Genomic DNA, 56,912 nt, shown 5'->3' on the forward strand with positions numbered 1-56,912 from the left:
TTCGGTGAGTTCCGTCATCTGCTTGCGCACGGCCGCGGCGCCGGGGAGTTCGTAGACCTTGCGCAGTGCCTCCTGGTCGGGCACGGCGTCGACGAGGAGGGAGTCGAAGGTGCTGTGGGCAAGGGGAAGGGTCATGCCCCGACCCTAAGGGGCCGAACTGCGGTTGATCTCGGCCGGTGAGTGCGGCTCCGTCCTGAGGCGAACGGAAGCGCACGGGGCCTTCCGGTCACAGCACTAGGCGCCCAGCCGCACCCCGCGTCGCCACACCTCCCGTACCAGCGGGACCCCGGGGCGGTACGCCAGGTGGACGTGGCTCGGGGCGTCCAGCAGCGCGAGGTCCGCGCGGGCGCCGGGGGCCACCCGGCCGACGTCGCCGCGGCGCAGCGCCGCCGCCCCGCCCGCCGTCGCGGACCACACCGCCTCATCGGGCGTCATGCCCATGTCGCGGACCGCGAGCGCGATACAGAACGGCATGGAGGAGGTGAACGACGACCCCGGGTTGCAGTCCGTCGACAGCGCGACGGTCGCCCCCGCGTCCAGGAGTCGACGGGCGTTCGGCCAGGTCGCGCGGGTGGAGAACTCCGCGCCCGGCAGCAGCGTGGCGACCGTCGTGCCGGCCGCGTCCGCCAGCGCGGCCACGTCGCCGTCCGTGAGGTGGGTGCAGTGGTCGGCGCTCGCGGCGCCCAGTTCGACCGCGATCTGCACGCCGGGGCCGTGGCCCAGCTGGTTCGCGTGGACGCGCGGGACCAGGCCCTTCGCGATGCCCGCGGCGAGGACCGCGCGCGCCTGGTCCCCGTCGAAGGCGCCCTTCTCGCAGAAGACGTCGACCCAGCGGGCGTGCGGGGCGCAGGCGTCGAGCATCTCGCCGGTGACGAGGGCGACGTACCCGGCGGGGTCGTCCGCGTACTCGGGGGCGACGATGTGGGCGCCGAGGTAGGTCACCTCGTCCGTGTGACGCGCGGCGATGCGCAGCGCACGGGCTTCGTCCTCGGTGGTCAGGCCGTAGCCGGACTTGGTCTCGAAGGTCGTGGTGCCCTGGCGCAGCGCCTCGGCGAGGTAGCGGGTGAGGTTCGCCTCCAGGGCCTCGTCGCTGGCGGCCCGGGTCGCGGCGACGGTGGTGCGGATGCCGCCGGCGCGGTAGGGGCGGCCGGACATCCGGGCGTTGAACTCCTGGGTGCGGTCGCCGGCGAAGACGAGGTGGGAGTGGGAGTCGACGAAGCCGGGCAGCACCGCGCGGCCCCCGGCGTCGTAGCGCTCGTCCGCGGCGGGGGCTTCGGCCGCCGGGCCGACCCAGGCGACCTTGCCGCCGGCGAGGACGACCGCGGCTTCGGTCAGCAGACCGAGCGGGGACGCGTCCCCGAGGCCCGGCACGTTGGTGACCAGGGTGCCGATGTTGGTGATGAGGGTGGTGGTGGTCACCGTGCTGCCGCTCCTTGCGTTCCTGGTGCCGTCGGGCCTGCTGCTGTCGGACCTGTTGCCGTCGGGCCTGCTGCTGTCGGACCTGTTGCCGTCGGGCCTGCTGCCACGACGCGGGGGCTCCCGTACGTCACGACCGCACCGCGGCGATCGCCGCCGCCAACTCCGCCGCCACGTCCGGCAACCGTAGGTGCGTGCCGTCCCGGACGACGGGGCGACCCGCCACGACGACGTCCCGTACGTCCGCCGCAGTCCCGGCGAACACCACCGCCTCCGCCGCCAGCCGCGGGACGGGGCCCGCGGTGCGCACGGTGTCCAGGGCGACGGTGGTGAAGTCCGCGGGCGCGCCGGCCTCCAGGCGGCCCGCGTCCGGCCAGCCGAGCGCGGCGTGCCCGTCGGCGGTGGCGGCGCGCAGCAGTGCCGCGGCGGTGAAGTGGCCGCGGGTGCGGGTGCGCAGCCGCTCGTCCATCTCCATGGCCCGCGCCTCTTCCAGCAGGTCGACGACGGCGTGGCTGTCGCTGCCCAGGCTCAGCGGGGTGCCGGCCCGCTGGAGGTCGACGGCGCGGCCGATGCCGTCGGCGAGGTCGCGTTCGGTGGTGGGGCACATGCAGACGCCCGCGCCGGCCGCGCCCAGGGTGCGGACGTCCTCGTCGGTGAGGTGGGTGGCGTGCACGGCGGTGGTGGTGGGCTTCCAGAAGCCGTGCCGGGCGAGGAGCCCGGTGGGGGTGGTGCCGTGGACGGCGAGGCACGCCTCGTTCTCGGCGGGCTGTTCGGAGAGGTGGACGTGGACGGGGGCGCCGTCGGTGCGGGCGGCGAAGTCGGCGTAACCGTCGTCCTCGGCGAAGGCGCGGACGGAGTGCAGCGCGGCGCCGATCCGCACCCGGTCGTCGCGCTGCCACTCCCGCAGCCGGGTCCAGCGCTCGTACCAGGCGTCCGCCGAGCCGTCGCCGAAGCGGAGTTGGGGTCCTTCGAGGGGGTGGTGGCCTGCGGCGGTGAGGCCGCCGTGCAGATAGGCGGTGTCGAGGAGGGCGATGCGGACGCCGGCGTCGTCGGCGGCGGCGATCAGCGCTTCGCCCATGGCGTTGGGGTCGGCGTACGGGGTGCCGCCGGGGCCGTGGTGGAGGTAGTGGAACTCCCCCACCGCGGTGATGCCGGCCAGCGCCATCTCGGCGTACGCGGCGCGGGCGAGGGCGTGGTACGTGTCGGGGGTGAGCCGGGACGCGACGCCGTACATCACCTCGCGCCAGGTCCAGAAGGTGCCGGAGCCGACCTGGACGGTGCCGCGCAGCGCCCGGTGGAAGGCGTGCGAGTGGGCGTTCGCGAAGCCGGGGACGGTCAGGCCGCGCAGTCGTACGGCGCCGGGCGGCGGCGCGTCGAGACCGGTGCGCACGGCGGAGATCCGGCCGTCGGCGCCGACGTCGAGCGCGACGCCGGGTGTGACGTGCGGGTCGAGCCAGGCGTGTTCCGCCCAGTACGTGGTGGGTGTCAGCTGCTCCGGCATGCCAGGCCCTCCAGGACGTCGGCGAGGGCGCGGACCCCGGCGACGCAGTCGTCCTCGGCGGCGTGCTCGGCCGGGGAGTGCGAGACGCCGGTGGGGTTGCGGACGAAGAGCATCGCGGTGGGGACGGCGGCGGAGAGGATGCCGGCGTCGTGCCCGGCGCCGGTGCCGAGCACGGGCACGGATCCTGGGTCGGAGCCGGGGTCGGAGCCGGAGCCGGAGCCGGAGCCGCCGAGGATGCGGGCGATCTCGTCGCGCAGGGCGTGCGGGAAGTCGACGACGGGCGTGAACGACTCGCGTACGACGGCGAGTTCGACGCCGTCGCGGCCGGCGCGCTCCCGGGCCGCGGCCTCCACCGCGGTGACGACGGCGTCGAGGGTGCCCTGGTCGACGGCGCGGGAGTCCAGCCAGCCGCGGACCAGGGACGGGATCGCGTTGACGCCGTTGGGTTCGACGGCGACCTTGCCGAAGGTGGCGACGGCACCCGCGTCCTCGGCGGCGCGGCGGGCGGCGAGGACGGTCGCGGCGTACGTCAGCATCGGGTCGCGGCGGTCGGCGAGGCGGGTGGTGCCGGCGTGGTTGGCCTCGCCGGCGAAGTCGAACCGCCAGCGGCCGTGCGGCCAGATGGCGGAGGCGATGCCGACGGGGTGGTCGGTGAGGTCGAGGGCGCGCCCCTGCTCGATGTGCAGCTCGACGAACGCGCCGATGCGGGCGAGCCGTTCGGGATCGGCCCCGATGGCGTCCGGGTCGTACCCGGCGCGCTCCATGGCCTGCGGAAGGGTCACCCCGTCGGCGTCGACGAGCGCGTGCGCCTGCTCCCTGGTGAGCTGCCCCGCGGCGAGGCGGGAGCCGACGCAGGCGAGCCCGAAGCGGGCGCCCTCCTCGTCGCCGAAGTTGGCGATGGCGAGGGGTCGGGCGAACTCCGCTCCCCTGTCGCGGAGTTCGTCGAGCGCGGCGAAGGAGGACACGACGCCGAGGGGCCCGTCGAAGGCGCCCCCGTCGGGCACGGAGTCCAGATGCGACCCGGTGACGACGGCGTTCCCGGCGTCCGGGTCGCCGAGCCACGCCCACTGGTTCCCGTTGCGGTCGACCTCGTAGCGCAGCCCGCGGTCAGCGGCCTGCGTCCGGAACCAGTTGCGACAGTCGCCGTCGGCCCCGGTCCACGCGTACCGTCGGTACCCGCGGCTGCCGGGGTCGCGCCCGATGGGGGCGAGTTCGCGCCACATCTCGTGGAAGGACGCACCGCGTGCTGCGCCGCTCACGCTTCCTCCCGCATCGGGACGCGGACGCCCTGCTCCGCGGCGACCGCGTCCGCCGCGTCGTACCCCGCGTCCACGTGGCGGATGACGCCCATGCCCGGGTCGTTGGTGAGGACGCGGCGGACCTTTTCGGCCGCCAGGGGGGTGCCGTCGGCGACGGTGACCTGGCCCGCGTGGATCGAGCGGCCCATGCCGACGCCGCCGCCGTGGTGGATGGAGACCCAGGACGCGCCGGAGGCGACGTTCACCATCGCGTTCAGCAGCGGCCAGTCCGCGATCGCGTCGGAGCCGTCGAGCATCGCCTCGGTCTCGCGGTACGGGGAGGCGACCGATCCGCAGTCCAGGTGGTCGCGGCCGATCGCCAGGGGCGCGGCCAACTCTCCGCTCGCGACCATGTCGTTGAAGCGTTCCCCGGCGCGGTCGCGCTCGCCGTAGCCGAGCCAGCAGATGCGCGCCGGCAGGCCCTGGAAGTGGACGCGTTCGCCGGCGAGGCGGATCCAGCGGGCCAGGGACTCGTTCTCGGGGAAGAGGTCGAGGATCGCCCGGTCCGTCCTGGCGATGTCCGCGGGGTCGCCGGAGAGGGCGGCCCAGCGGAAGGGGCCCTTGCCCTCGCAGAAGAGGGGGCGGATGTACGCGGGGACGAAGCCGGGGAAGTCGAAGGCGCGGTCGTAGCCGGCGAGCTTCGCCTCGCCGCGGATGGAGTTGCCGTAGTCGAAGACCTCCGCGCCGGCGTCCTGGAAGCCGACCATCGCCTCGACGTGGCGGGCCATCGACTCGCGGGCGCGGGCGGTGAAGCCGGCGGGGTCCTTCGCCGCGTACGTCGCCATGTCGGCGAAGTCGACGCCGACCGGCAGGTACGCCAGCGGGTCGTGCGCGGAGGTCTGGTCGGTGACGACGTCGATGGGCGCGCCCTCGGCGAGCAGCCGCGGCAGCAGCTCGGCCGCGTTGCCCAGCAGGCCGACGGAGAGCGGGCGGCGGGCGTCGCGCGCCTCGGTCGCCAGCCGCAGCGCCTCCTCGACGGAGTCGGCGCGCACGTCCAGGTAGCGGTGCTCGATGCGGCGTTCGATGGCGCGCGGGTCGCAGTCAATGCAGATCACGACGCCGTCGTTCATGGTGACGGCCAGCGGCTGGGCGCCGCCCATGCCGCCGAGCCCGGCGGTGAGGGTGATCGTCCCGGCGAGGGTGCCGCCGAACTTCTTCGCGGCGACCGCGGCGAACGTCTCGTACGTGCCCTGGAGGATGCCCTGGGTGCCGATGTAGATCCAGGAGCCGGCCGTCATCTGGCCGTACATGGTGAGCCCGAGGGCCTCCAGGCGGCGGAACTCCTCCCAGGAGGCCCAGTCGCCGACCAGGTTGGAGTTGGCGATCAGGACGCGCGGGGCCCACTCGTGGGTGGTCATGACGCCGACGGGCCGGCCGGACTGGACGAGCATCGTCTCGTCGGCCTTGAGGGTCTTCAGGGTGCGCACCATCGCGTCGAAGGAGCGCCAGTCGCGGGCGGCCTTCCCGGTGCCGCCGTAGACGACGAGGCGGTCGGGGTGCTCGGCGACTTCGGGGTCCAGGTTGTTCTGGAGCATCCGCAGGGCTGCTTCCTGCTGCCATCCCAGGGCGCTCAGTTCCGTACCGCGCGGTGCCCGTACGGGGCGGGGTCCTGACATGGCGGCGCCTCCTCGCGACTCGACTTATTCACATCCTGATCCCATGAATAGAGCTAGTCAACAGGTCGCGCCGGAGCGGGGCCGGGTGGTTGGCTGACACACATGGCCTTCGAACACCTCGAACACGCTGGACACATTGAAGAAGCCGTCGTACGCCGTCGTGACGCGGCCGTGCGCGCCGCCGTCGAGCAGGGGCTGCTCAGCGAGGCGCACCCGGTCGTCGCGCTCCTGGACACCGCCGGGATCCGCGCCTCCGCGGCCCGGCTGCACGACGCGTTCGCCGCCGTCACCGACGCCCCCGTGCTGCACGCCTTCGCCGTGAAGGCGGCGCCCCTGGTGCCCGTGCTGGCGCTGCTGAACTCCGCGGGCATCGGCGCCGAGGTGGCGAGCCCCGGCGAGTTGGCGCTGGCGCGCGCCGCCGGCGTCCCGGCCGCGCGGACCGTGCTCGACTCCCCCGCGAAGACCCCCGGGGAGCTGCGCGAGGCCCTGGACGCGGGGATCGCGCTGAACGCCGACAACCCGCAGGAAGTGGCCCGCCTGGACGCCCTGGTGGCGGGACGCACCGCGCTGCCGCCGCTGGGCCTGCGGGTGAATCCGCAGATCGGCGCCGGCTCGATCGGCGCGCTGTCCACCGCGACCGCGACCTCCAAGTTCGGGGTGGCGCTGCGCGACGCGGGCGCGCGGGAGGCGGTCGTACGGATGTATCTGGACCGGCCGTGGCTGACCCGGCTGCACACCCACTCCGGCTCGCAGGGCGTCCCGCTGGCGCGGATGGTGGAGGGCGTGCGGGAGGTGTACGCGCTGGCCGAGGAGATCAACGCGGCGGCCGGCCGCCAGCAGGTCGACACCGTCGACATCGGCGGCGGACTGCCGGTGAACTTCGCCTCCGACGAGGAGGAGCCGACGCACGCCGAGTACGCCCGACTGCTGAAGGACGCGGTGCCGGGGCTGCTGGACGGACGGTACGGCCTGGTCACCGAGTTCGGGCGGTCCCTGGTCGCCAAGCACGGCACGGTGCTGACCCGGGTGGAGTACGCGAAGGTGTCCGGCGCCCGCCCCATCGCGATCACCCACGCCGGCGTCCAGGTGGCGACCCGTACGGTCTACGCGCCCGCGTCCTGGCCGCTGCGGATCGCGGCGTACGACGGCGAAGGACGGCCGAAGACGGGCGCGCCCGTGGTGCAGGACGTGGCCGGGCCCGCCTGCTTCGCGGGCGACCTGCTGGCCGAGGGGCGCGCCCTGCCGCCGCTGGAGCAGGGCGACGTGGCCGCGGCGCTGGACACCGGCGCGTACTACTTCTCGAACCACTACGGGTACAACAGCCTGCCGCGTCCGGCGGTGTACGGCTACGAGGGCGGCTCGTTCGCGCTCGTACGGGAGGCGCAGAGCACCGCGGAGATCGTGGCGGAGTCGGGCGGTGCGCAGGTGAACGCCCTGTTGTAGCGGGGTCGCGGGCCCGGGAGCTTGGTGCGGGCGGCGCCGCGGGGTGCGAACTGTACCGGGCCGGGGGCATGTTCCGATGGAAAATGCCCCAACGCTCGGCCAGGGCAGCGACGTTGCGTAACCTCCTGGACACCGCCAGGGAGGAGAGGTCGATGCCGGCCGAGGAGGACGTGCTCGCCGAACTGAAGGGGCTGAGGCTGCGCCTGCCGCAGCTCACCGGTGCGCTGGCGGCGAGCACGGACGGGCTGGTGCTCGGCTCGGACGTCGGCGACCCCGAGTGCGCCGCCGCGCTGGCGGTCGTCGCGCTCGGCGTCTGCGTGCGGCTGAGCGAGGCGACCGGTCTCGGCCGGTTCCAGGACGTGCTGGTGCGCGGCGAGCGGGGTTACGTCGCCACGTACGCGGTGGGCCCGTCCGCGGCCCTCGCCCTGACCGCGGGTCCGCGGGTGGACGTCGACCGGCTCCACCGGGAGGCCCGCGCCTCGTGCGTCCGACTGGCGAAGCTGGTCGACGGCGCCGCCCTGCAGCCCGACGGAGTCAGCGGCGCCGGGCGCCGCCGGGCGCGGCGTCCCCGGCCGCGACACCCGTGGTCCTGAACCCCTTGACCGCCTTGCCGACGGGCCCGCCGGACAGCCAGTCGGTCCGCAGCCACAGCAGGAACTCGCCGTCCCGCTCCAACCGCCCGAGCCGTAGCGCCTTCAGCCACAGGCCCGCGCCGACGCCGGCGATCAGCAGCCCGACCGTGCCGGGCAGGGCGAAGGAGCTGACGACGGCGACGACGAAGGCGGCAAGGAACCACCAGCGCAGGGCGCGCCGGCGGATCCGCAGGGTCACCCTGCGGTCCTGGAGGATGTCGCCGCGCCCGGCCCGGGTCGCCGCCTCCGCGAAGTGGGCGTAGCGCTGCCGCCGGGCGACCGCGGTCACGGCCAGCGCCACGATGAACAGCGCGGCCCCGGCGAGCAGTCCGATCCGACGGCCCGTGAGCCCCGGCACCAGCGCGCCGACCGCGGCGCCGAAGAGCCCGAGCCACCACAGGGGCACGGCCCCTGCCCGTACGACCACCGCCACCCTCGCCAACGACTGAGCCCCGCGCCCCACGCCCGTACCCCTTCCTCGCTGAGATGTCCGTCCGGCGGAGGTTAGCGACGTTTTCTGAGGGCCGCCTGAGAAATCGGCCGGCCGACGTCACTCGGCCGACGGGCATCGCCGAATCACTCGACGAAGAGGCCGCGCGCCGCCGCCTTGGTGTCGAACTCCTCCAGGCGCGCCTGCGCCTCGGGGAGTTCGTCGCACATCGCCTCCAGCAGCACCCGCCCCAGCAGCATCGGCGCGCAGGCCGTGTCGAAGGAGAGCCCGGTGCCCACGGCCGCCGGGAGCAGCAGGTCGCTGTGGCCGGCGACGGGGGCGAAGGCGGAGTCCGCGACGGTGACGACGGTCAGCCCGGCGTCCTGCGCGTACGCGAGGGCGGCCACCACCTCGCGGGGGTGGCGGGGCAGGGCGAAGCAGAGCAGGGCGGTGGCGCCGGCGTGCCGGGCGTCGTCGATGCGGTCGGCGAGCAGGGTGCCGCCCTCGTCCAGCAGCCGGACGTCGGGGTGGACCTTGCCCGCGAAGTACGCGAAGCCGCGGGCCTGCGCCGCGGCGGCGCGCAGTCCGAGGACGGGCAGCGGGCGGGAGGCGGCGAGCAGGGTGCCCGCGCGGAGCACCGGCGCCGGGTCGGCGAGCAGGTCGGAGAGGTGGCGCAGGTTGTCGATCTCGGCCCGGACGGCCTGCTGGTACTCGTTGAGGGCGTCCTCGACCGGTACGGAGCCGGGGGGCACGACCTCCCGCAGGTGCTTGCGCAGCGCGGGGTAGCCGTCGAAGCCGAGGGCGACGGCGAAGCGGGTGACGGAGGGCTGGCTGACGCCGGCGACCTCGGCCAGCTCGACGCTGGACAGGAACGGCACGTCGGCGGCGCGGCGCACCATGCTGTGGGCGATGCGCCGCTGGGTGGGGGTGAGCCGGTGCCCCTCGAAGAGCTGTTGCAGCCGCGCGGCGGGGCTGTCTGTCATGCCGTAGGTCACCTGTTCTCGTCGTGGCGGTCTGACCCGGCCCCGGGGCCGGTGGGCGCTTGCGTCGCGGGCCCGGCGATCCCTGCGAGGTCGTCGAGCAGCTTCGCCGCCGCAGTCACATCTTCGGTCAGCGCGCGGTCCGCCGGGTCCGCCTCCAGCGCGCCGGCCGCCAGCGCGAAGGCCCGGCCGACCGGCAGCCCGGGGGCGGGCCGCAGGTCGCGCAGGCGCAGCGCCCGGACCGCGGCGACCAGCTCGCAGCCGACGACGTCGGAGATGCCGCAGGCAGCGGATGCGTGCGTCGGAGTGGGTGCGGGCGGCGCGGGATTGGGTACGGGAGTTGCCGGGTCGGGTGCTTGAGGCGCGGGAGTCGCGGGCTCCGTCGTGCCGGCTGCACGACGCGACCTGTCCGCCAACCGAGACGACATCGCTGCGAAATCCTCCCTCTTCAGACAGTCGGTCTCGCCGTTCGGGCATCCAGTGCGAGCGATCGATGCCGGGACATCGACAAATTATTCAGCCACGCAGAACTCTGCATGACCATATGCAGCCGGGCAAGGGACGACTGATGATCGAATTCCGAGCAGTGCACAAGCGCTTCCCCAACGGCACCACGGCGGTTCGCGACCTCACCCTGGACGTGCCGGAGGGAGGGATCACGGTCCTGGTCGGCTCCTCCGGCTGCGGCAAGACCACCACCCTGCGCATGGTGAACCGGCTGGTCGAGCCCACCTCCGGCACCATCCGCGTCGGCGGCGAGGACGTCCTCACCCAGGACGCGGCCCTGCTGCGGCGCTCCATCGGCTACGTCATCCAGCAGTCCGGCCTCTTCCCGCACCGCACGGTCCTCGACAACGTCGCGACCGTGCCGCTGCTGCTCGGCTGGGGCCGGCGCAAGGCGCGGGCGCGCGCCGCCGAACTCCTCGGCACCGTGGGCCTGGCGCCGGAGGCGGCCAAGCGCTATCCGCACCAGCTCTCCGGCGGTCAGCAACAGCGCGTCGGCGTCGCCCGGGCGCTGGCCGCGGACCCGCCCGTCCTCCTGATGGACGAGCCGTTCGGCGCGGTCGACCCCGTGGTGCGCACCCAGCTCCAGGACGAGCTGCTCCGACTCCAGAAGGAGTTGGCCAAGACGATCGTCTTCGTCACCCACGACATCGACGAGGCCGTACGGCTGGGCGATCGGATCGCCGTCTTCCGCACCGGCGGCGAACTGGTGCAGTACGCGCCCCCGGCGCAGCTCCTGGCCCGCCCCGCGGACCCGTTCGTCGCCGACTTCCTCGGCGCGGAGCGCGGCCTCAAGCTGCTGTCGCTGATCGCGCTGGCGGACGTGGCGAGCGGACCGGTGCCCGAAGGCGGTCGCTGGGAGCTGGTCCTCGGCCCCGGGCGCACGCCGGTGGGCTGGCGCGACCGCGACGCGCCCGAGGACGCCGCGCTGCGTCCCGTACGACCGCTGCGCGACACGGACTCCCTGCTCTCCGCGCTGAACGAGTCCGTCGCCTCGCCCTGCGGGCTGGTCGCCCGGGTGGACGCGGCCGGTGCGCTGACCGGGGTCACCTCGCGCGACGAGATCCACGCACGGGCGGGCGAGGCGCACACCACCGCGGCCCGCGCCCCGGATCCGGCCGTCCCCGCCGCCGTACCGCCCGCACGGACTGACCGATGCGACAGCAGTGACGGCGCGACGGGGGCCGCCGAGCCCACCGCCCCGCGGGGCGGCACCCGGTGACCGTCGACTGGGACTGGATCGGCGACCACGCCGCCGAGCTGACCGAACTGAGCGTGGACCACCTCCAGGCGGCGCTCACCGCCGTCGCCCTGGGCCTGCTGATCTCCCTGCCGCTCGCCGTGCTCGCCCACCGCGTACGACTGCTGCGCGGCGTCCTGCTGGGCCTCGCGAACGTCCTCTTCACCATCCCCTCGATCGCGATCTTCGTGCTGCTGCTGCCGGTGTCGGGGCTGACCCGCACCACCACCGTCGTCGGTCTGACCGTCTACACGCTGGTCGTCCTGTTGCGGAACACGGTCGAGGGCCTGGACGCCGTGCCCCCGAAGGCGAAGGAGGCCGCGCGCGCCATGGGCACCCGACCGCTGCGGACCCTGCTCACGGTCGAACTGCCGCTCGCCCTGCCGGTGATCATGGCCGGGGTGCGGATCGCCACCGTCATGTCGATCTCGCTGGTCAGCGTCGCCACGTACATCGGCGACGGCGGCCTCGGGCAACTCTTCACGGACGGCTTCCAACGCGACTTCCCGACGCCCGTGGTCGCCGGGGTGGCCCTGACCCTGCTGCTCGCGCTGGTCGCGGACGCGCTGTTGGTGGCCGTGCAGTACGTGCTCACCCCCTGGAACCGGAAGGGCGGGAGGGCCTGACATGGGTGAACTCCTCAAGGACCTGGGCTCCTGGCTGACCAGCGGCGACCAGTGGTCCGGCGTCGACGGCATCGCGAACCGGCTCGCCGAGCACCTGGAGTACTCGCTGATCGCGACCGTGATCGCCGCGGTCATCGCCCTGCCGATCGGGCTGCTGATCGGCCACACAGGCCGCGGCGCGTTCCTCGCGATCAACCTCTCCTCCTTCGGGCGGGCGCTGCCGACCGTCGGGCTGATCGTGCTCGTGTTCCTCGCCAGCGGGCTGTCCATGACCCCGGTGTACGTCTCGCTGGTCGCGCTCGCCGTCCCGTCGATCGTCACCAACACCTACGCCGGGATGCGCGCCGTCGACCCGGAGGTCCGCGACGCCGCCCGCGGCCAGGGCATGCGCGCCCACCAGGTGCTGCTGCGGGTGGAAGTCCCACTCGCGGCGCCGCTGATCATGACCGGGCTGCGGCTGGCGCTGATCCAGGTGGTGGCGACCGCCACCATCGCCGCGTACGTCAGCTTCGGCGGGCTCGGCCGGTACGTCTTCGACGGGCTCGCGCAGCGCGACCTGGTGCAGGTGCTCGGCGGCGCGGTGCTCGTCGCGGCCGTCGCCCTGGTGCTCGACCTCGCCCTCGCCGGCGTCCAACGCGCCCTCTTCGCCCCTCCCAAGGACTCAAGGACGGACCACACCCCATGACGAGGAACCCCACCATCCACCGCCGCGCCCTGCTGGGCGGGCTGCTCGCCGTCGCGTCCGTCCCCGCCCTGGCCGCGTGCAGCGGCGGCATCACCTCCCTCGAAGGCGAGGGCGGCGACCTGTCCGGCGGCGGGTCCAGCAAGGACGGCATCACCATCGGCACCGCCAACTTCACCGAGAACCAGATCCTCGGCCATCTGTACGCCGCGGTCCTGGAGGAGGCGGGGGTGAAGGTGCGGGTCCGTCCGAACATCGGCAGCCGCGAGATCCTCTTCCCCGCGGTGCGCGGCGGCGACATCGACCTGCTGCCCGAGTACCAGGGCGCCCTGCTGCACCACCTGGACGCGAAGTCCCGGGCGACGGAGGAGGGCGAGATGCAGAACAGGATCGCGATGGCGCTGCCGACCGGGCTCCAGGTGCTGCCGTACGGCCTCGCGGAGAACTCCGACGCCTTCGCCGTCACCCGGGAGACCGCGCGGGAGTACGGCCTCTCCTCGCTCGCCGACCTCGCCAGGCACAACGGCAAGCTGACGATCGGGGCGCTGCCCGAGGTCAAGACCCGGGTCGTCGGGGTGGTCGGGCTGAGGGAGGTGTACGGCGTGGAGTTCAAGGAGTTCACGTCGCTGGACTCCTCCGGACCGCTGGTGAAGAGCGCGCTGAGGAAGGGCGACGTGGACGTGGCGAACCTCTTCACCACGGACGTCGACATCAAGGAGGAGGGGTGGGTGGTGCTCAGCGATCCGAAGAACCTCATCCCCGGCCAGCGCGTCGTCCCGCTGATCGCCGACCGCAAGGCGGACTCCCGGGTCCGCAGGGCGCTGGCCGCGCTCGGGGCGGCCCTGACGACGGAGGACCTGACGGAGCTGAACCGCCAGGTCGACAAGGACAAGAAGGACGCGGAGGACGCCGCGGACGACTGGGCGCGGAAGGCGGGCCTCATCGCGTAGCGGCGGGGCTGCGGCTAGGTCGCTTCCTTGGCAGGCGCGGTGGCGGCTTCCGGACACTCCCTAGGGGAAAGACGGGGGCTACCCCCACTGACGCGCGGTCGCCGGGGCCGTAGCGTACGGAAGCATGGAAGCCCGCGATCCTGAGCTCAGGAAAGAACTCAACGCCACGCTCAACGCCCGCCGCGACCTAGGCGAGGAGTACGAGTCGGCGCTGGTCGACTCGTTCCTGGAGAAGGTCGAGCAGCGCGTGGACGGTGCGGTGGACCGACGGGTGCGCCGTCAGATGGCCGAGCAGCAGATGGTGGTCGCCCGCGGGGCCAGGCCGCCCCAGTTGCCCGTCGACGCCAGCTTCGGCGAGCGGTTCGGCTTCGGGATCATCTCGATCATCCTCGCCGTGCCCCTCACCGCGATCGGCGTGGTCAACGCCGGGCTGAAGGGCCTGATCGTGACCTGGATCGGCATCGTCGGGGTGAACGCGGTGCACGCCGCCCGCGGCTGGCCGTGGCTGGGCCGGGAGCGCAACCGCGAGGAGAAGTCCGACTGGACGGACTGACGGGGCGACGCACGACCGGGTGCGCGCCACGGCGCGATCCCGCGGGGAGACGACGCGGGGGCCGCCGCACACCTTCGGCCGCCGGCCGGAGGTCGGGACGGCGACGGTCCCCGCGTGGGACGCGACCGCGGCCCGGTGAGGGCCGGGCACCGCCGCGTCCGGGCGCCGTCGGGACCGGGAGCCGCTCCGAAGCCCGTGACGCCGGTGTGGTGCCGGTCGAAGCGCCCGCTGCGTGAGGCGCCCCGCCGACGACCACCACTGTTCCCGCTCCGTGTTAAGCCCGTGCTGCGGCGATGTGAAAACTGCCGGTCGGTCGGGCCGTCGCGGCGGTCCGACCGACCGGCAGCCCGCTCGTCCGTCGTGCTACTTCGCGCTGCCCGCGAGGAAGGACAGCAGGTCCTGCCGGCTGATGACCCCCGTCGGCTTCCCCTCCACCAGCACGATCGCCGCGTCCGCCGCGCTCTGCGCCGCACCGAGCACCGCCATCAGCTCGGACACCGGCTCCCCCGAGCCGACCTGCGGCAGCGGCGGGCTCATGTGCTTCTCCAGCGGGTCGGCGAGCACCGCGGCCCCGGCGTAGAGGGCGCCCAGCAGCTCCCGCTCCACCACCGAGCCGATGACCTCCGCGGCCATCACGTCCGGGTGGCCGGCGCCCGGCTTCACGATGGGCATCTGCGACACCCCGTACTCCCGCAGCACCTCGATCGCCTCGCCGACGGTCTCCTCCGGGTGCATGTGCACCAGGCTGGGGAGGGCGCCGCCCTCCTTGTGGCGCAGCACGTCGCCGACGGACGCCGACGGGCCGGCCTCCTCCAGGAAGCCGTAGTCCGCCATCCACTCGTCGTTGAAGATCTTGGAGAGGTAGCCGCGTCCGCTGTCCGGCAGCAGCACGACGACCACGTCGTCCGGCCCGAGCCGCTCCGCGACGCGCAGCGCGGCGACGACCGCCATGCCGCAGGAACCGCCGACGAGCAGCCCCTCCTCCTTCGCGAGGCGCCGGGTCATCTGGAAGGAGTCCTTGTCGGAGACGGCGACGATCTCGTCCGTCACCGTCCGGTCGTACGCGGTGGGCCAGAAGTCCTCGCCGACGCCCTCGACCAGGTACGGCCGGCCGGAGCCGCCGCTGTAGACCGAGCCCTCGGGGTCCGCGCCCACGATTCTGACCCCGCCGTCGCTGACCTCCTTGAGGTAGCGCCCGGTGCCGGAGATGGTGCCGCCGGTGCCCACCCCGGCGACGAAGTGGGTGATCTTGCCGTCCGTCTGCTCCCACAGCTCGGGGCCGGTGGACTCGTAGTGCGAACGGGGGTTGCTCGGGTTGGAGTACTGGTCCGGCTTCCACGCCCCCGGGGTCTCCTGCACGAGCCGGTCGGAGACGTTGTAGTACGAGTCCGGGTGCTCGGGGTCGACGGCGGTGGGGCAGACGACGACCTCGGCGCCGTACGCCCGCAGTACGTTGATCTTGTCCGTGGACACCTTGTCCGGGCAGACGAAGATGCACTTGTAGCCCTTTTGCTGGGCCACGATCGCCAAGCCCACGCCGGTGTTCCCGCTGGTGGGCTCCACGATGGTGCCACCGGGCTGGAGGGCGCCGCTCTCCTCCGCCGCCTCGATCATGCGCAGGGCGATGCGGTCCTTGACCGAGCCGCCGGGGTTGAAGTACTCGACCTTGGCCAGGACGGTCGCCTGGATGCCCGCGGTCACGCTGTTCAGCTTCACCAGCGGCGTGTTGCCGACAAGACTGATCATCGAGTTGTGGAAGCGCACAATTGTTCTCCGGGATCTGGCGTTGAACCGATTGCGTTGAACCGATTGAGGGTGCGCTCCAGCGTATGCGGAGGTGACCGTGATTGGGCGGTGGCGGTTACCGGGCAGTTAGCTCTTGACGACAGGAGGTGGCGGGTGTCGGGAGCGAGAGTGGCGCGACGCATCGCTGCGGGCGCGGCCTACGGAGGCGGCGGCATCGGCCTGGTCGGCGTGGCTGCCGTGGGGCTGCTGCTCGCCGAGGTCCAGCTGGCGAAGAGGTCGGTGGGCGGCGGCCTGGCGCCGCTGCCCCCGCGGGGCGACGGGCTGTACGGGCTGGCGTTCGGCCGCACGCAGCCGCTGTTCCTCGGCGTGCTCGGCGATTCGACGGCGGCCGGCCAGGGGGTGCGGCGCGCGGGCCAGACGCCGGCGGCGCTGCTGGCCTCCGGCCTGGCGGCGGTGGCCGAGCGCCCCGTCGACGTGGTGAACGTGGCGCTGCCGGGCGCCCGCTCGGACGACCTGGAGCGGCAGGTGACGCTGCTGCTGTCGGACACGTCCCGACTGCCGGACGTCTGCGTGATCATGATCGGTGCGAACGACGTCACGCACCGGATGCCGCCGACGGAGTCGGTGCGGCACCTGTCGTCGGCGGTGCGCCGGCTGCGTACGGCCGGGGCGGAGGTCGTCGTCGGCACCTGCCCCGACCTGGGCACGATCGAGCCGGTGTACCAGCCGCTGCGGTGGCTGGCCCGCCGGGTCTCCCGGCAGCTCGCCGCGGCCCAGACGATCGTCACCGTGGAGCAGGGCGGACGCACGGTCTCGCTGGGCGACCTGCTGGGCCCCGAGTTCGCGGCGAACCCCCGCGAGATGTTCTCGGTGGACAACTACCACCCGTCGGCGGAGGGGTACGCGACCGCGTCCATGGCGCTCCTGCCCACGCTGTGCGCGGCGCTCGGCCTGTGGCCGGAGGCGGACCGGCTGGACGCCGCGCGGGACGAGGACGTGCTCCCGGTGGCCCAGGCGGCGGCCACGGCCGTACGGGAAGCGGGCACGGAGGTCACGGCGGCGCGCGCCCCGTGGGCCCTGCTCAAGCACCGGCGCCGGCGCCGGATCCGCGCGGAGCACCTCGAAGACCACCCGCCCCGGGGCACGGCCCCGGCCGTGACGGAACGCCCCTGACCGCGACCTGCCCACCACCGGGCCGCGGACGCCAACACCGCCGCACTTCCACGGCGCCACCGCACCCCCCGAGAAACCGTCGCCCTCCTGCGCAACTCTGAGCGCGCGCTTAGAATTGAGGTGACCATCACACCCCGACGCCCGTGACCCCGCACCTACCTGACGGTAGCTTCCATCGAGTCCTCCCCCTCCCTCCCTGGAGCCGTGATGCCCGAAGCCGTCATCGTTTCCGCCGCCCGCAGCCCCATCGGCCGGGCCTTCAAGGGCTCCCTGAAGGGCCTGCGCGCCGACGACCTCACCGCGACGATCGTCCAGGCCGCGCTGGCGAAGGTGCCGGAGCTGGACCCGCGCGACATCGACGACCTGATGCTGGGGTGCGGGCTGCCCGGCGGGGAGCAGGGGCACAACCTGGGGCGGATCGTCGCCGTCCAGATGGGGATGGACCACCTCCCCGGCTGCACCGTCACGCGCTACTGTTCGTCGTCGCTCCAGACCTCCCGGATGGCGCTGCACGCGATCAGGGCCGGCGAGGGCGACGTCTTCGTCTCGGCCGGCGTCGAGATGGTCTCCCGCTTCGAGAAGGGCTCGTCCGACGGGCTGCCCGACACCAAGAACCCGCTCTTCGACGAGGCGCAGGCGCGCACGGCCAGGACGGCGGAGGGCGGCGTCGACGCGTGGCACGACCCGCGCGAGGACGGCCTGCTGCCCGACGCGTACATCGCGATGGGGCAGACCGCGGAGAACCTGGCCCGGCTCAAGGGCGTCACCCGCCGGGACATGGACGAGTTCGGCGTACGGTCCCAGAACCTCGCCGAGGCGGCCGTCGCCAACGGCTTCTGGGAGCGCGAGATCACCCCGGTGACCACCCCGGACGGCACGGTCGTCAGCAAGGACGACGGCCCGCGGGCGGGCGTGACGCTGGAGGGCGTCGAGGGGCTGAAGCCGGTGTTCCGCCCGGACGGCCTGATCACCGCGGGCAACTGCTGCCCGCTGAACGACGGCGCCGCCGCACTGGTGATCATGAGCGACACCAAGGCACGGGAGCTGGGCGTCACCCCGCTCGCCCGGATCGTGTCCACGGGCGTCTCGGCGCTCTCCCCCGAGATCATGGGGTACGGCCCGGTGGAGGCGTCGCAGCAGGCGCTGTCCCGCGCGGGGCTGACGATCGACGACATCGACCTGGTGGAGATCAACGAGGCGTTCGCCGCGCAGGTGATCCCCTCGTACCGGGACCTCGGCGTCGACCTCGACAAGCTGAACGTCAACGGCGGGGCGATCGCGGTGGGCCACCCGTACGGCATGACCGGCGCGCGGATCACGGGCACGCTGATCAACGGGCTCCAGTTCCACGACAAGCAGTTCGGCCTGGAGACGATGTGCGTGGGTGGCGGCCAGGGCATGGCGATGGTGATCGAGCGGCTGAGCTAGCGTTCGGACCTCCGGGTCCGGGTTCCCCGGAGAAAAACCGGAGAAAAAGGGGACCCGAATTCGAAGAATCGTTTCCGCAGGTCAGCGGTCCACCCGGGTCAGCCCTAGGCCAAAAGTCCTGTCCACTTCGTGACGTAATGCACTGACAGCAGGGGCAGCCTCATCGCAAGCTGAGGTAGGAATTCGGGGTGTCGATGAAACAGGGAGTACGTCAGTGAGCGCCATGTCTCTTGCCCTGCTGCTGACCTGCGGCGCAGCCACGGTCGTGGGCGCCGCCGCCCTGCACGCCGCCCACGGGCTCCGCCGGCAGGTCACCGCCCTCAGGGCGGAGCTCGCCGAGCACGCCGCCCACTCCGCCGCGCAGCCGGCCGCCGCCTCCGTACCGCCGGCACGGCCCACGCCCGCCGCGGAGATACGCGCGGCCGTCGCCGAAGCCCTCGCCGAGGAGCGGGAGCGGGAGCTGGCCGAGGCGCGCGCCTTCTGGGCCGCGCAGGAGGCCCGGGACGCCGCCGACGCACCCGCGCCCCTGGTCGGCGGGGCGTCCGCGCCCGGCTCCACCGGCTCCACCGGCGCACCCGGCGTCCCCGGCGTCCCCGGCGAGGAGCTGCCCTTCTACGTGCCGCGCCAGGCCGACTTCGTCGGTCTTGAGGCCGTCGACTACGACATGACGGAGGCGCTGGAGGACATGGCCGACCTCCCGGAGGCGCCGGAGTTCGCCGAGGACTCCCCCGAACTGGCCGCCGCCCGCCGCCGGCACCCCTCGCACCCGGACTTCGTCCCCGTGCAGACGCCCGTCGTCACCGACCAGGAGCGCACGGTGGCCCGGCTGGAGGAGCTGGCGCAGGCCCGTACCGAACTCGCCGACGTACGACCCGGCCCGCTCGGCACGCTCGACGTGTACGTCTTCGCGGACGGGACGACGCTGTGCCTGACCCCCGGCCACCGCGAGACCGCCGAACGCCTGGCGCAGGCGCTGCGCGACGGCGACACCCCGGTGCTGCTGGGCGGCTCCGGCGTCTCCGGCGCGTACGCCCTGACGTTCGTCTGCGGCGGGGAGACGGTCTACATACTCGCGGACCGCGTGATCGCCTCCCTCTGACCGCCTGAAACCCCCGCCGGGGCCCCGGCGACCACTGGCGGGAACCGAACGGTCGGTTCCCGCCTGCTGGCATGCTGTCCCCCCGGTCGAGCCGGTGCCAACCGGCCCTCAGGGAGGCGTGTCCATGGCTGACGAGAAGACGACGGGCGAGCTGGCGGACGCACGGCGCAGTGCGGCGCTGCTCGTGGACCAGGCGGTGGGGTTCCTGTACCCGGCGGCGCTGCGCGCCGCGGCGGCCGTCGGGGTGGCGGACCACCTGGCCGACGGCCCGCGGACACCGGCCGAGTTGGCGGCGACGACCGGCAAGGACGGGGGGGCGCTGCACCGGGTGCTGCGGCTGCTCGCGACCCGGGGGCTGTTCGCCGAGGACGACCTGGGGCGGTTCCGGCTCACGCCGGACGGGGACGCGCTGCGCAGCGACGCCCCGGTCTCGGCGCGCTCCGCGGTGCTGATGCTGACGGACCCCACGATGTGGCGGCCGGCCGGGGAGATGAGCCGCTGCCTGACGGACGGCGGCTCGGCCTTCGACGCGCTCTTCGGGATGCCGTTCTTCGACCACTTCGCCCGGGACGAGGCGACGGCGGCCGTCTTCCACGCGGGCATGGCGTCCATGTCGGACGCCGAGAACGCGCCGATCGCCGCGGCCTACGACTTCCCCGAGGCCGCTCGGGTGGTGGACGTCGGCGGCGGCTACGGCGGGCTGCTCGCCGACGTGCTGGCGGCCGGCCCCACGCTGCACGGCGTGCTGTACGACCGCGCGCACGTGCTCGCCGGCCACCGCCTCGCCACGCGCCTGCCGGGCGCCGCGGACCCGGCGGGCCGGTGGGAGACGGCGGAGGGCGACTTCTTCGCGTCCGTGCCGACCGGGGACGTCCTGCTGCTCAAGCGGATCCTGCACGACTGGGACGACGAGCAGTGCGTGACCGTGCTGCGGCACTGTCGGGCCGCGCTGTCCCCGGGCGGCCGGGTGCTGGTGATCGACGCGGTGATCCCGTCGGGCAACGAGCCCCACCAGGGCAAGGACCTCGACCTGATGATGATGGCGTCCCTGACGGGCCGGGAGCGCACGGAGTCGGACTTCGCGTCCCTCTTCGCCCGCGCGGACCTCCGCCTGCGCCGCGTGGTCCCCACCCCCACGGTCCTCTCGATCGTCGAGGCCAGCGCGACCTGACCGCACCCGCGCCCTGTGCCCCGGTGCGGGGCCCAACGCCCCAAGCCCCGGTGCTTCCCTTCGGATAGCTCCCCTCTGCGGGCCGGTGGGTGGTACCGGGCGTCAGCTCGCAAGGGGGCGTCGGCCGCCCGAGCGCACACCGGTACTCATCGGACCGTCGCCGCGGCGTGCTGCGACAGCCACTCGGGGAGCGACTGGAGGCCGGGGTTGAGCGCCCGTACGGCGGTCAGGTCGCGGTCGCCGGTGAAGGTGGCCGCGGCCTTCACGTAGTACGCGAACATGTTCGTCACCTCGTCCGCGGCATACGCACCGGACGCGCGGTACTCGTCGAAGCTCGCCGCCCGGTAGGCGACCTTCTCGCCCAGCGCCGCCGTGAACAGCTCCGCCAGCTCCGCGCCCGTGTGGTGCGCACCGGCGATGCTGACCGTCTTGCCGACCAGCTCCGGGTGGCGGAAGACGCCGAGCGCGGTCCGGCCGATGTCGTCGGAGGCGATCCCGGCGAGCGGGGCGTCGGCCATCGGCAGGGTGAGCGCGAGCGTGCCGTCCTCGCCGCGCACCGGGCCCATGCCGCCCAGGAACGCCTCGTAGAAGAAGCTGGTGCGCAGGAAGGTGGTGGGGACGCCCTCCGCGGTGAACAGCCGGTCCGCCTCGGCCTTGGCGTCGAAGTGGGGCACGGTGTAGTCGCCTTCGAGCACCGGCACCCGGTCGTCGCCGCCCAGCGCGGGGCGGGTGTCCTCCAGGGTGGACCAGATGACGTGCCGGAGCCCGGCGGCCCGCGCGGCCCGGGCGGCGTTGCCCGCCTGCTCCAGCTCCATCTGCGCCGCGGTGCGGCGCCGTACGTCCGCTTCGGGGCGCTGGGCCCAGAAGTTGGTGACGACGAACGCTCCGTACGCCCCCTCGAACGCGGCGCGCACCGACGCCTCGTCGTCAAGGTCGGCGGCCACCACCTCGGCGCCGTCCTCGGCCAGGCGGCGGGCGGCGGGCGAGCCCGCGTTCCGGGTCAGGGCGCGCAGGGCGAACGGCCCGTCCGGGTCGGCCAGGATCGCCCGGGCGAGCCCGCCGCCCTGCGAACCGGTCGCCCCGACGACGACAATGGTCTTCTTCGTTTCGGACATCGTTACTCCCCTGGGCCATAGGTTGACGTATCAACTTCAGCGATCGCCACGCTACTTCCCCTCGGTTGATGCGTCAACTAGAGGCTAGGATCGTTGCCATGTCCGACGAGCCCTGGCTGAACGAGGCCGAACAGCGCGCCTGGCGGTCCTACCTCCACATGCAGCGCATGCTGAGCGCCCGCCTCGCCTCCCGCCTGCAACACGATTTCGACCTCTCGGCGGCCGACTACGAGATCCTGGTCAACCTCTCGGAGTCCGCCGACGGACGCATGTGCCCCAGCGACCTGGCCGCGGCGACCCAGTGGGAGAAGAGCCGACTGTCCCACCACATCACCCGGATGGAACGCCGGGGCATGGTCACCCGCGAGCCCTCCCGCACGGGCCGCTACCCGGACGTGCAACTCACCGAGGCGGGCCGCGCCGCGATCCGCCGCGCCGCCCCCGAACACGCGGCGGACGTCCGCGCGCTCTTCGTCGACGTCCTCGGCCCGCAGCGCCTCGCCCGCTTCGCGGAGGACTGCCGCACGGTCACGGACGCCCTGGACAGGGAGGCTCCAAGGCCCCCGAAAGTATGATGTGTTGCACCAGGACGTGGACCGTCCCCAGGCCCAGACGCCCGAGGAAGAGGCAGTGAACTCCGACCGCAGCGACGCCGGACGCCCCCGATTCGTCCAGATCACGACCGATCCCCGCCTCTTCGAGGACGACGGATCGGGTCAGCGGATCGTCGACGGACCGCCGCGCTACCGGCACAAGACGGACGGCCCGGTGCAGTACGTGGCGGTCGCCGACACGGAGAACTCCCTCGTCGGCTACCTGTGGTTCAACGACGGGGACGACGCGGCCGGGTGGCTGCCCCTCAGGTCCGACGGTTCGCGCGGCGGCGAGTGGCGGGAGCGGCTCCACTCGGGCAAGGCCCGCGGACTCGCCCCGTCCCAGACGGTGACCGAGCTGATCCGGCTCTGGCCCTCCTCGACGTACACGCACATCGTCCAGGGCTCCCTCGCCGAGGCCCGGAGCCAGCGGGCGCTGAACGAGTCCGCCGGCCACTTCAACACCGACCGGGTCCGCAAGTCGGCCGACGGCTCCCTCTTCGGCCTCGCCGTCGGCGACGCCATGGGCTACCCCACCGAGTTCCTCGACATGCAGCAGATCGCGGCGACGTTCGGCACCTGGCAGGAGATGGGGCTGCCGCTGTCCGCGGGCGACGTGGTCCGGGTGACCGACGACACCCAGATGGCGCTCGCGGTCGGCGAGGCGCTCGTGGCGGCCGGCGCGGGTACACCGGGGCCGCGCGAAGCCGCCGCCGCCCTCACCCCGTACGGCGTCGAGGTGGCCCTGCGCAAGCACTTCGTCAGCTGGCTGCACGACCCCGACAACGACCGCGCCCCCGGTCAGACCTGCCTGCGGGCCTGCGCCAACCTCGAACGCGGCATGCGCTGGCAGGACGCCACCGTCATCAACTCCAAGGGCTGCGGCGCCAACATGCGCGTCACCCCCGTCGCCCTCGTCCCCGCCCTGAGCGGCGGCCAGCGCTCGGGCATCGCCCAGCTCCAGGCCGCGCTCACCCACGGCCACCCCACCGCGCTCGCGGCCAGCGACCTGACGTGCCACGCCACCTGGCTCCTCGCACACCGCTGCCCGCTCGACGAGCTGCTGCCCGAACTGCGCTCGTACGCACAGAAGTCCCGCAACACCTACCGCGGGGACTGGCTCGGCGACCTGGCCGCCAAGGCGGGCGCACCGGACCCGGCGTCGTTCATCGCGTTCGGCTGGGACGAGTGCCTGCGCGCCCTGGACATCGCGGCGCAGGCGCTCCGGGCGAAGGACGCGGAACGCGACCCCTGTGAGGCGGTGGGGGCGAGCTGGGTGGCCGAGGAAGCGCTGGCCACGGCCCTGTACTGCCTCCTCGTCACCGACGGCCACCCGCGCTCGACGGTCCAGCGCGCCGCGCACTCCTCCGGCGACTCCGACTCCGTCGCCGCGCTTGCCGGCGCCTTCGCCGGCGCGCACCACGGCCACACGTCCTGGCCCCCGGAGTGGCGGGAGGCGATGGAGTACGGCGCCCGCATCACCGCGCTGTCCACGTCGTGGGACGCAGTCGACTGACGAGCCCCCGCCCACCCGAACGACAAGTGGGTGCGGCATGTCGTCGCCCGGCTCAGCTCCATCGAATCCGTCCTCGACCTCATCGCCTCAGCCTGACCCACCGCCCGCGGGGTCGAACAAATGACAAGAAGCCCGAGAATTCCCTCCTTCCCCAGGAGAAGGCGTCAGAGCAGCAAGCGATAGGAGGAGTAACCGAACATGCGAACGCCCACATGCATCCTTGGTGGAAGCGGAATTCGTGACCAAATCGCACATGGCCACGATCCGGATCTTTTCGTTGAAGTGGGATCGCTAACAAAGGTGATTACCGGCACCATTCTGGTGCAGCTGGAGAAGTTGGGCACGTTGCGCCTAGACGATCCGGTCGAAAAATGGCTGCCTGAAGCGCCGAAGAAGACCGGGATCACCCTGCGGCAACTCGCCGAGCACACATCAGGGTTACCGAGGCTCCCCTCAAATCTCACGCCAAAGATTCGCGATCCATACGCTTCATTCACCTACGAATCCCTCAACGAAGTGGTGCGGACTCTCGATCAAGCGGGGGCGGGACCTACTGGGACGGTCAGCTATTCCAACCTCGGGTACTGCATTTTAGGGCTTGCCCTCACGACTGCCGCCGACTCCCCGTTCCAGCAGCTGGTGGACCAGCACGTTCTCACCCCCTTGGGACTGGAACCAGGCGCGATGACCGCGCATCCCTCCAAGGAACGCCGACTGGTCCGCCGCAGCCTCCTCGGCCGACCTCGAAGCACGTGGAGCCTTTCGGGGCCCATGCTCCCCGCCGGAGGACTCTGGACGACACCACGCACAGCCGCCCGCGTATTGGTGGGACTCGCGGTCGACCGCGAATTGGGCGAGCCTGCCCCCAGCTGGTTCCGAGGAGAATCATCCCTCTACCACATCGGCGCCACTCGGGACTCATCAGTCGTCGCTGGAGCACGCAAAGATGGTCAATGGCTGCTTCTGCATCGCCTTCACGGGAACGCGAACAAGACAGGTCGCCTTGCGGTGGAGACGTTCAGGAATACCACCGGATGAGGCCCGCGTCTGACCGCACATGCGGCGGGCGGCTGCATCACACCCTGTCCCGATGAAGGACGTGCCGGACGAACTCGCCGAGGCCCCTTTCGACGGGCCCCGACGGCGTCCCGGTGATCCAAGAGAGAAGCGGCGGGGTTCGGGGGCGCGCGGGGCTGTCCGCAACACGTCAGCGCACCGCACGCGCTCGTCAGGGAAACGCCCTGCGTTCCGCGGCTCGGATCGCGGACACCGCCTCCGTCACGGCCGAAACCTCCGCCGCGGAGCCCTTCCGCAGCGCCTCGGCGAGGTCGCGGCCGGCGACCTGGACCTGGTCGGCGACGACGAAGACGCCCGCGTCGGGCATGGTCCGCGGCTCGCGCTCCGGCGTCTCGATTCGCTGGGCGCGCAGCGCCAGTTCCCTGGCCAGGGCCAGGCCCTCCGCCGCCGCACCCCGCTGGAGGCGGCTCTGCGGTGCCGCGCGCAAGGCGGCGGCGAAGTGGTCGGCGGCGTCGAGCAGGGGGGTCGTATCAAGCACACCGCACCCTATGCACACCCCACGGAGTGTTGCCAACGGCCGGCGCCTCAGGCACGGTGGCGACAAGGAGCACACGCGCTAAGCGTCCGGAGGCGCCGATGTCCCATGTCTTCTCCGAAGAGACCCACCGCAATCTCCTCTCCCGCATCCCCCACTGCACCGGTCGTGAGATCTCCGATTGGTTGCACACCGTCGAGGAAGGCCCCTCTCTCTTCCGTCTTGAGGAGAAGGTGAGCTGGCTCCGGAGTGAGCACGACCTCTCGTACGGCCACGCCAAGGCGATCATCCACGAGTACGACCTGCGGCGGGCCGCACGGAGACTGCTCTGAGGGACGGTCCGGAAACGGCGGAGGGCCCGCAGGCGCTGTGCCTGCGGGCCCTCCTTCACGCCGGGCGCTCGCGCCCTGGCGTCAGGATCAGTCGTTGCCCTGGATGATCGACAGCACGCGCAGCATCTCCAGGTAGATCCACACCAGGGTCATGGTGAGGCCGAAGGCCGCGAACCACGCCTCCCGCTGCGGCGCACCGTAGGTGATGCCGTCCTCGACCTGCTTGAAGTCCAGGGCGAGGAAGCACGCGCCGAGCACGATGCCGAGGACGCCGAACAGGATGCCGAGGCCGCCGCTGCGGAAGCCCAGGCCGTCGCCGCCGCCGAAGACGGCGAAGAGGAGGTTGACCGCCATCAGCAGCATGAAGCCGATCGCGGCGGCCATCACGAAGCCGTAGAAGCGGCGCGTGACCCGGATCCAGCGCATCTTGTACGCGATCAGGACACCGGCGAAGACCGCCATCGTGCCGAGGACGGCCTGAGCGACCACCCCGGGGCTGATGTAGGTGCTGACGGCGCTGGAGATCACGCCGAGGAAGACGCCCTCGAAGGCCGCGTACGCCAGGATCAGCGCGGGAACCGGCTTGGCCTTGAAGGACTGCACCATCGCGAGGACGAAGGCCACGAGGGCCGCGCCGATCGCGATGCCGTAGGACTTGCCCAGCGCGCCCTCGTCGACGGGCAGCGTGACCCAGGCGAGGACGGCGGTGAGCACCACGGTGCCGAGCGTCATCGCGGTGCGCGAGACGACGTCGTCGATGGTCATCACACCGGCGCCGGCGGGCGCCTGCGGACCGCCACCGGCGACCTGCGGGTCGGTCGGGGCGTACGGGTTGGTCGCGTACGGGTTGCCCGTGCCCTGGGCGTAAGGGTTGGTGGCTACGGCGGCGCCCCCGGCCTGCGGCTGCGCGTTGAAGCCCGCCATGCCGTTGTCGCGGCTGAACCCCCGTCGCGAGAAGACCGGGTTACTGCTCCTCATCTCACTCCTCCATGGCCGCCGGATGCGGCCTTGCGACAAGAGTAATGGGAGCGCAAAGCCTCTGCCCTAGTGCCAACGGAGGATCTTTCCGGATCGTGACCGGGCTCTCACGTCGCTGACGGGGGTCGTCGGGCGGGCTGCGGCGTCCTGCGGGAGGGGGTGGAAGTGGATGGTGGACTCACCCATCCGATGTTTTCAGCTTCAACGACTTTTGACCGCTTCCCCGGGCCCCCTGCGGTGCCCGGAGCCGGACTCGAACCGGCACGCCCGCGAAGGGCAGCGAGGTTTAAGCTCGCCGTGTCTACGTTCCACCATCCGGGCCTGATACACCGCTCGCAACGAGGGACGAGCCTATCCGGGCTGATCCTTCTCAATGGCGGCCGATGGCCCGATGTTGTCTTATTTTATTGCCGCCTGATTGGGCATCAGTGCTGGTGAACGGCGCGTGGGCACATATGTCCCGACACGTGGTCACTCTCGCGACTTCACGCGATTGACGGAAACTCGTCGCCCGTGCCCGACCCGGGCGCGGGCCCCGGCCCGGCCCGTCGCGGACCCACAGTACGTGCCTCGCACACATGCCGGATGCACGCGTCGCGCGGCACTGATCCGATCTTCCCGTCTCGGGGGTGCCGTCATACCCAAGGAGGAGGAACCGAGGAGCCGGTGCGACCAAAGAGGGCCATCGGAACGGGCACGAGGGCTGACGTTCGGACGTACGGCGGCGGTCACGATGGAGTCATCCCCGATTCGTCACGCCGACAGGAGTGCCCCCGTGACCACCATGTCCCTCACCCACCGGCCCACCACCGTGGCCGCCCGCGCCACGGACCTGTCCAAGGTGTACGGGCAGGGCGAGACCCAGGTGGTCGCCCTCGACCGGGTCACCGTCGACTTCAACCAGGCCGAGTTCACCGCGATCATGGGCCCCTCAGGCTCCGGCAAGTCCACGCTGATGCACTGCGTGGCCGGCCTGGACACCTTCAGCTCCGGCTCCGTGCGGATCGGGGAGACCGAGCTGGGCTCCCTCAAGGACAAGCAGCTGACCCAGCTGCGCCGCGACAAGATCGGCTTCATCTTCCAGGCGTTCAACCTGCTGCCGACGCTCACCGCGCTGGAGAACATCACGCTGCCGATGGACATCGCCGGCCGCAAGCCCGACAAGCAGTGGCTGAACAACGTGATCGACATGGTCGGGCTCTCCGGCCGGCTCAGCCACCGCCCGACCCAGCTCTCCGGCGGTCAGCAGCAGCGCGTCGCCGTGGCCCGCGCCCTCGCCTCCCAGCCGGAGATCATCTTCGGTGACGAGCCGACCGGAAACCTGGACTCGCGCTCCGGCGCCGAGGTCCTCGGCTTCCTGCGCAACTCGGTCCGCGAGCTCGGCCAGACCGTCGTCATGGTCACCCACGACCCGGTGGCCGCCTCCTACGCGGACCGGGTGATCTTCCTCGCCGACGGCCGGATCGTCGACGAGATGCACAACCCCAGCGCCGACGGCGTCCTCGACCGGATGAAGGCGTTCGACGCCAAGGGCCGGACCAGCTGACCCGGCCGACAGCTCCGCTGCCCCGGCTCCCACCACAGGATTGACTGACATGTTCCGTACCGCTCTGCGCAATGTGCTCGCGCACAAGGCCCGGCTGTTGATGACCGTGCTCGCCGTGATGCTCGGCGTGGCGTTCGTCGCCGGCACCCTGGTCTTCACCGACACCCTCGGCAACGCCTTCAAGAACCAGTCGGCCAAGGGCTACGACAAGATCGCCGTGGTCGTCGAGAGCCGCGACGAGGCCGGGCTGCCCGCCGGGACCCTGAAGAAGATCCAGGGCCTCGGCGAGGTCGACGAGGCCACCGGCCGGGTCGACGGCTTCGCCGGCGTCGCCGACCAGGACGGCAAGCTCATCGGCAACGGCTGGGCCAACGCCGGCGGCAACTTCGCCCCCGGCAAGGACGGCAAGGACGCCGACTACGACTTCACCCAGGGCAACGGCCCGGCGAAGGCCGACGAGATAGCGCTCGACAAGGAGACCGCCAAGAAGGGCGAGTACGAGGTCGGCGACACCGTCCGGGTCGCCACCAACGGCCCGGTGAAGGAGTACGCCCTCGCCGGTGTCTTCACCACCGAGAACGGCGCCGTCAACGCCGGCGGCAGCCTCGTCCTCTTCGACACCGCCGTCGCGCAGGAGCTGTACCTCAAGCCCGGCCACTACGACACGATCAAGGTGACCGCCAAGAAGGGCACCGCCGACTCCGCCGTCCTGGCCGGTGTGCAGCCGCTGCTGCCGAAGGACACCGACGCCAAGACCGGCACCAAGCTGGCCGACGAAGAGGCCGACCTCATCAAGCGCGAGATGAGCAACATGAGCACGATGCTGCTCAGCTTCGCCGGCATCGCCCTCTTCGTGGGCATCTTCCTGATCGCCAACACCTTCACCATGCTGGTCGCCCAGCGCACCCGCGAGCTGGCCCTGATGCGTGCCGTCGGCGCCTCCCGCCGACAGGTCAAGCGCTCGGTGATCCTGGAGGCGCTGCTCGTCGGCGTCATCGCGTCCGCCATCGGCTTCGTCCTCGGCCTCGGGCTCGCGGTCGGGCTGCGCTCGCTGGTCGGCTCCTTCGGCGCCAAGATCCCCAACGGTCCGCTGGTGATCTCGCCGAACGCGATCCTGGCCGCCCTCGCCGTCGGCGTGGTCGTCACCGTGCTCGCCGCCTGGCTGCCCGCCCGCCGCGCCGCGAAGATCCCGCCGGTCGCCGCGATGAGCAGCGTGCACTCGGTCGCCTCCGCCAAGTCCCTGCTGGTGCGCAACGTCATCGGCGCCCTGCTGACCGCCGGCGGCGCCGGGCTGATCGCCACGGGTGCCGGCGCGAGCGACGGCACCACCGGCCGCTACATGATCGCCAGCGGCGCCTTCCTGGCCCTCATCGGTGTGATCGTGCTGATCCCGCAGCTCTCCCGGCCGCTGATCGCCCTGGTGCGCCCGCTGCTGCACGGAGTCTTCGGCGTCGCCGGCAAGCTCGCCGGACAGAACGCGGTCCGCAACCCGCGCCGCACCGGCGCCACCGCGTCCGCGCTGGCCATCGGCCTGACCCTGGTCACCGGTCTGACCGTGATCGGCGTGACCGTCGGCCAGGCCATCGACAAGTCGACCACGGACAACATCCGCGCCGACTACCTCGTCACCATGGCCGACAGCGGCCGGTCCCTGGACCCGTCCGCGGTCACCGCCCTGGCGAAGGCGAAGGGCGTGGAGGCGATCTCGCCCCGGCAGAACGCGTCCTTCGACATCAAGGACTCGTACAAGTCGGTCTCCGGGGTGGACCCCAAGGGCGTCGAGGGCGTCTTCCACCTCAAGACGGTCTCCGGCTCGCTGGGCACGCTCGCCGACGGCCAGCTCGCGATCGCCGAGAAGACGGCCGAGAAGAACGGCTGGAAGCCCGGCGACCAGGTGCCCGTCACCTTCCACCGGGACGACGTGAAGACCGACAAGACGCTGACGGTCGGCGCGGTCTTCGAGGACAACGACATGGTGGCCCCCTACCTCCTCGACACCAAGGTCATCGCCCCCTTCGAGGAGAAGCCCTCCATCCCCGAGGTGTGGGTGAAGATGGCCGGCGGGGAGACCGAGGCCAACGAGCAGGCGCTGGTGGAGGCCCTCGGTGACAACCCGGCGATGTCCATCATGGACAAGCAGGACATCCGCAACCTGTTCGGCGGCATGATCAACACGATGCTGAACATCATGTACGGCCTGCTGGCGATGGCCCTGATCATCGCGGTCCTCGGAGTCGTCAACACCCTCGCGATGTCCGTCTTCGAGCGTCAGCAGGAGATCGGCATGCTGCGGGCGATCGGCCTGGACCGCCGCCGGGTGAAGCGGATGATCCGTCTGGAGGCCGTGGTCATCTCGCTCTTCGGCGCGGTGATCGGCATCGCCCTCGGCGCCTTCCTCGGCTGGGCGATCGGCGAGACGTTCCGGGAGTCCCTGCCGGGCTACGCCCTGGTCATCCCGTGGGGGCGGATCGGCGTCTTCCTGCTGCTGGCCGGCGTGGTCGGCGTGCTGGCCGCGATGTGGCCGGCCCGCAGCGCCGCACGGCTGAACATGCTCACCGCGATCAAGACGGAGTAGCCGCGGCAGCGGCACGGCACGAGGAGGGCCCCGGGGATTCCCGGGGCCCTCCCACGTACGTACGGGGGCGGCGCCGCGGGCGGGCGTCAGGTCCAGGTGCGGGTGCGCAGCGGCAGCCCGGACGCCCCGTCCGCGCCGGTCTTCACGGCGACGACCTGGTTCACCCCGATCCGGTTGCGCTCGAAGGAGAGCGCGGACGCGGCCATGTACAGCCGCCACACCCGGGCCCGGCCCGGCGAGGTGAGCGCGACGCCCTGCTGCCAGTCGTCCTCCAGGTTGGCCACCCAGCGGCGCAGGGTGAGGGCGTAGTGCTCGCGGATGGACTCCACGTCCCGCACCTCGAAGCCGGCGGACTCCAGGCCCGTGACCGTGGCGCCGAGCGGCGACAGCTCCCCGTCGGGGAAGACGTACCGGTCGATGAACTCGTCCACCTCGTACGCCGACTCGTCGGCCTGCGGGCGGCGCGCGATCTGGTGGTTCAGCAGCCGGCCGCCGGTCTTGAGGAGGGCGTGGAGCTGGGCCGCGTACTCCTGGTAGCGCAGGGAGCCGACGTGTTCGGCCATCCCGATGGAGGAAATGGCGTCGTACGGGCCGTCCCTGACGTCCCGGTAGTCCTGGACGCGGATCTCGATCCGGTCGGTCAGCCCGGCCTCGGCGACCCGCTTGCGGGCGTACGCGGCCTGCTCGCGGGAGAGCGTGACGCCGGTGACCTGCGCCCCGTACTCGCGGGCGGCGTGGATGGCCATCGAGCCCCAGCCGGAGCCGACGTCCAGCAGCCGGTCGCCCTCCTTCAGGGCGAGCTTGCGGGCGACGAGGTCGAGCTTGGCGCGCTGGGCGTCCTCCAGGGTCAGCGCGCCGTCGCCCCAGTAGGCGCAGGAGTACACCATGGAGGGACCGAGGACGAGTGCGTAGAAGTCGTTCCCGACGTCGTAGTGGTGGCTGATGGCCTGGCGGTCGCGGCGCTTGGTGTGCGAGGAGCCGGCACGGCGGCCGACCTCCTCGGGGGGCGGCGGCGGGGGCGGCAGGGCGCCGCCGAGCGCCAACAGGCCGCGGGCCGCGGTGCGCAGCCCCGGGTCGCGCAGCCGCCGCAGCCGGCTGTCCGTTTCATGGGCGGCGTCGGCTTCGCGGGCGGCGTCGGCACGCTCCCAGAGGACGCCGGTGAGGTGGTCCAGGACGGTGTAGAGGTCGCCGTCGACGTCGAGTTCCCCGGCGACCCAGGCGCGCGCCAGGCCCAGCTCGCCGGGCCGCCACAACAGCCGCCGCAGGGCGCGGCGGTGCCGCACCACGAGCACGGGTCCGCCCGGCGGCCCCGCCTCCGACCCGTCCCAGGCCCGCAGGCGGACGGGGAAGGGCTTGCCCAACAGGTCTTCGGCGAGGGCGGTCAGCCGCACTGCGGCTTGGGCCATGGCGCACACCTCCGTGAGGTTCCGGCGTTCCGGCTGGCGGATTGCGGGTTGCCGTCACGACAACAACCCGACCCCTGAGGGTGCTTCCCGCCCGGCGCCCGTACTGACCGTGAAACGCCCGTATCCCGCTGTGAACCCCCCGCATGGTCGTGCCCCGGGCACGGCGAAGGGGCCGCCCGCACCACGGATGGCGGGCGGCCCCTCGTTCGGGTGCCTACGGGACCGGGAAGGCCGGAGTCAGGAAGCCTTGGCCTTCTCGGGGGTGGCGGTGACCGGCGCGGGCGTCGGCTTGGCCGCCTCGTAGAACTCCTCGCGCGGCGACTGGATCGCGCCGAGGGAGACGACTTCGCGCTTGAGGAACATGCCGAGCGTCCAGTCCGCGAAGACGCGGATCTTGCGGTTCCAGGTCGGCATCGCGAGGCCGTGGTAGCCACGGTGCATGTACCAGGCCAGCCGACCGCGGAGCTTGATCTTCATCTTGCCCATGACGATCATGGCGACGCCCTTGTGGAGGCCGAGGCCGGCCACGGCGCCCTTGTTGGCGTGGCTGTACTCCTTCTGCGGGAAGCCCCGCATGCCGGAGACCACGTTGTCGCCGAGGACCTTGGCCTGGCGCAGGGCGTGCTGCGCGTTCGGCGGGCACCAGGCGTTCTCCACGCCGGCCTTGCGGGCGGCGACGTCCGGGACCTGGGCGTTGTCGCCGGCGGCCCAGATGTAGTCCGTGCCCTGGACCTGGAGGGTGGTGGAGGTGTCCACGTGGCCGCGGGGGCCGAGCGGGAGGCCGTAGCGGGCGAGCGCCGGGTTCGGCTTGACGCCGGCGGTCCACACGATGGTGTCGGAGTCGACCTCCAGGCCGTTCTTCAGCACCACGTGGCCGTCGACGCAGGAGTCCATCGACGTCTGCAGGTAGATCTCGACGCCGCGGGACTCCAGGTGCTCCTTGCCGTAGGCGCCGAGCTTGGGCCCGACCTCCGGAAGGATCTTGTCGGCCGCGTCGACGAGGATGAACCGCATGTCCTCGCGCTTGACGTTGGTGTAGTACTTGGCGGCGTCGCGCGCCATGTCCTCGACCTCGCCGATGGTCTCGGCCCCGGCGAAGCCGCCGCCGACGAAGACGAAGGTCAGCGCCCGACGGCGGACCTCCTCGTCGGTGGTGGAGTCGGCCTTGTCGAGCTGCTCCAGGACGTGGTTGCGCAGCCCGATGGCCTCTTCGATGCCCTTCATGCCGATGCCCTGCTCGGCGAGTCCGGGGATCGGGAAGGTGCGGGAGATCGCGCCCAGGGCCACGACCAGGTAGTCGAACGGCAGCTCGTACGCCTCGCCGACGAGCGGCGCGATGGTGGCGACCTTGCGGTCCTGGTCGATCGTGGTGACCCGGCCGGTGAGCACTTCGGCCTTCGGCAGGACGCGTCGCAGCGGGACGACGACGTGCCGGGGCGAGATGCTGCCGGCGGCGGCTTCGGGGAGGAAGGGCTGGTACGTCATGTACGACCGCGGGTCGACGACCGTGACGGTCGCCTCGCCGTAGCGCATCTTCTTCAGAATGCGCCGTGCCGCGTACAAGCCAACGTACCCACCGCCTACTACGAGGATCCTGGGACGCTCCGTGGTGCTCATGCCATCGAGTATCCACCCCCCTGGTGGGGGGTGCTCGTGAGCCCCTTCACAAGGTCTCGACCGGGCTCTGCTACACTGCGCGGCCCGCGTGATCGAGGTCATGGTCCACTTGGGGAACCCGAAGGGTGGTCCAGTCGTTGGGCACCCGCTGTGAGCTGGCCCCTTGAGGGGACTCCAGGGGTTCGCCGGTCCGGTGGTTCACCTTCCCGAATCACCCCGAAGTCCCTTTCGCCCGCACTCCTTCGGGCCCAAAGGCCCCGCAGCGCGTGCCTTTCGGCCCCGCACCGCCCCCATCAGGCCCCTTTTCCTTGTGAAGAACTTCACGAAGTTGCTCATCGAGTTCTCATCAAGGCCGTGTCACCGCGACATTTATGCGGCTTTTATGCGCCTGGACGGCCCCGGCGCCGGCCTCCGTGGGGCCCCGCGCAGCCCCCCGCAGGGCTGCCGATCAGGCGATGGACGCCGCGATTCCGTCGAGGATGTCGTGCTCGCTGACGACCACCTCGTCCGCCCCGATCCGCTCCATGATCGCGAGCAGGACGAGCGCGCCCGGGACGATCACGTCCACCCGTCCCGGGTGCATCACCGGGATCGCGGCCCGCTCGTCGTGGGTCGCGGCGGCCAGGGTGCGCACGATCTCCGCGACCGCGGCGCGGGAGATCCGGGAGTGGTGGATCGCCCGGGAGTCGTACGCGTCCAGTCCCAGCGCGATGCCGGCGACCGTGGCGACGGAGCCGGCCAGCCCCACCAGCGTGCGGGCGCCGCGCAGCGGCACGGTCTCCTCGGCGAGGTCCAGGGCGGCCTCGATGTCCACGCGGACCGCGGCCAGTTCGGCCGCCGACGGCGGATCGCTGCGCACGTGGCGCTCGGTGAGCCGGACGCAGCCGATGTCCACGGAGCGCGCGGCCTCCACCCGGTCGCGTCCGATGACGAACTCGGTGGAGCCGCCGCCGATGTCGACGACCAGCCGCTCCTCGTGGCCGGGCAGCTCGCCGGTGGCACCGGTGAAGGAGAGTTCGGCCTCCTGGTCCCCGGTGATCACCTCGGGCTCGACGCCCAGGATGTCGACGACGCCCCGGACGAAGTCCGCGCGGTTCTCGGCGTCGCGGGTGGCGGAGGTGGCGACGAAGCGGACGCGCTTGACGCCGTGCTGGGCGATGGCCGCGGCGTACTCGCGGCAGGCCGCGAAGGTGCGCTCCAGCGCCTCGGGGGCGAGCCGACCGGTGCGGTCGACGCCCTGCCCCAGTCGGACGATGATCATCCGTCGGTCCAGCTCGACCAGTTCGCCACTGCTCGGATCGACCTCGGCGACGAGGAGCCGGATGGAGTTGGTGCCGCAGTCGACGGCGGCGACGCGGGTCATGCGTCCTCCTCCGGGGCCTGCGCGGCGAACCCGTCGGCCGGGCACGGGGTCACGCAGGGGCCCTTGCGCCACCACTCGGGCAGCATCGCGATGGCCTCGTCGCCCAGCGGGTTGACCCCGGGGCCCGCGGCCAGCGAGTGCCCGACCAGGACGTGCAGGCACTTCACCCGGTCCGGCATGCCGCCGGCGCTCGGGAAGCCCGTCAGCTCCTCGATCTCGTCGCGGCGCGCGATGTAGTCCTCGTGCGCGGCCCGGTAGGCGGCGGCGAGTTCGGGGTCCGTCGCCAGCCGCTCCGACATCTCCTTCATCACGCCGTTGGCCTCCAGCGTGCCGATCGCGGAGGCGGCGCGCGGGCAGGTCAAGTAGTACAGCGTGGGGAAGGGGGTGCCGTCGGGCAGCCGGGGCGCGGTCTCGACGACGTCCGGCAGTCCGCAGGGGCAGCGGTGGGCGATCGCCCGCAGACCGCGCGGCGGGCGCCCGAGCTGGAGCTGGAAGGCCGCGATGTCGTCGTCCGTGGGGGCGGTGTGCTCGGTGGTGGGTGGAGGGGTTTCCATGCCTGCCTTGGATCCGTCGTTCTACGTTGCTGCGTCGTCGTGCTGCGTGGTGCTGCGTCGTCGTGCGTGCCGCGTGGGTCCGGTGCGCGGTCAGTCGCGGTCCGCGTCGTCGACGCCTTCCCAGACGTTCGAGTACCAGGGCCGGTCGGCCGAGCCCTCGTCCTTGCGGCGCTGCTCGGCCGCCTCCGGGTCGATCATGATGTACCCGGTCTCCCCGGGCAGCACGTAGTGCAGGTGCTCGCGGGCCAGGCGGCGGACGTACATGTCGTCCTGGAGCCGCGCCTTCTCGTCCCGCAACCGCTCCACCTGCTGCTCCGCGTCGGCCATCCGCTCGCGCTGGTCGGCGATGTCGCCGCGCTGCGAGACGTACTGCCGCATCGGGTACGCCAGCGCCACGACGAGGGAGCAGACGACGAGCGCGAGGAAGGCCGCCCGGCCCGTCAGCCGGGAGCGGCGCGCCTGGCGCTTGGTCTGGGAGCGGTACACGCGCGCGGCGGTCTGCTCGCCGAGCAGTCGCAGCCTGGTCGCGGTGGAGAACCGTCCGTCACCGGTCCCGGGCTTCCTTCGGGCCATCTCTTCCGCCTCCCCTGCGCCGGCTGCTCCGTCGGTGCCGTCTGGTCGGTGCCATCGGGGGACGTACGCGCGTACGTCCCCGGACACGGTACGGGACCGCGGCCGGGGACGTACCGCACGACTGGCTGCCGGGGCCGATCAGCCCTTGAAGCGGGGGAACGCGCTGCGGCCCGCGTACACGGCCGCGTCGTCCAGGATCTCCTCGATGCGCAGGAGCTGGTTGTACTTGGCGACGCGCTCGGAGCGGGCCGGGGCGCCGGTCTTGATCTGACCGCAGTTGGTGGCGACGGCCAGGTCGGCGATGGTGACGTCCTCGGTCTCGCCGGAGCGGTGGGACATCATGCACTTGAAGCCGTTGCGCTGGGCCAGCTCGACGGCGTCCAGGGTCTCGGTCAGCGAACCGATCTGGTTGACCTTGACGAGCAGGGCGTTCGCGGAGCCCTCCTCGATGCCGCGGGCCAGGCGCTCCGGGTTGGTGACGAAGAGGTCGTCGCCGACGATCTGGACCTTGGCGCCCAGCTTGTCGGTGAGCACCTTCCAGCCGGCCCAGTCGTCCTCGAAGAGCGGGTCCTCGATGGAGACCAGCGGGTAGGCCGCGACCAGCTCCTCGTAGTACTCGGTCAGCTCGGCGGCGGAGAGGGACTTGCCCTCGAACTCGTACGAGCCGTCCTTGTAGAACTCGGAGGCGGCGACGTCGAGCGCGAGCGCGATGTCCTTGCCCGGGACGTAGCCGGCTTCCTTGATCGCCTCGATGATCAGGTCCAGCGCGGCGCGGTTGGAGTCCAGGTTCGGCGCGAAGCCGCCCTCGTCGCCGAGGCCGGTGGACAGGCCGCGGCCCTTCAGCACCTTCTTGAGGGTGTGGTACACCTCGGTGCCCCAGCGCAGCGCCTCGGAGAAGGACTCCGCGCCGATCGGGGCGATCATGAACTCCTGGATGTCCACGTTGGAGTCGGCGTGCGAGCCGCCGTTCAGGATGTTCATCATCGGAACGGGCAGCAGGTGCGCGTTCGGGCCGCCGAGGTAGCGGAAGAGCGGCAGGTCGGACGCCTCGGAGGCGGCGTGCGCCACGGCGAGGGAGACGCCGAGGATGGCGTTGGCGCCCAGCGACGACTTGTCCGGGGTGGCGTCCAGGTCGAACATCGCCTGGTCGATGAGGCGCTGCTCGGTGGCGTCGTAGCCGACGAGCTCCGGGCCGATCTGCTCGATGACGGCGAGGACGGCCTTCTCGACGCCCTTGCCCTGGTAGCGGTTCGGGTCTCCGTCGCGGAGTTCCAGGGCCTCGAAGGCACCGGTGGAGGCACCCGAGGGCACGGCGGCGCGGCCGGTGCTCCCGTCGTCGAGGCCGACCTCGACCTCGACCGTGGGGTTGCCTCGGGAGTCCAGGATTTCCCGGGCTACGACGACGTCGATGGACGGCACGAGCATCTCCTTCTGGGATGTGACGCGTGGGGTGCGGGCTCAGCGGCCCAACGGCAAGAGCCTAACCGGCTGGGGGGCGCCGACCGGCCGCTGCCCGCCCCCTGGGACGAAAAAGAGTGCGAAGAACTTCACCCCGGCCGAAAGGCGCACAGCTACTGCCGGGTAACGCCTCTCAACTGCGCGGATGCCTGCTCAGACGCGGGCCATCGACGATCGGCGCGGGCGCGCGGCGCACCCGTGACACACAGAACCCCGGGCCGGCGCGTACGGGGGAAGCGCGCCGGCCCGGGGCCGTGAGTGGCGAACCCGTGGGGGGTCGGGTCGGGGTGACGGCCCGTGGGTTCGCGACGGGTCAGCTCAGGTGGAGCTGCTGACCCGGGTAGATGACGTCGGCGTCGTCCACGACGTCCTTGTTCAGCTCGAAGAGCTTCTGCCAGCCGCCCTCGACCTGCTCGGTCTCGGCGATCTTGCTCAGGGTGTCGCCGGACTGGACCTCGTACTCGCCGTCGCCCTTCTCGAAGCCGCCGGCCTTCGGCGCGGACTTGGCCGGGGCGGACGGGCGCTCGGAGCGGGTGGTCGGGGCCTCGGCGCGCTCCTGCGAGGGCTGCGCCTGCTGCTGCTTCGGCTGCTCCTGCTTGGGCTGCTGCTTCGGCTGCTCCTGCTTCGGGGCGGGGGCCTGCTCGGCGCCGCCGCCGTTGTACGCGGCCTTGGAGAGGCCGACGCCGCAGCTCGGCCAGGCACCCTTGCCCTGGCCCGCGAGGACCTTCTCGGCGATCTCGATCTGCTGCGACTTGGAGGCGAGGTGCGCGTTCGACGCGTACTTGGTGCCACCGAAGGCGGCCCAGGTGGAGGCGGAGAACTGCAGGCCGCCGTAGTAGCCGTTGCCGGTGTTGATGGACCAGTTGCCGCCGGACTCGCACTGGGCGACCTTGTCCCACTCGGCGGCGGTGGCGGCGGAGGCGGAGGTGGCGCCCACCAGCGGGGCGGCGATCGCGGCGGTGGTGATGCCGGCGAAGGCGGCGAACTTGGCGGCCTTGGACGGGCGGCGGTGCTTGCCCTTGCTGGAAAACAGCATGGTGGATCTCCTCACCGACGCCTACGAGGTGAGCTGTCGGGTTCGGGCCAAGTGAGTTGCCCGGCCGCGCGCTCGGCGCGGCTTCACCCCTAGGGCGTGTCTGACGGATCTGGCTGGGCTCGCGTGCCCTGACACCGCGCCTCGCCGCGTTGTCGTCGGTCGCCGACGCTCCGCGTCGACTCCCTCCTCCGCCTTGATATCCACGGCACCAGACCCCGCTCGCTGGTCCAGCCCGATCCATCAGACACGCCCAGCCGGTGTCCGTGCCCCGGGTCTCCCCGGGGTGGACGGGACCGGCACGTACGTGGGTCCCCCGCTCCTGCCTTCGGCGCTCTCGCGACGACTGTTCCCCCCGACCGACGGCAGGATTCGGCGTGACGGTCAGTGGTGCCCGCTTTGGCGAGCGGTCAGACCGTAAACACAGCCCTCCCCGATGTTCAAAGAAGGAACATCGGGGAGAAAACGCCCATCACGGCCTTCCGGAAACCTCCGTTTCCGCAGGTGGGGCACGGAATGCGTCGTTCCGCTCGGCCACGGAAGCCCGTTCGAGCAGAGAGACACATGTCTCACTTACGCAGAAACGGACAAAAGCCGGCAAAACCCTGCCTCAACGTGCCCCGGAATCGGGCTACTTCACCCCGAGGTCAAGGTTCTGACCAGGCAGGATCAAGTCGGGATCAGCGCCGACCGCGTCGCGGTTGGCCTCGTACAGCGCCGGCCAGCCTCCGGGGAGGTCCTGCGCGTCCGCGATGGCCCAGAGGTTGTCCCCGGGGCGGACGGTGTACGTGCCGGGCGACGCGGTCGCGGTGTCCCCGCCGGCCTCGCCCTTCTCCTTCTGGACGTCGGCGGCGGCACCCGGGTTGCCCGGGGTCGCGCCGTCCTTGCCGGCGCCGCTGTCGGTGCCGGTGCCCGTCGAGCCGCCGTTCTGCTGGCCCTTCGCCGGTGCGCCGGCCGCCTTGCCCGGGTCGGCGGGCTGGACGGAGTCGCCGCGGCCGGGCGTGTCGCTGCGCGAGGCCCGGGTGTCGTCGGTCGCGCGCTGTTCGCCCGCGCCCTTCCCCGCACTCTTCTCCGTACCCTCGCTCGTGCCCGAGGGGTCCGGGGTCGCAGGAGTCGCAGGAGTCGCCGAGGATTCGGTCGCGGCCGGGCCGCGGTGCTTGCCGCCGGCCTTCTTGCCCTCGTCCGCACCGGTTCCCGGCCCGACGCCGTTGCCGACGCCCTGGGTCGAGGTGGGGGACGGCACGGCCGGCACGGAGGGCGTCGGCAGCGCGCCCGGGTCGACCTTCGGCGCCTTGACGCCCGGCAGCCCCGCGTTCGCCCCGCAGGACGACCACGCCAGCGGCCCCTGGGCGGCCAACACCTTCTCCGCCACCGCGATCTGCTGCGAACGGCTCGCGAGGTCGGCGCGCTCCGCGTACTGCGCACCGCCGAAGGCGTCCCAGGTCTCCTGCGAGAACTGGAGCCCGCCGAAGTAGCCGTTGCCGGTGTTGGCGCTCCACTGCCCGGCGCTCTCGCACTCCGCCACGCGGTCCCAGACGGCGGAGTCCGCGGCGGACGCCGACCCCGCGCCCAGGAGCGGGATCGCGATCGCGGATCCCGTCACCCCCGCGGCGACGACGAGGGCCGGGGCCTGGCGAGGACGGCGATGTCGACCATTCCCGGAGAGCATGCGGTTGCCTTTCGCTGACGGCTGAGACGGGGGTGAACGTAGCCGGACTCCAACGTCAGTCACAAGTCGATGCAGCCGGGATAACGCGAACATCACAGAGTTGATGCTCCGTCAGTAAGTTGGAGCTCCGAACTCCACGGGAAGCGTGCGCAGTCCACGCATGATCAGACCACCGCGCCAGCGCAAATCGGTCGGATCCACGGCGAGTTGCAGGTCAGGGAGGCGTCGCAACAGGGTCGCCAGCGCGGTCTGCCCCTCGATGCGGGCGAGTGGCGCGCCCAGGCAGTAGTGGATGCCGTGCCCGTACCCGAGGTGCTGATTGTCACGTCGGGACAGATCGAGGACGTCGGGCCCGTCGAAGCGTTCGGGGTCGCGGTCGGCGGCGGCGAGCACGACGAGGACGGGGTCGCCCTCGGCGACCCGCTGCCCGCCGATCGTCAGCGCCTCGGTGGCGAACCGCCAGGTCGCCAGCTCCACCGGCCCGTCGTAGCGCAGCAGCTCCTCCACGCCCGTCGCCAGCAGGTCGGTCTGACCCGCCGCCAGGGACTCCTGGAGCAGGGCGCGCTGCGCGGGGTTGCGCAGCAGGGAGTACGTGCCGTTCCCGATCAGGTTCACGGTCGTCTCGAACCCCGCGAAGAGGAGGATGAACGCCATCGCGGCGACCTCGTTCTCGGTGAGGTGCTCGCCGTGGTCGCTGGCCCGGATCAGCCCGGAGATCAGGTCGTCGTCGGCGCTCTCGGCACCGAGCGTCTCCCGCTTGCGGTGGATCAGCTCGGCGAGGTAGCCGCGCATCTTCTTCACGGAGCGCGCCACGCCGCCGCGGGGGCCGCCGCCGTGGCGGATCATCATCCCCGCCCAGTCCCGGAAGTCGTCCTGGTCCTCGGCGGGCACGCCCAGCAGGTCGCAGATCGCGTAGATCGGCAGCGGAAAGGCGAACTCGTGGATCAGGTCCGCGCTGCCGCGGTCCGCGAAGCCGTCGATCAGCCGGTCCGTCAGCTCCTGCACGCGCGGCGCGAAGGCGGCGACGCGGCGGGGCGTGAACGCCTTGGAGACGAGCCGGCGCAGCCGGGTGTGGTCCGGCGGGTCGATGTTCAACAGGTGCGTCATCAACTCCGCCTTGCGCTCCCCCGGGATCCCGGTCTTGCCCTTGGCGTGGGCGGGCTCGTCGTGGTGCGCCGGATTCTTCGACAGCCGCGGGTCGGCGAGGGCCTGCCGGGCGTCGGCGTACCGGGTGACGAGCCACGCCTCGACGCCGCTGGGGAGGGTGGTGCGGTGGACGGGCGAGTGGGTGCGGAGCCAGGCGTAGGTGGGGTAGGGGTCGGTGGCGAACTCCCAGGTGAAGAGCGGGGGTGTGGGTTGGCCGGGAGTCGCGTGCATGCGCCGACGGTATCCCGCGGGTACGCGTACGCTGGCGCGCGGCCGGGTGGTGGGCTTGCCGCACGTTCCCCCGCGCCCCAGTGCCCTGCGGGCATGGGTGCCCCGGCGCCCCTGACCCACCCGCCGTAGCCCCACAGGTGCGCTGGTCTGTGCAGACCGTGCGTGGCTTGTCGCGCAGTTCCCCGCGCCCCTGAAAACCCTCCGTCCCGCAGGTAAGCGACGAAGGGGAAGCGACTCAGAGGCGCTGGGGGTACCACCGTGCCCGCAGGGCACAGGGGGCTATTGGCGACCGACGACAGGGCGGAGTGGGGGTACCTCCCGGGCCGAAGGCCCAGGGGGAGCGGCACCAGGGCACGCGAGCCCAGCAAGGTCCGTAAGACACGCCCTAGCGGGACGACTCCGTTGCGCGGATGGACGCGTGGTACGCGCGGGTCGCCGCGCGGAGGGCGGATTCGGGGTCCACGCCCGACGCGTCCGCCGCGACCGCCAGCGCCAGCAGCTCGTACCCCACGCCCTCTCCCGCGGGCAGCGGAACGTCGAGCCCCGCCGTGCGGACGCGGGACGCGAGCTTGCCCGCGAGGGCGAGCGCCGGCTGGCCCAGGGGGATCCCGTCCGTCACCGAGTCGCGCTGCTTCTCCGTCGCCTTGGTGCGCAGCCAGATGTCCCGCACCTCCTGCGGCGTCCGCGCCGTCTCCGTGCCGAAGACGTGCGGATGGCGGTTGATCAGCTTGTCCACGATCGTCCCGGCGACGTCGTCGACGGAGAACGGCTCCTCGGGGTCCTCCTGCGCGATGCGCGCGTGGAAGACCACTTGGAGGAGGACGTCGCCCAGTTCCTCCCGCAGCTCGTCGCGGTCGCCCTGTTCGATCGCCTCGACGAGTTCGTACGCCTCCTCGATCGCGTACTTCGCGAGGTCCTCGTGGGTGGGCACCGACGACCACGGGCACTCGACCCGGATGCGGTCCATGACCTGGACGAGGTCGAGGAGCCGGGCGCCGGGGAGGTCGTACGAGCCGGGCAGGAGTTCCAGCGCGGGCATCGCGACGCGGCCGGAGCCGGCGAGGCGGGCGAGGCCGTCGGTCAGGGCGCGGTCGCCCTCGCCGGTGACCAGGACCACCACGGTCGCGCCCCCGGCGCAGGCGTCCACGAGGCCCTGCGCGTCCGGCACCGATCCGGTCACCTCGACCCCGGCCTCCCGCAGGTGCGGCAGCTGGGGGTGGGCGGGGTCGGCGCAGAGCACCCGGTCCGCGGTGCGCAGGGTCTGCCACGCGGGCCAGGACAGCAGCCCGGGGGCGACCCGGTGGCTCGTGGTGAGCAGGACGATGCGGCCGGTCGGACCGGCGTCGGCGGGCGCGGCGGCGGAGGTGTTCGTGGTCACCCCACGAACCTACCTCCGCCCGCCGGGCGCCCTTACGCCGTCGCCGGCACGGCCGGCGGCTGCTGCTGCTCGCTGACCTGGGTGATCCACGCCGCCTTGTAGTCGCCGAGCTCCAGCTTCTGGTCGTTCCAGGTGCCGAAGCGCGGGTTCACGTCGATGTCGAGGGACTTCGCCGCGGTGGTGAAGGCCGCGTTCAGCTTCTGCTGGCCCTCGGCGGGGTCGTTGGTGCCCATGGAGCGGGCGAGCTTGTTGATCAGGATGTCGCGTTCGACGACGGCGTCGAGCTGGTCGGGGGCGACCCCGCGCTCCTGGAGGTACGCCGTGGCCAGGCCCTCCTCGCCGCCGAAGCGCTGGGCGAGCATCTCCCGGCCCTGCTGGAGTTCCTTGCGGGTGACGGTGACGCCCGCGTCGTCCGCGGCCTTGTGCACCACCTGGTTGACGATGAGGTCGTACAGCTTGGCCCGGCTGAGCTGGCCGGTCTCCCGGACGAGCTGTTCGCCCTGGGGGGTCTTCTCCTGCGCGGTGCGCACGTCCTTGACCGCGGCCTGGACCGTGGACACCTCGATCCGCTCGCCGCCGACGACGGCGGCGGCGCCCGGGTGCGCGTCATTGCCGCAGGCGGTGAGGAGGGGTGCGGCCGACAGGAGCGCGGCGGAGACGATGATCGCGGTGCGACGACGACGGCGGGGCAAGGGAGCCTCCAGACGAGGTTTGTGCGACGAGTCACAAAGTCCTGCGGTGATCGATGGTAGGCAGTCCGCGGTGCCCGGGCCACCACTTCGCCGCCACTGATTCGAACCAACGACCCCGACGCCGCCGAAGATGCGGCCCGCCGCGGCTCAGTGGCGGTCGGCCGACCCCACCGGCTGGCGCTCGCCGCCCGCGTCGCCCGGCTCCGGCCTGAGCATGATCGTCCGGGAGACGACGAAGGTGATGGGGATCGCCGCAGCCGCCGCGATCAGCGGCGCGTACCGGCTGCCCATGCCGAAGACGCCCACCAGCAGGTAGACGCCGGTGGTGGTGACGACGAAGTTCGCCGCGTTCGTCAGGGGGAAGAGGAGGAACTTCCGCCAGGTGGGACGGGTCCGGTAGGTGAAGTACGAGGTGAGGAAGAAGGAGCCGATCATGCTGAGCACGAAGGCGATGACGTGCGAGGCGACGTAGGGCAGCCGGGTCAGCAGGACCAGGTACAGCCCGTAGTACGTCCCGGTGTTGACCCCGCCCACCAGGGCGAATCGAAAAAGCTGGCCCCGGACCGTCATCTTCTCGCCAGCTCCCCGCGGATGTTCCGTACGTGCGCCTGTGGCCAGGGAAGCGTACGCCATGGCGGGTCCGGCGAGTGGTCGCTTCCCGGCCTCGTTCCCGTGCCTCAGGGGTGGAACTGGCGCTGGCGGTCGAGCGCTCGGCGCAGTTCCCCGGGGAGCTGGTGGTACGGGCCGAAGGTGCGCTCCGCGTCGTACAGCAGCGCCTGGAGGTGGCGGTGCGCCCCGGTGTGGTCGCCGACCGCGAGCAGCAGGTTGCCGATGCGGTGGCGGACGTCGAACGCGCGGGTGCTGTCGCCGGCGTTCTCGTAGTACGGCAGCAGGGCGCGGTACTCGGCGGTCGCCGCGGCGGCGTCGCCGAGCTGTTCCAGGCACTGGGCCGCGTCGTGGCGGTACTGGAGCGTCTGCGGGTCGGCCGGGCCCGCTTCGGCGGCGCGGTCCTCGGCGAGCCGGCGCAGCTCCGGCAGGGCGCGCCGGTACTGGCCGTCGTCCATCAGCGTCGTCGCGTACTGCTTGCGCAGGATGCGGACGACCGGGGAGCGCTCCCCGTGCTCGGCCGCGGCGGCCGGGAGGATGTTGCCGAGGACGTCGACGGCCCGGGTGATGCTGCCCTCGCCGAGGAGGCGCTTGACCTCGTCGACGGCGGCGGCCACGTCGGGCTTGGACGGGGTGGGCACCGCCGGCGGCGGGGCGGCGACCGCCTCGGAGCGGTCGGGCCAGGGGGCGTGCGGGCGCAGGAAGGGGCGCGTGGGGTCGAGGGGGCCGCCGGGTGCGCCGCGCTGGGGCAGCAGCGGGGCCAGCGCCTCGTACACCTCCTGCGCTCCGGAGGGTCGGTGCTGCGGGTCCTTGGCGAGCAGCCGCAGCACCAGGGCCTCCAGCGGCTCGGGGACCTCCGGGCGCATCCGGCGCACCGGGAGCGGCGACTCGTACAGATGGCGGTGGAGGACGCCGAGCGCGGTGGAGCCGGCGAAGGGCACGTTGCCGCTGAGGAGTTCGTGCATCAGCACCCCGAGCGCGTACAGGTCGGTGTACGGGCCGACGGCGCCGCCCATGGCCTGTTCGGGCGCCATGTAGGCGGGGCTGCCGATGGGCGAGCCGGTGTGGGTGAGGCGGGTGGTGTCGGTGTCGATGACGGAGGCGACGCCGAGGTCGAGCACGGTGACGGTGCCGTCCGGTTTCACCATCACGTTCCGCGGCTTGAGGTCGCGGTGCACGATCGGCACGGCGTGCACCGCGGCGAGCACGGCGCACAGTTGGGCGGCGACGGCGACGGTCCACTGCCAGGGGTACGGCTCGTGCTCGGCGAAGTGGTCGGCGAGGTCGGCGCCTTCGACGTACTGCATGACGAGGTAGAGGTCGTCGCCGTCGCTGCCGGCGTCGTGGACGGTGACCAGGCCGGGGTGGGTGACCTGGGCGGTGACCCGGCACTCGCGCACGAAGCGGCGGCGCATCTCGGCGGCGTCGGTGCCGTGGGCCATGTGGTCGGGGCGCAGCAGCTTGACGGCGACGCGCCGGTCGAGCCGTCGGTCGTACGCGGTCCAGACCTGACCCATGCCGCCCTGGCCGATGACGGAGGAGAGTTCGTAGCGGTCCGCGATGACGCGTCCGTTCACCGGCCCTGCTCCTTGCGGAGGTAGTCACTGAGCTCGTCGAGTTCGGCGCGGACCTGGTCGATGCGGGGCTTGTCCGGCGCACCCGGCTGTTGTTGCTGCGGCGGCGACTGCGGTGGGCTCGGCGGTTGCGGCGGCTGGAGCGGCTGCTGGGATATCTGGGTCGGCGGGTGCGTCTGGGTGACCTGTTGGTGCTGCGCCGGGTGTGGGAGTCGTTGCGGCTGCGGATACGCGGGCGGCGGGGTGTGCACGGGCGGATAGCCGTACCCGGGGGCCGGCGAAGCACCCGCGCCCGGGGCCGGGTGCGCAGGTGGATAGCCATATCCCGGCGTGACGGACGGGGTGACGGGCGGCGGGCCGTAGCCGCCGGGGCCGCTCGCCGCCGGCCCCGCCGGGTGTGCCGCGCCCCGACGGCGGTCGTAGTGCCGGATGTCGACGATCAGATAGTGGACGGCGGCGCCGAAGCCCAGGGAGAGCAGCCCGACGATCACCACGATGTCGACCGTGTTCGTCGGCTCCGTCTCACCGTTGGCGTCCGGCTCGGTCTCCGAGCCCCAGGCCCCGATCGCCACCACGAGGAAGACGGCGAGGGCGAGGCTGGCGACGAAGAGGATCCAGTCGACCGGTCGGCGGCGCAGCTGTGCGACCCGCAGCATGGCGGCCCAGGCACCGAGGCCGCAGGACAACACGGACAGGGCCAGGAACAGCACGCGCACGAGCACGATCACAGCGCCCGGTGGCGGACCTTGGCGCGGTGGGGCATAGCCGGGGCCGTGCATTCCTGCTCCTGGTGAACCTGGGGTCTGCAGAGTACGGATGAGCGTATACACCGACAAGCGGTCCAGGGCCTGTCTTACGGATCAGGCTGGATGAGGGAGCGTGGTTTGGTGCCGTGGATCTCAAGGCGGAGGAGGGAGGCTACACGGTGGGGGTCCCCCCACGCCCTCCGGGCGTAGGGGGCCGTAGGTGACCGACGACAACGCGGAGAGGCACGGTGCCAGGGCACGCGAGCCCAGCAAGATCCGTAAGACAGGCCCTGGCTCAAGGGTTGGCCGGACCCGCCGTACGGTACGTCACCGATCACGCGGGGCCCGGAATCACCGGTCCGGTCTGACCGTCCCCTCCGTGAGGCCGTCGTACAACCCCTGCACCAACTGCTCGCCCAACCGGCCCGCGAGCCGCAGGGCGTCCTCGAAGGCCGCCAGTGCGCGGAAGTTGGCGCCGTAGCGGCGCTGGTCGGCCAGTGGCAGCCGGGGCAGTTGGAGGCGGCGGACGTCGAGCCGGGTGGCGGTGGACGCATAGCTGCTGGCCTGGCGGGTGTTGGCGGTGCCGCGCAGGAAGCCGGCGAGGAACCAGGGGTCGAGCGCCTGCGGATCGGGGCGCAGCAGATGGAGGTTGCGGCCGAGGGCCGCGCCGGCGTCGCGCTCGTCGACGACGCGGACCACGGTGCCGCCGCCGAGCACGGGCACGACGACGTCGCCGGCTTCGAGGCGTACGGGGTCGTCGTCCGGGGCGTCGGGCAGGGCGCCGGTCGGCGGGGCGCCGGCGAGGACGTCCTGCTCGGTGAGGACGGCGTCCCGGGGCGCGGGCCGGGCGGGCGCGGGGGACGACGGGGCGGGCACGGCGGTGGTGGTGCCGGCGCGCAGCGACAGGGCGTGGGCGCGGGCGAGTTCGCCGACGGTGGTGGTGGGCCACACCGCGCGCTCGGCGGTGCCGGCGGCGGGCGCGGGCGCGAGTTCGCCGGTGAGCCGCAGGGTCTCGGTGAGCTTGGCCCGTACGCGTTCCAGCTCGGCCACGTCGCCGCCGGTCGCGGCGGGCGGCACGTGGCGGGCGGGGGCCAGGTCCACGTCGTCGTCGAGGAGTTCGATGACGGGGACGGCGCGGCTGACGCCGGTGCGCCCGGGCTGCGGTGCGCCGGGGGTCGGGGCGGGTCCGTCGGCGCTGCTGAAGGCGAGCCAGGCGTCGAGGACCGCGCTCTGCACGGTCTGCCAGTCGAGGCGGTCGCGTCCGCCGCCGGCGCCGCTGAGGTCCGCGGTGTCGACGAAGAGCACTTCGGGCGGCGGCAGTTGGCCGGCCTCCGGCTTGCGGAGCACCCACAGGTGGAGCGGGATGCCGTACGGCGGGGCGGCGCCGGCGGGCAGGGCGATGACGGCCCGCAGCGCGCCGCGGCGCAGCAGTCCGGCGCGGATGCGGCGGCCGGAGCGGCGGGAGGCGGCGGCGGGCGGCATCAGCAGGACGGCGGTGCCGCCGGGGCGCAGCCGGGCGAGCGCGTGCTGCACCCAGGCCAGTTCGGACTCGGTGCGGGCCGGCAGGCCGTACTCCCAGCGCGGGTCGTAGCTCAGCTCGTCGTGGCCCCAGTTGCGCTCGTTGAACGGGGGGTGGCAGAGCACGGCGTCGACGGTGACGTCGGGGAAGGCGTCGGCGCGCAGGGTGTCGCCGGAGCGGGCGCGTACGCAGACGGCGCTGACGGCGTCGGCGTGCAGGGCGAGGCGGAGCGCGGTGAGCGCGGTGAGGTCGGGGTCGGCTTCCTGCGCGTAGAGGGCGGCGGGGCGCTCGACGGCGCGCAGCAGGGTACCGGCGCCCGCGGCCGGGTCCAGGACGGTCGCCGCGGCGGCCTGCGGGGGCGCGGCGAGGGCGGCCATCAGGGCGGCGGGTCCGGGCGGGGTGAGCGTGTACTGGCGGATGTTGGCGTCGAGGAAGCGGCCGAACAGGAACTCGTACGTCTGGCGGGGGCCGAGTTCGTCGGCGAGTTCCCCGACGGAGCGCAGGAAGGGGATCGCCTGGCGGGGGGTGGGGCCGGTGCCGGCAAGCAGGGCGTGCCGGTCGTCGCCGAAGCGGGCGCTGGCGACCTGTTCCACGGCGGTGGGCAGCAGTTCGGCCATGCGCTCGTCGGGGCGGGCCGTCAGCTCCTGCCAGGTGCTGGGCCTCTCGCGCAGCAGCAGGAGGGCGAAGCCGGCGCGGGTGAGGGTGGTGGCGGCGGTGGCGGGGCTGTCGGCGAGTTGCTGCCAGACCCGTTCGCGCAGCGGGACCTCGGCGAGCTTGCCCTGATCGCGCAGCCAGCGCTCGACGTCGCTGAGGGCGAAGGACGGGCTGGTCTCGGTGCCGCCGACGGGTTTGGGGAAGTCGGCGTGGCGCCGCCGCCAGTTGCTGACCGCGGCCCGCCCGACTCCCGCGAGCCGGGCGATTCCGGCCGCGGTGACCTCGCTAGCGCTCTCTGGCACTGACCGCCTCCCTGGTGTGTGAACCGCTGCTGCCCGGGTGCCGCCGATGCCCCGCACGTCCCGTTCCGCAGCCGGTCGCCTGTGGCGCCGATGATACCGGCCCACGCCGGAGAGACCGATTCACAGTGCACGTAACAGTTCACGGCGTGATTGATGTTGACTCGGTTCACAGCCTCTGTTCTTATTGTCGAGGCTCTTCACGGAGCGGGTGTCCCGCACCGACCACACCACGTAGACACAGAACGCGACGTCCCATCGGAAGAGCCGCCTCAGCACCCAGAACAACGCAGAACGACGACGTCGCACCGTCACCCTCATGTCCGGGAGGACAGCTCCATGTCCCACTCATCGCAGCCCCCGTACGGCAACTCGCCCCAGTACGGCGGCGGCAACCCGCCGCAGCAGTACGGGACCGGCGGTGACGCACAGCACGGCGCCGCGCCCTACGGCGAACCGCAGGCCGCAGCCGCCGCCACCCAGCCGCACTGGGAGCCGGGCGCCGGCGGCACTCCCCCCGGGACCGGCGGCCCCACCGGCCACGGCGGGCCCGGCGGCCCGGGCGGCGGTCACCGCGTCCCGCTGCGCAACGGCCTCGGCACCGCGGCCCTGATCCTCGGGATCATCGGCCTTATCACCGGCCCAATACCCTTCGTCTTCTGGCTTGGGGGTACGCTCGGGCTCCTCGCCCTCATCCTCGGTCTGGTCGGACGCGGGCGCGCCAAGCGCGGCGAGGCGTCGAACGGTCGCTCCGCCACCGCCGGTTCGATCATCGGCGGCGTCGCGATGGTCCTCGGCGTCGTGGGCGCGATCCTCACGGTCCAGATCACCAACGACGCCGTGGACGAGCTCGACAAGTCCATCGACGAGGCCACCGCTCCCCAGGAGCCCGGGCTCGACGACAAGGACGGCAAGGGCGGAAAGGACAAGGGGAAGAAGGGCAAGGGGAAGAAGGGGAAGGGGGGCGGCGACGGTGACGGATCCGGTGCCGGTGAGGCGTACGCGCCCGGTGACACCGCCTCCTACGACGACGGCCTCAAGGTCACCGTTACGGAAGCGAAGAAGTTCACCCCCGGCGAGTACGCGGCGGGCCACGCCTCGGGCAACAAGGCGTACAAGGTCACCGTCTCGCTGGAGAACACCGGGACCAAGAGCTTCGACACCGTCCTGACGATCGTCGACGCCCGCGCGGGAGCCGACGGCGTCACCGCGGAGAAGATCTACGACGACGCGGTCGGCATGGGCTTCGACGGCAACGTCGCCCCCGGCAAGAAGGCCACGGTCACCTTCGGCTTCTCCTCGCCCGCCGACGCCAAGAACCTCACCGTCGAGGTCTCCCCCGGGTTCGACTACGGCCCGGTGCAGTGGGAGCTGCCCGTCTGACGCTCCCGTCACTCATCAGCAGCACACTCGGAGTAACGCATGTCAGTGATCACCCGCCCCCGCCGCCGCCAGGCCGCGGCCGTGGCCCTGCTCTCCGCGCTCGCGCTGACCGCGACCGCCTGCGGCGAGGACAAGGCCGGCGGCGCGAAGGCCGCCGCGGAAGCCGCTCAGTCCGACGGCGCCAAGGGCACCGACGACGCGAAGGGCACCGGGAGCCCGGACGGTTCGCCGACCCCGTCGGAGAAGTCCTCGTCGGGCGGCGGGGCGAACGACCCCTTCGGCGGCAAGTCCGACGACGAGGTCGTGACGGAGGCGGTGCGGGTCACCACCGCCGTCTCGTCCGTGACCATCGGATTCGACGGCATGATGGACGACCCCGACCTCAAGGGGCGCATGACGGGCGAGATGTCGATCCACGACACGGGCCAGTGCCTGGCGGCGTTCACCTTCGAGGGCAAGGGGACGATGGACCTCGCCGTCATCGGCAAGGACGTCTACCTCAAGCCCGACGAGAAGATGCTCCGCACCCAGATGGTGCCGCCGGGCACGCCGAAGGCCGAGGCGGACCCCGTGCTCAAGCTCTTCCGCGGCAAGTGGATGAAGGGCTCCTCCTCCGACCCGGACATGAAGGAGATGGCCGAGTTCTGCGACCTGGACAAGATGTTCAAGGAGCTGAAGGAGGACACCTCCGGCTCGGGCGGCGGGGCCGAAACGATGCGCCGGGGCGAGGAAACCGTGGTCAACGGGAAGAAGGCCATCCCGTTCGTGGACTCCTCCGGTGACACCGGCTACATAGCCAGCGAGGGCAAGCCGTACCTCCTCAAGGTGACGGACCCCAGCAAGGACGCCGAGATGGAGACGCTGACCCTGTCCAACTTCGGCACCGCACCCCTGCCGACGGTGCCCTCGCCGGACAAGGTCCTCGACATGGAGAAGCTGGAACAGGGCGCCCGCAAGAGCGTCTGAGACGTACGGGCCGTCCGGGGCCCACGGAAGGACACCGCGACGGCGCGGGGCGGGACCGCCACAGGGGAGCGGTCGCACCCCGCGCCGTCGCGCACTCAGCGCCCGGGACCGTCGAGCAGGCGGTCGCCCAGGGCGCTGCGCCGGTAGAGCACCGACCGCCCGTCGCGCACCCGGTTCGCCAGCCCCGACCCGTACAGCACCCGCAGGTGCTGGGAGACCGCGCTCGGGGTCACCCGCAGCCGGCGGGCGAGTTCCGCCGTCGGCAACGGCTCTTCGAGGAGCGCCAAGAGCCGCGCCCGGGGCGGCCCGATCAGCGCCACCAGCGCCTCGGACGGCGCAGCCCCCGCGCCGGGCGGCCCACCGTCCGCCGCGGTCCACAAGGTCCCCACCCCCCTACTCGGGTAGAAGAGGAGCGGCGGCTCGTCGGGACCCACCGGGGGCGCCGGCTTGTGCGCGAAGACCGAAGGCACCAGCAGCAGCCCGCGCCCCGCCGCCGCGCTGCGGTACGCGCCCCGCACCCCGCTGACGTGCAGCACTCCATCGCTCCACCGCAGGTTCGGATGCACGTCGGCGAAGAGCAGCCGCGCCCCGCCCTTGGCCGACTGCCGCGCCCGGTACGTCATGTCGGCCTCCAGCAGCAGCCGCATCCGCGGCCAGTGCGGCGCCAGGGCCACGTCCCAGTACTGTCGCAGCAGCGCGCAGACGGCGTCCCGAAGCCGGGCCACCGCGTCGTGTCCGCCGTCTGCCGCAAGGGCCCGCAGCGGTTCGGGCAGCGGGTCCGGCGCGTGCGCGGCCACCAGGTCGCGCAGCACCACGTCCGGCGGGGTCGCCCGCACCCGGGCCAGCTCGTCGTCGACGGCGGGAGCGAAGGTCGCCGGCCGCGGAGTGAGGAAGTCCGGCAGCGTGCGCCGCCGCGCGACCAGCGCCATCAACAGGGCGGTGTCCAGCGGCTCCACCGGACCCCGCGGCTGTTCCCGTACGCGCAACTGCGCCAGCACCGCCCTGCGCCACGGCAGGTGCAGCGCCGACAGGCCCGGGTCCTGGAGCACCCGCAGGCTCAGCATCACCTCGCTCAGGGGCGAGAGCGCGAACCGGGTGTCCGCGAGGTCGTCGACCCCGAGCTCGAAACTGATCATTAAGCAATACGCTACATCCATTGGCCGGCCGCGCTCCCCCGTCGTGCACTGCTGTGCATGACTCCTGCTCCGGACCGTTCGAGCGCGCCCGTCGGACTCAGCCGCCGCACCCTCCTCCTGCTGGCGCTGACCTGCGCCGTGGCCGTCGGGAACGTGTACTTCCCGCAGGCGCTCGTGCCGCTGGTCGCGGCGGACCTGGCGGCTTCGGCAGACGCGGTTTCCCTGATCGTGACGGCGACCCAACTCGGCTACGCCGCAGGCATCCTGCTGGTGGTGCCGCTCGGCGACCGGTTCGCCCACCGCCCGCTGCTCGTCGCCCTGCTCGCGACCACCGCCGTCGGACTGCTCGCCGCCGGCAGCGCACCCACCCTGCCCGTCCTCGTCGCCGCCTGTGCGCTGGTGGGCCTCACCACCGTGGCCGCGCAGGTCATCGGGCCGATGGCGGCCGGGCTCGGGCCCGCGGACCGGGTCGGCGCGGTCATGGGCACCCTGCTCAGCGGCTCCATCGGCGGCATGCTGCTGGCCCGCGCCTTCGGGGGCGCGCTCGGCGAGGCGGCGGGGTGGCGGATGCCCTACCTCGTCGCGGCGGGGCTGGTGGCGCTGCTCGCCGTCGCCCTCTTCCGTACGGCTCCGGCCACCGCCGCGGCGACGCGACAGGCGTACCCCGCGCTGGTGGCCGAAGCTCTGCGGCTGCTGCGCACCGAGCCGGAACTGCGCCGCTCCTGCCGCCACCAAGCGGCCGTGTTCGGCGCGTTCTCAGCGGTGTGGACGTGCGCGGCGCTGCTGCTGACCGGGCCGACGTACGGGCTCGGGGCCCAGGCCGTCGGGGTGTTGGCGCTGGTCGGCGCCGTGACGATGGGCGTCGCACCGCTCGCCGGCCGGCTGGTCGACCGGCACGGCCCGGACGCGGTGACCCGCGGCGCGCTGCTCGCGACCGTCCTCTCCGCCGCGCTGCTCGTCCCCGGCGGCGCGGGCGGTCCGACGGGCCTGGCCGCGCTGGTCGTCGGCACGCTCCTGCTGGACCTGGCGCTCCAGGCGGGCACCATCGCCAACCAGGCCCGCGTCTTCGCCCTGCGCCCGGACGCACGCGCCCGGCTGAACACCGCGTACATGACCCTCGCTTACCTGGGCGGCGCGGCGGGCTCCTGGCTCGGGGTGCGGGCGTACGGCGCGGGCGGCTGGCCGGCGGTGTGCGCCCTGGTGGCGCTGCTGGGGGCGGTGGGGTCGGTGGGCGCAGTACGACGTCCGGGGGTGCGTGGGGCGCACACCGCGGGCGGTCGCGGGCACCGGTCCGCACGGGCGCGTACCCCCCGGTGGACCGGTCGGTCCCTGCGGGTTCGAGGTGTCAGCGGGCCGTGCCACCATCGGGGGTGGGAGACACCTCGGGAGGGACAGCAATGGGGACCTGGGACACCGGACCGTTCGACAACGACTCCGCCGCCGACTTCGCCGGGCGGCTGGACGACGCCGCGCCCGGTGAGCGGGAGGCGATCGTGCGGTCCACGTTGATACGCGCGTTGGAGGTCGCCGCCCCCGACTTCCTCGACAGCCACGAGGGGGACCAGGCGGTGGCCGCCGCCGCGCTCGTCGCCGCGCAGTGCCCCGACGGCGAGACCGTCAATCCGAACTACGGCCCGAAGCAGCCCCTGCCGGTCTTCGGCCCCGGCCTGCGCCCCCTCGCCGTCCGGGCGCTCGACCGGGTCGTCGAAGAGGGCTCCGAACTGGTGGAGTTGTGGGAGGGGGAGGACGCGGTGGAGTGGCGCAAGGGGGTGCACCGGCTGCGCTGCGTGCTCACCGCGCGCCCCGGGGCGTACGAGGAGGTGCCGCGGGGCGCGTAGCGGTGCCCCGTGGGGCCCTCCCCCACGCCCGCCGCTGGGCGTGCGCCGCCGTTGGCTCGGGGCGCGGGCAGGCGCGGTGACGCCGTGGCACGTGGCCGCAGACGCCACAGCACAGCCCGCCGCACGGCGGGACCGCGCCCCGCAACAGGACCCTAGCCGCCGAGGATCGTGGTGAGGAACTCGCCCGTCCAGGAGAGCAGCTCGCGGCCCACGACCGGCTTGCCGCCGATCTGGCCGCTGGTCGGGCGGGGCACCAGCACCTGGTTGACCGCGGGCTTGATGACCGTGCGCGGGTAGAGGCGCTTCAGCCGGAGCTCCTGGGACTCCCGCAGCTCCACCGGCGCGAAGCGGATGTTGTTGCCCTGGAGCACGATCTCGGACACCCCGCAGGCGCGCGCGAGCATCCGCAGGCCGGCGACCAGGAGCAGGTTCTCCACCGGCTCCGGCAGCTTGCCGTAGCGGTCGGTCAGCTCCTCGCGCACCGCCTTGACGTCGTCCTCCGTGTTCACGGAGGCGATGGCGCGGTACGCCTGGAGGCGCAGCCGCTCGCCGGGCGCGTAGTCGTGCGGCACGTGCGCGTCGACCGGCAGCTCGATCTTGACCTCCAGCGGCGGCTCCTCCTCCACGCCGCCCTCCAGCGAGGCCCGGTAGTCCGCGACCGCCTCGCCGACCATCCGGATGTACAGGTCGAAGCCGACGCCCGCGATGTGGCCGGACTGTTCGCCGCCGAGGAGGTTGCCCGCGCCGCGGATCTCCAGGTCCTTCATGGCGACGTACATGCCCGCGCCCATCTCGGTGTGCTGGGCGATGGTGGCCAGCCGCTCGTGCGCGGTCTCGGTGAGCGGCTTCTCCGGCGGGTAGAGGAAGTACGCGTACCCCCGCTCCCGGCTGCGGCCGACCCGGCCGCGGAGCTGGTGCAGCTGGGACAGGCCGAAGTTGTCGCCGCGCTCCACGATCAGCGTGTTCGCGTTGGAGATGTCGATGCCGGACTCCACGATCGTGGTGGAGACGAGCACGTCGAACTTCTTCTCCCAGAAGTCGACGACGACCTGCTCCAGGGCGTTCTCCGACATCTGGCCGTGGGCGGTGGCGATCCGCGCCTCGGGCACGATGTCGCGCAGCCGGGCCGCCGCCCGGTCGATGGACTCCACCCGGTTGTGGATGTAGAAGACCTGGCCCTCGCGCAGCAGTTCCCGGCGGATCGCGGCGCCGATCTGCTTCTCCTCGTACGGGCCGACGAAGGTCAGCACGGGGTGCCGCTCCTCGGGCGGGGTGGTGATGGTGGACATCTCGCGGATGCCGGTGACCGCCATCTCCAGGGTGCGCGGGATGGGCGTCGCGGACATGGTGAGCACGTCCACGTTGGCCCGCAGCTTCTTCAGCTGCTCCTTGTGCTCGACGCCGAAGCGCTGCTCCTCGTCGACGATCACCAGGCCGAGGTCCTTGAACTTGGTCTCGGACGCGAACAGCCGGTGGGTGCCGATGACGATGTCGACCGAGCCCTCCTTCAGCCCCTCCAGGGTCGCCTTCGACTCGGTGTCGGACTGGAAGCGGGACAGGGCCCGGACGTTCACCGGGAACTGCGAGTAGCGCTCGGAGAAGGTGCCGAAGTGCTGTTGCACGAGGAGGGTGGTGGGAACGAGGACGGCGACCTGCTTGCCGTCCTGGACGGCCTTGAAGGCGGCCCGCACCGCGATCTCCGTCTTGCCGTAACCGACGTCGCCGCAGACCAGCCGGTCCATCGGGATCGCCTTCTCCATGTCCTCCTTGACCTCGGCGATCGTGGAGAGCTGGTCGGGGGTCTCGGCGTACGGGAAGGCGTCCTCCAGCTCTCGCTGCCAGGGCGTGTCCGCGCCGAAGGCGTGGCCGGGGGCGGCCATCCGGGCCGAGTACAGCTTGATCAGGTCGGCGGCGATCTCCTTGACGGCCTTCTTCGCGCGCGCCTTGGTCTTCGTCCAGTCCGCGCCGCCGAGCCGGTGCAGGGTCGGGGCCTCGCCGCCGACGTACTTGGTGATCTGCTCCAGCTGGTCGGTGGGGATGTACAGCCGGTCGCCGGGCTGGCCGCGCTTGGCGGGCGCGTACTCGACCACCAGGTACTCGCGGGTGGCGCCCTGGACGGTGCGCTGCACCATCTCGATGTAGCGGCCGACGCCGTGCTGCTCGTGGACGATGTAGTCGCCGGTCTCCAGGGTCAGCGGGTCGATCGTCTTGCGGCGGCGGGTGGGCATCCGCCGGCCGTCCTTGCCGGCGGCCTTCTGCCCGGAGAGGTCGGTCTCGGTGAGGACGGCGAGCTTGAGGCCGGGGTCGACGAAGCCGTAGTCGATGGAGCCGCAGGCGACGTGGACGAGGGCCGGGGAGATCTCGGCGAGGTCGGCG

At 72.5% G+C, this 56,912-nt stretch carries 49 protein-coding genes, 1 tRNA gene, 1 pseudogene and 1 riboswitch (2 of these 52 only partly in view); of the genes and pseudogenes, 21 read left to right on the forward strand and 30 right to left on the reverse strand.

The features are described 5' to 3' along the window. The 5 genes from AB0E05_RS29540 to hutU all read right to left on the reverse strand — a co-directional run. On the reverse strand, window positions 1-135 hold the beginning of the coding sequence (locus AB0E05_RS29540; protein WP_361968999.1) for an MSMEG_1061 family FMN-dependent PPOX-type flavoprotein. Its footprint begins 525 nt before the window's first position; 135 of the gene's 660 nt are visible here — the first part of the coding sequence; the start codon lies at window positions 133-135; its stop codon lies off the left edge, out of view. 99 nt (window positions 136-234) lie between these two features. Next, complete coding sequence (gene hutI, locus AB0E05_RS29545; RefSeq protein ID WP_361969001.1) at window positions 235-1,419, reverse strand: imidazolonepropionase; 1,185 nt, start codon at window positions 1,417-1,419, stop codon at window positions 235-237. Between the two features lie 127 nt (window positions 1,420-1,546). Continuing rightward, window positions 1,547-2,917: a formimidoylglutamate deiminase gene (locus AB0E05_RS29550; RefSeq protein ID WP_361969003.1), complete on the reverse strand. Its 1,371-nt coding sequence runs from the start codon at window positions 2,915-2,917 to the stop codon at window positions 1,547-1,549. Then, window positions 2,902-4,140, reverse strand: a complete 1,239-nt coding sequence (locus AB0E05_RS29555; protein ID WP_361969101.1) for an allantoate amidohydrolase — start codon at window positions 4,138-4,140, stop codon at window positions 2,902-2,904. Before AB0E05_RS29555 ends, AB0E05_RS29550 begins: the two co-directional genes overlap by 16 nt. A 32-nt stretch (window positions 4,141-4,172) precedes the next feature. Further along, a complete protein-coding gene (hutU, locus tag AB0E05_RS29560) occupies window positions 4,173-5,831 on the reverse strand; it encodes a urocanate hydratase (protein WP_361969005.1) in 1,659 nt (552 codons plus the stop codon). A 102-nt stretch (window positions 5,832-5,933) separates the two neighbouring features. Here hutU and AB0E05_RS29565 point away from each other — a divergent pair, with 102 nt between their 5' ends. After that, window positions 5,934-7,274, forward strand: coding sequence for a diaminopimelate decarboxylase (locus AB0E05_RS29565; RefSeq protein WP_361969007.1), 1,341 nt, complete (start codon window positions 5,934-5,936; stop codon window positions 7,272-7,274). Window positions 7,275-7,426: 152 nt separating this feature from the next. Then, the gene (locus AB0E05_RS29570) at window positions 7,427-7,867 is read left to right on the forward strand and encodes a roadblock/LC7 domain-containing protein (RefSeq protein ID WP_361969009.1); all 441 of its coding nucleotides are present in this window, start codon (window positions 7,427-7,429) and stop codon (window positions 7,865-7,867) included. On the opposite strand, the gene AB0E05_RS29575 is transcribed toward AB0E05_RS29570, so the two are convergent. The 3 genes and pseudogenes from AB0E05_RS29575 to AB0E05_RS29585 form a co-directional block, all read right to left on the reverse strand. Further along, window positions 7,809-8,369, reverse strand: a complete 561-nt coding sequence (locus tag AB0E05_RS29575) for a hypothetical protein (protein WP_361969011.1) — start codon at window positions 8,367-8,369, stop codon at window positions 7,809-7,811. The genes AB0E05_RS29570 and AB0E05_RS29575 overlap by 59 nt on opposite strands. Before the next feature lie 113 nt (window positions 8,370-8,482). After that, window positions 8,483-9,319, reverse strand: a complete 837-nt coding sequence (locus AB0E05_RS29580) for a MurR/RpiR family transcriptional regulator (protein ID WP_361969013.1) — start codon at window positions 9,317-9,319, stop codon at window positions 8,483-8,485. A gap of 8 nt (window positions 9,320-9,327) precedes the next feature. Further along, a pseudogene (locus AB0E05_RS29585) lies at window positions 9,328-9,585 on the reverse strand (histidine ammonia-lyase); the annotation flags it as partial. Window positions 9,586-9,884: 299 nt separating this feature from the next. On the opposite strand from AB0E05_RS29585, the gene AB0E05_RS29590 reads away from it, so the two are divergent. The 5 genes from AB0E05_RS29590 (at window position 9,885) to AB0E05_RS29610 (ending at window position 13,871) form a co-directional block, all read left to right on the forward strand. Next, window positions 9,885-11,042, forward strand: coding sequence for an ABC transporter ATP-binding protein (locus AB0E05_RS29590; RefSeq protein ID WP_361969015.1), 1,158 nt, complete (start codon window positions 9,885-9,887; stop codon window positions 11,040-11,042). Next, complete coding sequence (locus AB0E05_RS29595; RefSeq protein WP_361969017.1) at window positions 11,039-11,686, forward strand: ABC transporter permease; 648 nt, start codon at window positions 11,039-11,041, stop codon at window positions 11,684-11,686. The genes AB0E05_RS29590 and AB0E05_RS29595 overlap by 4 nt, the downstream gene beginning before the upstream one ends. 1 nt (window position 11,687) lies before the next feature. After that, window positions 11,688-12,371, forward strand: a complete 684-nt coding sequence (locus tag AB0E05_RS29600; RefSeq protein ID WP_361969019.1) for an ABC transporter permease — start codon at window positions 11,688-11,690, stop codon at window positions 12,369-12,371. Next, entirely contained in the window at window positions 12,368-13,318 is a 951-nt protein-coding gene (locus AB0E05_RS29605; protein ID WP_361969021.1) for an ABC transporter substrate-binding protein, read from the forward strand. Before AB0E05_RS29600 ends, AB0E05_RS29605 begins: the two co-directional genes overlap by 4 nt. Before the next feature lie 124 nt (window positions 13,319-13,442). Then, a complete protein-coding gene (locus tag AB0E05_RS29610; RefSeq protein ID WP_361969023.1) occupies window positions 13,443-13,871 on the forward strand; it encodes a hypothetical protein in 429 nt (142 codons plus the stop codon). Between the two features lie 363 nt (window positions 13,872-14,234). Here AB0E05_RS29610 and AB0E05_RS29615 read toward each other — a convergent pair whose 3' ends face one another. Then, window positions 14,235-15,635, reverse strand: a complete 1,401-nt coding sequence (locus AB0E05_RS29615; protein WP_361969025.1) for a cystathionine beta-synthase — start codon at window positions 15,633-15,635, stop codon at window positions 14,235-14,237. Window positions 15,636-15,785: 150 nt separating this feature from the next. Here AB0E05_RS29615 and AB0E05_RS29620 point away from each other — a divergent pair, with 150 nt between their 5' ends. From AB0E05_RS29620 to AB0E05_RS29635, 4 genes are all read left to right on the forward strand, one after another. Beyond that, complete coding sequence (locus tag AB0E05_RS29620; protein WP_361969027.1) at window positions 15,786-16,790, forward strand: SGNH/GDSL hydrolase family protein; 1,005 nt, start codon at window positions 15,786-15,788, stop codon at window positions 16,788-16,790. Window positions 16,791-16,997: 207 nt separating this feature from the next. Continuing rightward, window positions 16,998-18,218 carry an acetyl-CoA C-acetyltransferase gene (locus AB0E05_RS29625; protein WP_361969029.1) on the forward strand — a complete coding sequence of 407 codons (1,221 nt, stop codon included), beginning with the start codon at window positions 16,998-17,000 and terminating at the stop codon, window positions 18,216-18,218. A gap of 223 nt (window positions 18,219-18,441) precedes the next feature. Beyond that, on the forward strand, window positions 18,442-19,317 hold the full coding sequence (locus tag AB0E05_RS29630) for a hypothetical protein (protein WP_361969103.1): 876 nt from the start codon (window positions 18,442-18,444) through the stop codon (window positions 19,315-19,317). A 124-nt stretch (window positions 19,318-19,441) separates the two neighbouring features. Beyond that, window positions 19,442-20,488, forward strand: a complete 1,047-nt coding sequence (locus tag AB0E05_RS29635; RefSeq protein ID WP_361969031.1) for a methyltransferase — start codon at window positions 19,442-19,444, stop codon at window positions 20,486-20,488. Window positions 20,489-20,634: 146 nt separating this feature from the next. On the opposite strand, the gene AB0E05_RS29640 is transcribed toward AB0E05_RS29635, so the two are convergent. Then, window positions 20,635-21,603, reverse strand: a complete 969-nt coding sequence (locus AB0E05_RS29640; protein ID WP_361969033.1) for an NmrA/HSCARG family protein — start codon at window positions 21,601-21,603, stop codon at window positions 20,635-20,637. 98 nt (window positions 21,604-21,701) lie between these two features. Between AB0E05_RS29640 and AB0E05_RS29645 the strand changes: the two genes are divergently transcribed. From AB0E05_RS29645 to AB0E05_RS29655, 3 genes are all read left to right on the forward strand, one after another. Further along, on the forward strand, window positions 21,702-22,178 hold the full coding sequence (locus AB0E05_RS29645; RefSeq protein WP_361969035.1) for a MarR family transcriptional regulator: 477 nt from the start codon (window positions 21,702-21,704) through the stop codon (window positions 22,176-22,178). 541 nt (window positions 22,179-22,719) lie between these two features. Further along, a complete protein-coding gene (locus AB0E05_RS29650) occupies window positions 22,720-23,712 on the forward strand; it encodes an ADP-ribosylglycohydrolase family protein (RefSeq protein WP_361969105.1) in 993 nt (330 codons plus the stop codon). A gap of 198 nt (window positions 23,713-23,910) precedes the next feature. After that, window positions 23,911-24,750 carry a serine hydrolase domain-containing protein gene (locus AB0E05_RS29655; RefSeq protein WP_361969037.1) on the forward strand — a complete coding sequence of 280 codons (840 nt, stop codon included), beginning with the start codon at window positions 23,911-23,913 and terminating at the stop codon, window positions 24,748-24,750. Between the two features lie 190 nt (window positions 24,751-24,940). On the opposite strand, the gene AB0E05_RS29660 is transcribed toward AB0E05_RS29655, so the two are convergent. Beyond that, window positions 24,941-25,267 carry a hypothetical protein gene (locus tag AB0E05_RS29660; protein ID WP_361969039.1) on the reverse strand — a complete coding sequence of 109 codons (327 nt, stop codon included), beginning with the start codon at window positions 25,265-25,267 and terminating at the stop codon, window positions 24,941-24,943. 98 nt (window positions 25,268-25,365) lie between these two features. Between AB0E05_RS29660 and AB0E05_RS29665 the strand changes: the two genes are divergently transcribed. Continuing rightward, the gene (locus AB0E05_RS29665) at window positions 25,366-25,596 is read left to right on the forward strand and encodes a DUF4287 domain-containing protein (RefSeq protein ID WP_361969040.1); all 231 of its coding nucleotides are present in this window, start codon (window positions 25,366-25,368) and stop codon (window positions 25,594-25,596) included. Between the two features lie 87 nt (window positions 25,597-25,683). On the opposite strand, the gene AB0E05_RS29670 is transcribed toward AB0E05_RS29665, so the two are convergent. Together AB0E05_RS29670 and AB0E05_RS29675 are read right to left on the reverse strand one after the other, a co-directional pair. Further along, the gene (locus AB0E05_RS29670; RefSeq protein WP_361969042.1) at window positions 25,684-26,574 is read right to left on the reverse strand and encodes a Bax inhibitor-1/YccA family protein; all 891 of its coding nucleotides are present in this window, start codon (window positions 26,572-26,574) and stop codon (window positions 25,684-25,686) included. A gap of 238 nt (window positions 26,575-26,812) precedes the next feature. Continuing rightward, window positions 26,813-26,895, reverse strand: a tRNA-Leu gene (locus tag AB0E05_RS29675). A 463-nt stretch (window positions 26,896-27,358) separates the two neighbouring features. Between AB0E05_RS29675 and AB0E05_RS29680 the strand changes: the two genes are divergently transcribed. Both AB0E05_RS29680 and AB0E05_RS29685 read left to right on the forward strand, forming a co-directional pair. After that, a complete protein-coding gene (locus tag AB0E05_RS29680) occupies window positions 27,359-28,120 on the forward strand; it encodes an ABC transporter ATP-binding protein (RefSeq protein WP_361531826.1) in 762 nt (253 codons plus the stop codon). Between the two features lie 49 nt (window positions 28,121-28,169). Continuing rightward, window positions 28,170-30,695, forward strand: coding sequence for an FtsX-like permease family protein (locus AB0E05_RS29685; protein ID WP_361969044.1), 2,526 nt, complete (start codon window positions 28,170-28,172; stop codon window positions 30,693-30,695). A gap of 86 nt (window positions 30,696-30,781) precedes the next feature. Here the strand turns inward: AB0E05_RS29685 and AB0E05_RS29690 are convergent, their stop codons facing one another. From AB0E05_RS29690 to AB0E05_RS29760, 15 genes are all read right to left on the reverse strand, one after another. Continuing rightward, window positions 30,782-32,101, reverse strand: a complete 1,320-nt coding sequence (locus tag AB0E05_RS29690; protein ID WP_361969046.1) for a cyclopropane-fatty-acyl-phospholipid synthase family protein — start codon at window positions 32,099-32,101, stop codon at window positions 30,782-30,784. A 237-nt stretch (window positions 32,102-32,338) separates the two neighbouring features. Then, window positions 32,339-33,718, reverse strand: coding sequence for an NAD(P)/FAD-dependent oxidoreductase (locus tag AB0E05_RS29695; RefSeq protein ID WP_361969048.1), 1,380 nt, complete (start codon window positions 33,716-33,718; stop codon window positions 32,339-32,341). 448 nt (window positions 33,719-34,166) lie between these two features. Beyond that, window positions 34,167-35,081, reverse strand: coding sequence for a Ppx/GppA phosphatase family protein (locus AB0E05_RS29700; RefSeq protein WP_361969050.1), 915 nt, complete (start codon window positions 35,079-35,081; stop codon window positions 34,167-34,169). Continuing rightward, window positions 35,078-35,635: a DUF501 domain-containing protein gene (locus AB0E05_RS29705; RefSeq protein ID WP_361969052.1), complete on the reverse strand. Its 558-nt coding sequence runs from the start codon at window positions 35,633-35,635 to the stop codon at window positions 35,078-35,080. The genes AB0E05_RS29700 and AB0E05_RS29705 overlap by 4 nt, the downstream gene beginning before the upstream one ends. Before the next feature lie 90 nt (window positions 35,636-35,725). Further along, the gene (locus tag AB0E05_RS29710; protein WP_361969054.1) at window positions 35,726-36,208 is read right to left on the reverse strand and encodes a septum formation initiator family protein; all 483 of its coding nucleotides are present in this window, start codon (window positions 36,206-36,208) and stop codon (window positions 35,726-35,728) included. A 138-nt stretch (window positions 36,209-36,346) separates the two neighbouring features. After that, on the reverse strand, window positions 36,347-37,633 hold the full coding sequence (eno, locus tag AB0E05_RS29715; RefSeq protein ID WP_361969056.1) for a phosphopyruvate hydratase: 1,287 nt from the start codon (window positions 37,631-37,633) through the stop codon (window positions 36,347-36,349). Between the two features lie 346 nt (window positions 37,634-37,979). Continuing rightward, window positions 37,980-38,702, reverse strand: coding sequence for a transglycosylase family protein (locus AB0E05_RS29720; RefSeq protein WP_361969058.1), 723 nt, complete (start codon window positions 38,700-38,702; stop codon window positions 37,980-37,982). Window positions 38,703-38,705: 3 nt separating this feature from the next. Further along, a riboswitch (cyclic di-AMP (ydaO/yuaA leader) is annotated at window positions 38,706-38,827 on the reverse strand. A 503-nt stretch (window positions 38,828-39,330) separates the two neighbouring features. Next, on the reverse strand, window positions 39,331-40,368 hold the full coding sequence (locus AB0E05_RS29725) for a transglycosylase family protein (RefSeq protein ID WP_361969060.1): 1,038 nt from the start codon (window positions 40,366-40,368) through the stop codon (window positions 39,331-39,333). Window positions 40,369-40,479: 111 nt separating this feature from the next. Beyond that, on the reverse strand, window positions 40,480-41,745 hold the full coding sequence (locus AB0E05_RS29730; protein WP_361969062.1) for a cytochrome P450: 1,266 nt from the start codon (window positions 41,743-41,745) through the stop codon (window positions 40,480-40,482). Between the two features lie 385 nt (window positions 41,746-42,130). Then, window positions 42,131-43,123, reverse strand: a complete 993-nt coding sequence (locus AB0E05_RS29735; protein WP_361969064.1) for a nucleoside triphosphate pyrophosphohydrolase — start codon at window positions 43,121-43,123, stop codon at window positions 42,131-42,133. Window positions 43,124-43,155: 32 nt separating this feature from the next. Beyond that, a complete protein-coding gene (locus AB0E05_RS29740; RefSeq protein ID WP_361969066.1) occupies window positions 43,156-43,815 on the reverse strand; it encodes a SurA N-terminal domain-containing protein in 660 nt (219 codons plus the stop codon). Between the two features lie 147 nt (window positions 43,816-43,962). Further along, on the reverse strand, window positions 43,963-44,385 hold the full coding sequence (locus AB0E05_RS29745) for a GtrA family protein (RefSeq protein WP_361969068.1): 423 nt from the start codon (window positions 44,383-44,385) through the stop codon (window positions 43,963-43,965). Between the two features lie 107 nt (window positions 44,386-44,492). After that, the gene (locus tag AB0E05_RS29750) at window positions 44,493-45,998 is read right to left on the reverse strand and encodes a serine/threonine-protein kinase (protein WP_361969070.1); all 1,506 of its coding nucleotides are present in this window, start codon (window positions 45,996-45,998) and stop codon (window positions 44,493-44,495) included. Continuing rightward, window positions 45,995-46,711, reverse strand: a complete 717-nt coding sequence (locus AB0E05_RS29755) for a hypothetical protein (RefSeq protein ID WP_361969072.1) — start codon at window positions 46,709-46,711, stop codon at window positions 45,995-45,997. The genes AB0E05_RS29750 and AB0E05_RS29755 overlap by 4 nt, the downstream gene beginning before the upstream one ends. A 381-nt stretch (window positions 46,712-47,092) precedes the next feature. Then, a complete protein-coding gene (locus tag AB0E05_RS29760) occupies window positions 47,093-49,216 on the reverse strand; it encodes an N-6 DNA methylase (RefSeq protein ID WP_361969074.1) in 2,124 nt (707 codons plus the stop codon). 336 nt (window positions 49,217-49,552) lie between these two features. Between AB0E05_RS29760 and AB0E05_RS29765 the strand changes: the two genes are divergently transcribed. Beyond that, entirely contained in the window at window positions 49,553-50,596 is a 1,044-nt protein-coding gene (locus tag AB0E05_RS29765; RefSeq protein WP_361969076.1) for a DUF4352 domain-containing protein, read from the forward strand. Window positions 50,597-50,635: 39 nt separating this feature from the next. After that, the gene (locus AB0E05_RS29770) at window positions 50,636-51,562 is read left to right on the forward strand and encodes a hypothetical protein (RefSeq protein ID WP_361969078.1); all 927 of its coding nucleotides are present in this window, start codon (window positions 50,636-50,638) and stop codon (window positions 51,560-51,562) included. A gap of 95 nt (window positions 51,563-51,657) precedes the next feature. Here the strand turns inward: AB0E05_RS29770 and AB0E05_RS29775 are convergent, their stop codons facing one another. Next, window positions 51,658-52,698, reverse strand: coding sequence for a helix-turn-helix domain-containing protein (locus AB0E05_RS29775; RefSeq protein WP_361969080.1), 1,041 nt, complete (start codon window positions 52,696-52,698; stop codon window positions 51,658-51,660). A gap of 57 nt (window positions 52,699-52,755) precedes the next feature. On the opposite strand from AB0E05_RS29775, the gene AB0E05_RS29780 reads away from it, so the two are divergent. Further along, window positions 52,756-54,207: an MFS transporter gene (locus AB0E05_RS29780; RefSeq protein ID WP_361969082.1), complete on the forward strand. Its 1,452-nt coding sequence runs from the start codon at window positions 52,756-52,758 to the stop codon at window positions 54,205-54,207. Then, complete coding sequence (locus tag AB0E05_RS29785) at window positions 54,096-54,536, forward strand: DUF4259 domain-containing protein (RefSeq protein ID WP_361969084.1); 441 nt, start codon at window positions 54,096-54,098, stop codon at window positions 54,534-54,536. The genes AB0E05_RS29780 and AB0E05_RS29785 overlap by 112 nt, the downstream gene beginning before the upstream one ends. Before the next feature lie 152 nt (window positions 54,537-54,688). Here AB0E05_RS29785 and mfd read toward each other — a convergent pair whose 3' ends face one another. Continuing rightward, on the reverse strand, window positions 54,689-56,912 hold the 3' portion of the coding sequence (gene mfd, locus AB0E05_RS29790; protein ID WP_361969086.1) for a transcription-repair coupling factor. 1,307 nt of this gene lie beyond the right edge of the window; 2,224 of the gene's 3,531 nt are visible here — the last part of the coding sequence; its start codon lies off the right edge, out of view — the gene reads right to left on this strand; it ends in the stop codon at window positions 54,689-54,691.

The organism is Streptomyces sp. NPDC048057, assembly GCF_040653095.1.
Taxonomy (GTDB): domain Bacteria; phylum Actinomycetota; class Actinomycetes; order Streptomycetales; family Streptomycetaceae; genus Streptomyces.

Coding starts and splice junctions, on each gene's coding strand:
- AB0E05_RS29550 (WP_361969003.1), bottom strand. CDS start 2,917: ATGCCGGAGCAGCTGACACCCACCACGTACTGGGCGGAACACGCCTGG.
- AB0E05_RS29555 (WP_361969101.1), bottom strand. CDS start 4,140: ATGTGGCGCGAACTCGCCCCCATCGGGCGCGACCCCGGCAGCCGCGGG.
- hutU (WP_361969005.1), bottom strand. CDS start 5,831: ATGTCAGGACCCCGCCCCGTACGGGCACCGCGCGGTACGGAACTGAGC.
- AB0E05_RS29565 (WP_361969007.1), top strand. CDS start 5,934: ATGGCCTTCGAACACCTCGAACACGCTGGACACATTGAAGAAGCCGTC.
- AB0E05_RS29570 (WP_361969009.1), top strand. CDS start 7,427: ATGCCGGCCGAGGAGGACGTGCTCGCCGAACTGAAGGGGCTGAGGCTG.
- AB0E05_RS29580 (WP_361969013.1), bottom strand. CDS start 9,319: ATGACAGACAGCCCCGCCGCGCGGCTGCAACAGCTCTTCGAGGGGCAC.
- AB0E05_RS29590 (WP_361969015.1), top strand. CDS start 9,885: ATGATCGAATTCCGAGCAGTGCACAAGCGCTTCCCCAACGGCACCACG.
- AB0E05_RS29600 (WP_361969019.1), top strand. CDS start 11,688: ATGGGTGAACTCCTCAAGGACCTGGGCTCCTGGCTGACCAGCGGCGAC.
- AB0E05_RS29605 (WP_361969021.1), top strand. CDS start 12,368: ATGACGAGGAACCCCACCATCCACCGCCGCGCCCTGCTGGGCGGGCTG.
- AB0E05_RS29610 (WP_361969023.1), top strand. CDS start 13,443: ATGGAAGCCCGCGATCCTGAGCTCAGGAAAGAACTCAACGCCACGCTC.
- AB0E05_RS29625 (WP_361969029.1), top strand. CDS start 16,998: ATGCCCGAAGCCGTCATCGTTTCCGCCGCCCGCAGCCCCATCGGCCGG.
- AB0E05_RS29630 (WP_361969103.1), top strand. CDS start 18,442: ATGTCTCTTGCCCTGCTGCTGACCTGCGGCGCAGCCACGGTCGTGGGC.
- AB0E05_RS29635 (WP_361969031.1), top strand. CDS start 19,442: ATGGCTGACGAGAAGACGACGGGCGAGCTGGCGGACGCACGGCGCAGT.
- AB0E05_RS29640 (WP_361969033.1), bottom strand. CDS start 21,603: ATGTCCGAAACGAAGAAGACCATTGTCGTCGTCGGGGCGACCGGTTCG.
- AB0E05_RS29645 (WP_361969035.1), top strand. CDS start 21,702: ATGTCCGACGAGCCCTGGCTGAACGAGGCCGAACAGCGCGCCTGGCGG.
- AB0E05_RS29650 (WP_361969105.1), top strand. CDS start 22,720: ATGGGCTACCCCACCGAGTTCCTCGACATGCAGCAGATCGCGGCGACG.
- AB0E05_RS29655 (WP_361969037.1), top strand. CDS start 23,911: ATGCGAACGCCCACATGCATCCTTGGTGGAAGCGGAATTCGTGACCAA.
- AB0E05_RS29665 (WP_361969040.1), top strand. CDS start 25,366: ATGTCCCATGTCTTCTCCGAAGAGACCCACCGCAATCTCCTCTCCCGC.
- AB0E05_RS29670 (WP_361969042.1), bottom strand. CDS start 26,574: ATGAGGAGCAGTAACCCGGTCTTCTCGCGACGGGGGTTCAGCCGCGAC.
- AB0E05_RS29680 (WP_361531826.1), top strand. CDS start 27,359: ATGTCCCTCACCCACCGGCCCACCACCGTGGCCGCCCGCGCCACGGAC.
- AB0E05_RS29685 (WP_361969044.1), top strand. CDS start 28,170: ATGTTCCGTACCGCTCTGCGCAATGTGCTCGCGCACAAGGCCCGGCTG.
- AB0E05_RS29690 (WP_361969046.1), bottom strand. CDS start 32,101: ATGGCCCAAGCCGCAGTGCGGCTGACCGCCCTCGCCGAAGACCTGTTG.
- AB0E05_RS29695 (WP_361969048.1), bottom strand. CDS start 33,718: ATGAGCACCACGGAGCGTCCCAGGATCCTCGTAGTAGGCGGTGGGTAC.
- AB0E05_RS29700 (WP_361969050.1), bottom strand. CDS start 35,081: ATGACCCGCGTCGCCGCCGTCGACTGCGGCACCAACTCCATCCGGCTC.
- AB0E05_RS29705 (WP_361969052.1), bottom strand. CDS start 35,635: ATGGAAACCCCTCCACCCACCACCGAGCACACCGCCCCCACGGACGAC.
- AB0E05_RS29710 (WP_361969054.1), bottom strand. CDS start 36,208: ATGGCCCGAAGGAAGCCCGGGACCGGTGACGGACGGTTCTCCACCGCG.
- eno (WP_361969056.1), bottom strand. CDS start 37,633: ATGCTCGTGCCGTCCATCGACGTCGTCGTAGCCCGGGAAATCCTGGAC.
- AB0E05_RS29720 (WP_361969058.1), bottom strand. CDS start 38,702: ATGCTGTTTTCCAGCAAGGGCAAGCACCGCCGCCCGTCCAAGGCCGCC.
- AB0E05_RS29725 (WP_361969060.1), bottom strand. CDS start 40,368: ATGCTCTCCGGGAATGGTCGACATCGCCGTCCTCGCCAGGCCCCGGCC.
- AB0E05_RS29730 (WP_361969062.1), bottom strand. CDS start 41,745: ATGCACGCGACTCCCGGCCAACCCACACCCCCGCTCTTCACCTGGGAG.
- AB0E05_RS29745 (WP_361969068.1), bottom strand. CDS start 44,385: ATGACGGTCCGGGGCCAGCTTTTTCGATTCGCCCTGGTGGGCGGGGTC.
- AB0E05_RS29765 (WP_361969076.1), top strand. CDS start 49,553: ATGTCCCACTCATCGCAGCCCCCGTACGGCAACTCGCCCCAGTACGGC.
- AB0E05_RS29770 (WP_361969078.1), top strand. CDS start 50,636: ATGTCAGTGATCACCCGCCCCCGCCGCCGCCAGGCCGCGGCCGTGGCC.
- AB0E05_RS29775 (WP_361969080.1), bottom strand. CDS start 52,698: ATGATCAGTTTCGAGCTCGGGGTCGACGACCTCGCGGACACCCGGTTC.
- AB0E05_RS29780 (WP_361969082.1), top strand. CDS start 52,756: ATGACTCCTGCTCCGGACCGTTCGAGCGCGCCCGTCGGACTCAGCCGC.
- AB0E05_RS29785 (WP_361969084.1), top strand. CDS start 54,096: ATGGGGACCTGGGACACCGGACCGTTCGACAACGACTCCGCCGCCGAC.